Genomic DNA, 46,174 nt, shown 5'->3' on the forward strand with positions numbered 1-46,174 from the left:
CTCCCCGCAGGATCGCGATGATTTTCTCCTCTCGAATCTTATCCGTCAGCGTCTTTACCATTCTGCCACCGTCCCGTCCGCCCGTCTCCAAACGGGGTTTTTCCATTGATGTCCCTCTTTCGCCTTTTGTTCCACAACCTCTTCGTCTAGAGTGACCCCCAGACCCGGGGCGTCGGGGATGGCGACCCTTCCCGATTCATAGCGAAAAACTTCCCGGTTCTTCAGATAATCAAGCAAGTCGCTCCCCTGGTTGTAGTGGATTCCCAGGCTCTGTTCCTGGATAAACACATTGGGGGTGGCGGCGTCCAGCTGCAGACAAGCCGCCAGGGCTACCGGGCCCAGGGGGCAGTGGGGTGCGACGGCCACATCGTAGGCTTCCGCCATGGCGGCGATTTTTTTCACCTCGGTGATGCCTCCGGCATGGGACAAGTCCGGTTGGATGATGTCCACCACCCCTTGTTCAAACAGCTTTTTAAAATCCCAGCGGGAATACATCCGCTCCCCGGTGGCGATGGGTGTAGAGGTGTAGTGGGCGATTTCTCGCAGCGCCTCATTATGCTCGGGGAGAACCGGCTCTTCGATAAACAGGAGATGATAAGGTTCCAGCTCTTTGGCCAATACCTTGGCCATCGGCTTGTGAACCCGTCCGTGAAAGTCGACAGCGATGCCGAAATCCCGACCCGTCGCTTTCCGGACAGCGTCCACCCGCTCCAGAACCGCCTCCACTTTGGAGAAGGAATCGATGTAATGCATCTCTTCTGTGGCATTCATTTTGATAGCGCGGAAGCCGGCCTCTTTTTTCTCCCGCGCCGACTCTCCCACATCCGATGGACGGTCCCCGCCGATCCAGGAGTAGACCTGCACCTTATCCCGTGCGGCTCCGCCCAAAAATTCATAGACGGCGAGGCCATACCGCTTCCCTTTGATGTCCCACAACGCCTGGTCAATACCGGCGATGGCGCTCATCAACACCGGTCCGCCCCGGTAAAAGCCGCCCCGATACAGGGTTTGCCACAAGTCCTCAATCCGGTTGGGATCCTGTCCCAACAGATAGGGCTCCAATTCCCGGACCGCAGCAGCTACGGTGTCTGCACGTCCTTCCACCACCGGTTCGCCCCAGCCGTCTACGCCTTCGTCGGTCTGCAATTTGAGAAACAGCCAGCGCGGCGGTACCTGGTACAGTTTCAACCCTGTAATCTTCATCGTCCGATCCTCCCGTCAGCGTAATGTATCTTGGTTTCCCTCCATAAAGGCATCTAGCTCCTCCCGAGTGGGCAACGCTTCATAATCGCCGTGTCCGGTTACGGCGATGGCGCCCATCACCGCGCCGCGCTGGGCGGCCTCGGCCAGGGACAGATTCTCCAACAGCCCGGAGAGACAACCGGCGGCAAAGGCATCCCCCGCTCCCACCTCGTCCACTTCGGTGACGGCGGGGCTGGAGACGGTGCCGCTTTCCGTGCCGTTCGTATAGTAAGCCCCCTCTGGCCCCAGCTTGACCACCACATGGCGGGCTCCCCATTGTAATAGGGTTTCTGCGATACGGGGTGCATCAGCGTATCCAGTCATGATTTTTCCCTCTTCCAAGCTAGGGAGAACGGTTTCCGACCGGGAGGCGATACCACGAAACACTGATCGCGCTTGATCCGCGGACCACAGCCGACTCCGATAGTTGGGATCAAAAGCGACAGGAATTCCGCACTGTGCCGATCGCTCGATGACCTTCTCCACCGTTTCCCGGCAGGAGGAACTTAAGGCTGGAGTGATACCGGTTACAAAAAGCAGCTTGGCCTGCTTTAGCCGGTCCTCGTCCAGGATCTCCGGCCGCATGCGGCTAGCCGCCGATCCCCGACGGTAATAGTAGATACGAGTCCGGCCGTGCACCTTCTCCTTGAAGTAAAGGCCGGTGGGGGCGTGTTCATCCCATTCCACCCCTTTTACATCCACCCCTTCTCCCCGCAAGGTCTGCTGAATCCTTCGGCCGAAAGGATCCGCCCCCAGACGGCTGATCCAGGAGACTTGATGTCCGAGACGGGCCAAACCGATCGCCACATTGGATTCCGCTCCGGCGACCTTCAATTCACATATTGCAGCATCGTCCAGCCGTCCGGGTTGAACTGGACTCATCAAGGCCATGGTTTCCCCCAGTGTCACGATATCCATCCCATCCCCCCGCTTTTGTTTATTATATTGAAACAAAGTTTATTATTTGTTACTCTTTTACCATACAAGATGGTTTGTCCACTTGGCAACTGAAAGAAGGAGGGCCGTAAAAATGAGTCGAGAAAAACCCATGTATGGTACATCGATTTTGAAAGCGGTTTCGGTGATGCAGTGTATCAGTGAGCAGGAGGAACCGATGGGCGCTAGTCGGATTGCCCACCATACCGGTCTTCCTCGCTCCACCGTCTTTAAGCTATTGGATACCTTAACCGCTGTCGGTTTTGTGGAAAAATCGGCCCATGACGCCACCTATCGGCTGGGGATCGGTCTGGTCAAGCTGGCGGGAAACGCGATGGAGCAGCTGGACCTGGTTCAGGTGGCCCGTCCGTATCTGAAAGAGCTGAACCGACAGACGGAAGAGACCATCCATCTGGGCATCCCTGAACACGATCAGGTGGTCTATGTGGACAAGCTGGAAAGTCGGCAAGCGGTACGCATGTACTCCCGCGTGGGCAAAACGGCCCCTTTATACTGTACAGGCATCGGCAAAGCGATGCTGTCCCGTTTCCCTCCAAAGCGGCTGGACGCTTATCTGAAAGAGGTACATCCAGCTGCTTACACCTCTCGCACCCTGACCGATCCGGAAGCGATTCGCCGGGATCTCGAGGCGAGTCGCAGCCGCGGCTACGCCATCGATCACGGAGAACACGAGGAGGATGTCCGCTGTATTGCCGTTCCCTTGTACCGGGGGGATAAAGTGTACGGTGCGGTCAGCATCAGTGCACCGGAATACCGGATGAACGCAGAGCGGGTGGCCCAGTTACTGCCCAAACTGTTGCGATGTCAGCAGAACATCTTGCACCGCCTTCCTTAAATTTTGTTATTGAAAGCGGATTCAACACAGGTGTATACTTCACATAATAATAAACATTGTTTCTTATATAGAAACAACCATGGGAGGGAGAAACATGTCCAATGCTTGGCTGATTGCCTCCGCTGTCTTCAGTATCCTTTTGATTCTGTTTTTGGTGATGCGCTCCAAGTGACAGGCCTTTGTCGCACTTTTGTTTACCAGTTTTGTACTCGGCCTGCTCTCGGGGATGCCGGTAAACAAAATCATCGAATCGGTCCAGTTCGGGATGTCGGACACCCTTGGCTTTGTAGCCATTGTGATCGGTCTAGGGGCCATGTTTGGCAGGATGTTGGAGGTTTCCGGCGGAGCGGAGCGGCTGGCCCGCACCCTGATCGACAAATTTGGTGAGGCAAAAGCACAATGGGCCTTAGTCCTCACTGGCTTTATCGTCTCCATCCCTGTCTTTCTCGATGTCGCTCTCGTCATTTTGATCCCGATTATCTACAGCCTCGCCCGCAAAACAAAAAAATCCCTGTTGTATTACGGAATTCCGCTGTTGGCCGGTCTGGCGGTCACTCACAGCTTTATCCCGCCGACGCCGGGGCCGATTTCCGTGGCCAAAATCCTCGGCGTCGACCTGGGTTGGGTGATTCTGTTCGGGGCGGTAGCAGGTATCCCTGCCGCCATCATCGCCGGTCCCGTCTTCGGCAGCTACATTTCCAAAAAGATTCACGCCGTGGAACCGGAATATATCCGCGCGGAACTAGGGGAAGAAAGCCCCTCTGACAAAGATTTGCCCAGCTTTGGGCTGATCAGCTTTCTGATCCTGTTGCCCCTGGTTCTGATTTTGGGCAATACGCTGTCTGACGCGGTCCTACCGGACGGTCATTCGGTAAAAACCGCGTTAACCTTTATCGGTCATCCCTTCGTAGCTCTTTTGATCGTCACCATCGCTGCCTTTTTCCTGTTGGGGCGGCTGCGCGGTTATTCCCGTGAAGATATCCAGTCCATCGCCACCAAGGCGTTGGAACCGGCGGGCATCATCATCCTGATCACCGGTGCCGGCGGTGTCTTCGGTCAGGTGTTGGTGGATAGCGGCATCGGCGATTTGATGGGCGAAATGATGAAGGGATCCAGCCTGCCGCCGGTTTTGCTGGCCTTCGTCATCTCCTCTGTTGTCCGGATGGCCCAGGGTTCAGCCACGGTGGCCATGATCACCTCCGCAGGATTGATGGCCCCCATCGTCAAAGCTCTGGGGCTGTCTGATCCATCCCTCGGGTTGATGGTGATCGCCATCGCCGCCGGAGCCACCATCCTGTCTCACGTCAACGACTCCGGGTTCTGGATGGTCAGCCGCTTTTTCGGACTTAGCGAAAAAGATACCCTCCGTTCCTGGACCGTGATGGAGACGCTGATCGCCCTGATCGGTTTCGGCGTCGTATTTGTTATCAGCTTCTTCGTATAACATCAGACGAAAAAACCCGTCGTCCCACTAGGTACGACGGGTTTGTCTGTTTCATTTCACGAGGTGCAAAAGCAGCGGTCCTATGAAAGCGGTGGCAACAGCAGCCAAGGTCATCGCCACGGTGCTGGCTGCCCCGACCGCTTCATCGTCTTCCAGCGCTCGAGAGGTGCCGATACCGTGGGCTCCGCTGCCGAACCCGATACCCCGACCCAGGGTATGATCCACCCCCAGCCACTGAAACAGCAGGGGCCCACCGACAGCCCCCACCACTCCAGCCAGGATCACCAACACCGCCGTCAGTGCGGGGAGCCCTCCCCATTGTCGGGAGAGCTCCATCGCCACTGGAGTGGTGACCGATTGAGGGATCACGGTAACAGCCAAATGGGGATCCAGCCCAAACAGCCGAGCCCAGGCCCACCCGCCAACCATAGCCACCAGCGTTCCGATCAGAACGCCTCCGAAGATGGCAAACCGATACCGCCGGATCAGTTTTCGCTGGCGATAAAGAGGATAGGCGAAGGCGACCACAGCAGGACCCAACAGACTGTCGATCCATCGGCCGCCTTTCATATAAACGTCGTAGGGTATCTGAAACAGCAGCAACACAGCGATAACCAATACTCCCGCGGTTAAAACCGGGGTCAGCCATGGTTTTTTCCAACGGAGATACAACCGCCTCAGGAGAAGATAAGATCCCACGGTCAGGCCGGCATAACCGGCAGCTGCCCAGCCACTCACCTTTCCACCTCCTTCCGTTTGGCCAACCACTGGCTAACAAAGGCGGAACTGGCCATCACCAACAAGGTGTTGACAAGCACAATCACCGCCAGGGGGACGCCGTAGTTCATCACAAAGGGCAAATAATCCACCACCCCGGTGACAGCTGGAATAAACAGAAGGGGCAAATAGCCTAACAGCAGATTGGATCCCTCCTCCAGGAAAGAATCCGGCACCCACCCACTTAAAAGCAGCAGAAACAGAAGCAACATTCCGATCAGGCTCCCGGGAATCACCAGGTTTAGCGCCCGCTGGATCCAGATGCCCACCCCGTAAAACGCAAACAGACCGCCCACCTGTAAACCCGTGCGCAAGTGTCGCATAAGCATGATCTCCACTCCCCCACTTTTCTCTATCAACGACCTTTTGTTATATAACAGTTTAACGTAAGATCAGCCTCATGCCAATTTCGTGGGGCGAATGGTCAGAGTGAAAATACATAAAAAAGGAACAACAGAAGTGGGTGGCTACTCTCTTTGAAATCGCAGAAAGCGAGGAATCTGGGGCAGTACGCAATAGGAAAGTACCTCCGAACAATGGGATGAATAGAAGCAAAAATAGACCGAAGGAACATTCCCCCGGGTTTCTCTTGTAGATCTACCAGTTTGATAAACGCCTCGACGTCATCAAAGATGGAGCTGACTTCATACAGTCCATTCTCAGCGGCGAATTTTGCATCCGATCGGGCTTGATTGAATGCCCGGTCCACATCCTCTTCTGAGGCACTTCCTACTTCCTCTAAGTCCTGAGGTTCAAACTGCTTGTTATCCAGGGACTCAACCAACGACTCCAGCTTCTTCTTCAAGGCTTCATCATGATATTGTCCCTCTTGAAGGGCTTGAAGCCCTTCTTGAACTAATCGTATTAAACGGATATAAATCCCGATTATAACTATTTCGTTGATTTTGACAGGGCTGTGAACATTGCAATGGAAGCCCAAGCTAAAGAGAAGCAAGAAAAGGAAACTGTAAAAGCTGCTGCAGGTGAACTTATGCACAAAGATGAGTATGAATTCACTTTTTATGATCCTCAAGATGAAGTCTGCGATCTTACTACAGAAGAAGAAGCAGGCACTTTCAAAAGCGTTGTTGAGTATTACAAAAATGGCGAGGTTAGCACACCTGAAGGAACGGAGTCCATTTGGGATGTGAAGTACTATAATACTATGTTTCCTACCAGGAATGATGAGTTATCATCCGGCTGGAATAATAGTGAGTTAATTACTCGATCTTCTGTAAACGACCTTTCCAATGAACAAAGCTTATATGATGCGGACCCAGAAGGAGATCAGACCAATGGAAGTATCTCCGTTCAACTGGACGGTGGCGGAGTCCCTACAATAGGTTGGACCTTCCCACTCGTGGATTCAACAATTGAGAATGTCTCGAACGAATTTGAGAATTACGGACGTTGGATTACCACCATCAACGGTGGTGTAGAACAAACTGATCGGGTCTCAACTGAACCTGGGGTAAGAGTATCCAATTCTGCTGGTGATATTGGGTTTGATCATAGTCATAAGTTAACGTATGTCCAAGACCCTGTAGCCTGTGGAGTCGGTTATGAAATAGACGAGAAGGTGGGGTATACAGGCGTACTTCGTCGCATTTTGTCAGATTTATAAAGAAAAAAGAAGGAGGTGGTTTTGGTTATCCACCTCCTTCTTTTTGTGCTCTGAAATGAATTGGCGATCTCTTTTAAATCATCGATGTGAAAATGTCGATCCGATTTTTTCCCCCTATGACGATCAGTTTGTAATAGAGGTCCCCTTTTTCCCAAAATAAAAATTCGGCGCTATGGTTACTCCAATGTTTCGCTTGTAGTCCACTCTTCAGTGAAATTGATTGTATTGGACCACCACTAGGCAATACATTAGAATCAGAGTCTATGATTACGAGGCTCACTTTTGATGGGATTGAATGGTTTCGGTATGCAATGTTCAAACTAATATAATCTCGTCCTTCCCAGTTTATCAGACACGCTGACTGTTCATCTACCTTAAACGGAAGCTCGGTAGGCAACTCCACCTGCTTTGGAAACTTTTTTACAGCTGTTCTGATATTGGTACATGGAGTAGCATGTTTTCTCTGGTCACTAGGGGTTGCATTACACCCAGTCATGATTAGAATAGCGATAATAACCCACAAATAGCGCAATGAAATCCCACGGAATTGGTTCAAGTCCCAAACCCGTTCCTCCCACTTCCACATCATCGTAAGCGCATCCGACTTTATCCCCGGGAACGAACTCCAATTTCCTGGCTTCCCATCGTTCCTCGTCTATCTCAGAATAAATGAGGTTGGAGTGATCAAGGTCTTCATGATGCCATTTCATAAGAAGGTATATGATCAAAGCATCAAACCCCACTGTTTAGTGTAACATCAGGAGAAAATCCTCAAATGTATGGGTCACTACTTTCGGATCCCCTCCTTCTCTTTCATGATTCCAGAAGATAATGCTGGGTTGTTTCGGATCCTTACGGAAGTCAAAACAGAGAAAGTTTCCAGCGGGGTCTTCTCCAAAAATGACCACTTGTTTCGGTATCCCATGTTCATCCCGGTAATCCTCATTGTTTGTGAGAAGATCACCGTCTTCATGCTCTGGGTCAAAGCTATATAAGACGCCCAAAACCCTCTCTACCCCCTCTACCATAAAGCGATTGGGTTCGGGATATCCCCCATGATGTTTTTTAGCTGTTTGCACATAATCTTTTGGGAAAATAACCCCTAATTTCTCTCCTACGGCTTGAATATCCCCTTCTGTAATCGGATCACTGCTGAATTCCCATTGTAGATCTTTACGTGCCATATAGACTCTCCTTCTTAACGTTTTCCACCATACAAATCTTTACCGCCAGTATGACTCGTTGGGGGATCCTCTTTTGCTACGGAGTGTTTTTAAGATTGAGTAGAAAAGTTTCAATAGGCAACCCTCCTTGCTGAGCATTTACTACAGCATCCGGAGGGTTGGAATGTCATTCGCCCAATGTTATTATGGGTTAAAATTTTTGTATTAATATTAATATGGATGGATGAAAATCTAAGGTACCTTCCCCTTTTTTAAATCCTCAATGACCTAATCGCATCCTGGATGAAACAGATCCAAAGCTGAATCTCTTGTCACACCACGGATATTTGAACACCTTATTCTACCGCAGGCGTATCGGGCGATGCTCATTCTGCAAAACACCACAACCCTAGATATCGACTTCTAGCGTTCTTTCATCTTTGCACAGACCGGCTGTTTGAATATATAGTCTCCCTTGATTTAAAAGCCCGGCGTCTGCCAACCCGGGGGATAGATGAGATAGGCGGTCCCGTTGGAATGTTCCAACCAGAGGCGTTCCACCTCCTGCCGGTCATAAGTGATGCGGACTTCATCATTCGTTGGCGCCGCTGGGTCGTTGGTCAGGACGTCACCCTGTTCATCAAATCCCCGAATCACCAACAGGTGACCAGGGGAACTGGGAAGCGGGCTGCCAGTCAGCTCCCCTTCATCGTAGGCAAAGCTGATGATGATCGGAACGCCCATCTGCACCCAGCGCTCCGCTTCGGCCAAGCTCCCCATGCGAACCACCTTCGCCTCCAGGCCGTGGCTAGCTGCGTAAGCGGTATTAAAGGGCCAGTTTCCGCCACCGTCATACACATGGTCCCAAACGCCTTTCACCACGGTGGGAACCGATTGCTCCCACTCCCGGTTTCCGGTCAGCCTCGCCCAGTAATCCATCACCATCGATGTGGATGTAGGCGAACACCAAACCTCCCCGCCATCCGGGTACACCATCTGCGATCGCATGGGCACGTCCAGGGCACGGGTCGGACCTGTGGACGGGATGCGGTCTGCCTGATCCTCTCCTTTAGAAAAGGCGATACCGTAAGCGCGGAGGGACGGGGTCCGGGAAAGGTCCTCCGTGAACAGAGTGATGCGAGCCTGAACCGCATGGGAGGTTTTTTCCAACTTCAACGTATCCACCGCCACATCCCCGTCCTCATCCCCCTGCCCCTGCACCGAGTGCCGGGGAAAGGGGGTGTCGTTCTGGTGCCATACACCCATGCTGTACCACTTGGTCCATCCCTGTTTCGTCCGCCCACGCAGTTCTACCTCCAGCCAGGTTCCCGCTGGGGTCACTGCCTGCCAGGAAGCGATCGCTTCCTCGAACCAAGCCCCGTGGACCGGGGCCGTCCAGCGACCATAAAAATAAGTGCCTTCATTATAGCGACCGGAAGAATCCTTCCCCCGCTTCGCCGTCTCCGGATTCAGCACCAACGTGGAACCCCGCTTTTTTGTCCCCGCAAAGGTGCCCCCGGAGAAATGTTTCACCTCATGATATGATTTGACAGCTTTTTTTGGAGGACCTCCCACCGCATCCACCACTGCTGCCGGCCCAAAAAAGATCATGACCACAGCCATCATTCCCAACCACACTCTCATTGCTTTCCAACCCCCTTCAACAGAATTAGGGATTAATTCGATCCGCTTAACCTTTCACCCTCCTGTTTGAAGGGGATGATTGCCCTTTTTATAGTCCATCGGACATATTTTCCCCCGTAAGAGGGGGCAGCAGCAGTAAAAACGGGAACCCGTAACGAATCACTATAAGGGTTCATCCCAAAACTTAATCACCCCAAAGGGGGGACGGATGTGAAACGAGTGGCCGCTATCATTACCATGTGGGGGATGCTTCTGCCGCCATCCTTAGCAGGAGCACAACCGACATCGGCCGGCCTCACCGGTGTGGCAGGCCACCGGCCTCCCGATACCGGTACATCCTTGCCGTTTTATATCGTGATCGGCGCCTTATTCCTGGTAATGGGCCTCGTCTTGCTCTGGCTCAGGAAAGGGCGGGAATGACGAAACCGGCTTCCTAGAGAAGCCGGTTTCGTCATTTGCACCCTTATGGCAACACCCGACGGGCGCTGACGTACCGTTCGCTCCAATAATCTTCATCAAGACGGTTAATGGTGACATCCTCTTCCGGATTGGTCGCATGGATCATCTTGCCATCCCCCATATAAATGGAGACATGGCTGATCCCCCCGCCTCCTGTGCGGAAAAAAAGGAGGTCACCGACACGAAGCTCTCCGTCGACCGAGACCCCGACAGAAGCCTGGGCGGAGCTGGTTCGAGGGAGATCGATCCCGACCTGTTGAAAGACGAATTGCGTGAAGCCGGAACAATCGAAGCGGTTGGGACCGTTCGCTCCGTGGCTATAAGCACCATCCAGCTGCGCTTGCGCCTCCCGAATCACCGCACTCGCCTGGGCATCCACATGGCCATCCGCCGCGCCACTCTCGTCAGCGGAAGACAGAGTGACCGCCCCTTTTGTCTCTGCAGACCCCGATTCACCAGCAACCTCGACAGAGCCGCTGCCTTTCACCTTCCCGGATAAACGAATCTGCTCCCCTACCTGAATCACGTCGGGGTCGGCAATCTGAGGATTTAATTGGATGAGTCCATCTAACTCCAACCCGTATTTCAGGGCGATCTGACCCAACGTCTCCCCCTTTTCCACCACATGGAAACGGTTGGACGTTCCAACTTGAGCCGCTTGGGAGGAGGAGTCCCCGGCAGCGCCCATATGCATCCGAATACCGGATGAGATCACATGATACTCCATCTTTTGTGGTGCAACCTGCTCCTGGGATACGGTCTCTTCCGTATTTCCCCTTTGGTCACGCACCTTCTGTTTTTCTGTCTCTCCCTCTGACCGAACGGCTGCATCTGCTGACTGTGTCCCCCAGAGCAACGAACCGGCCAGGGTTAGAGTGGTCATCACCTTCCTACGGGGATGAATAACCATCAAATTCCTCCATTTCATTGGTTTCGGCCCTGTCTCTTCTGTAAGAATCCCCCTTTGTACCAGGTCTGGGCCGTCAATGCTCCATCTATATGGATCAAATTTTTAAATTATGTCAGGAAATCGGCCAAGCCCGTGTCACCGAAATAAAAAACCGCCCCCCGAGGACGGTTCAACACGCTTTAATCGCCTGTGAAGAAAAAGAAACCGGCAGCAGTCAGAACAAGCAGAGAGCCTAAAAAACTGAGGACCGTCACCCCGAGATCGCCCACTAGGGGAAGCTGTTCCGGAAAAAACACGGCGACGAGCAACCCGATCCCCAACACCCATAAAAAAGATTTAAAGGTCACTTTCAACAACTTCCAAAAGACGACGGCCAAAATGAGACCGATCAGAATTTCGCCGACATCCACCGCTTTTCCTCCTCTCAAGATGGAATCATTTATCGGTAAAATTATACTTCCTGAAGATCTGTTTTACGATCATCTGGTATCCTCGGTGGTTGGGGTGGAGTGCATCGCTGAAGTAGGCCATCTTCGGCTTACCCTGGAACAGGAAATGGGTCGGGATCCACGTGGTGTTGGAATAACGAGCCAACACCCGGCGGATGGCTCGATTCCACTGTTGGATATACGGATCGCTGGCCACCATCCTCGGATAGGGATCATACAAACCCAACAATAAGACAGGTGCCTGGGGATTGGCTTGTCGCAACCGGTTCAAGATTTGATCCAGGTGGGTGGTAAATTCCCGCTTGCCCGCCTTCAACCGTTTTGGCTGCGGATCCATCATATCCCGACCGTTGCTGTACAAAAAGTCATTGGTGCCGATAAACAGGATCAACGTATCCGCCCGTTTCACATCCCGCAAAACAGGCCGTTGGGTCAGCTGATGCAAAACCCCGTCGGTCTGTTGCCCCCGGATTCCGTAATTGTCCACCTGATATTGGGTATCCCGATGGCGGTTCAGCTGCCGCTTCAGTTCCCCGACGTACCCCCGGCCAGTCTGATCTCCGTAACCATAAGTGAGGGAATCTCCCAGTGCCACGATCTGGTGGGAAGGTTGCTGCCGATCGGAAGCAAAAGGTTGCTTTTCCTGGATAAGCAAAAAGATGAAAAAGATCAGCACGACAGCGAGAGCGATAGATAGTAAAAAATGGCGGTTCACGATCCACTCTCCCCATTCCTTTTTAACATACTTCCCGGTTTTCCACTCCCGCTAACGCCCAAATCAATCCAGGAACATATCCGGCCTCCCTGGAGGTTAAGGTGGAGAGCCCTGTTATTTCAGTCCGGATCGACGTCTCGCTCCGCCATTATTGCAAACTTTCCGACTATACATGTATGCGACCGAGGCCACCCCGGTGTTTACCATCAAGCAACCCTTAAGCTTTTTTCCATCTGTAGCCGTAAACACCTGAGCAAAGCCCTATACCAGAATCACCCATTTCGTACTTCCGCCTCATTAAATCCCTTTGACCTCAAAGCTCTTTGAAAAGGAATATACCTATGTTGCCTAAAAAAAAGGCTGTCGTGTAACGGACAGCCGGGCAGATGAGAGCAAAAATGGATACCATTCATTCAGTGTCACCGTTAAAGGAGAGAGGGAAATCTGGATCAAGCTACAGGTCATTGAAAAGGAAGGACCCATCTCCCGATCCATATTTAGCATACATGAAAGTGGGGCTCGGCGGCCATTAACCAAAAGGAGCGTTTTTCAATTCTTACTGAGGAGTTACATATACAACGGGGGTGGGATCTATTTTCAAATCTATTCTATCATACCTTTCCTACTACTGAGCCAAGCTCGGATTGTTCAGACGGATGCTAAAAGCAACATTGAAAATCCCCTTCTAAGAAAGAACACTCATGCCGTTCCGGCCTGAAAATGTAGCAACTTCGGTTTTTTTCATAAAATTACTACCCCAAGGGAAGATGACATTGTTCGTCTTAATCACGAACCTGAACATCTCCATTTCTAACCATTTTCTTTTGTTCGATAAAAAACTAAACAATACATTTCCTTGGGGAATGATGCTTGAGAGGAATCTGGGTTGTTCGCCCACTCAACACATGAAAAACTTCTAGTACGTCCGGTAACGTCTCACATATATTCAAACACTGAACCTGTTGCAGGTCTTTCACGTCACAGGGGATCTCCACCTGATAGGTTCGGAGCAAACAAGTTTTGGAGTTCCACACCATCACAGGTTCTGATAGGTGCTCTTTTTCCTTTTCCATCACGATGGATGGGTGGTCCCGGTTCGGTAGCAATCCCTGGAGCAAGTGATCCGTCGTTTTCAACAACACTTCGTAATAACGAAAATGACTCTCAAAAAAAGAGGGAAGTGCGGTCCAGTTTTCTTCAATCAGTTCCAAAACACGGAGTCCGGTTCGTTGACTGGGTTCGGAGTCATAAAACCCTTTTACCACGTGATTGACAGTCCTCTGAACGGCCGAGACCCATTTCCGCTCGAGGGGTTTTCCCCTTCGATGTTTGCTCACTATTCTACCCTCCCGTGGAGTTAAGATGATAGGAAAAGTCGGATCCGAATGGTTTCACATGTTGTCACCTCTTCATTCGGACTACGACTAAACGACTTCGGTTGCACCTATGGGCAAGAAGGTCCATCGCAAGATCAAAAACAGCAACCTGTGTGATCTGTTCTGTTGGTCAAACCCCTATCATTCAGCTGGTTCCATCATAACCTAATTGATAATGATTATCAATGAGAACTTTAAAGGATGTTCTTACTCTCTCCATCCAACGTCAAACAACCAAAAGAGGCCACTCGAGTGGCCTCATTCATCCGATGATTTTTTTATTCACCGAAGTTAGACATAACGAATGGAACATCTGTGACAGCCCTCCTCACCCTTTGATGAAACCCTAGCCGAACATTGGATGAGAGCCCCAATCTGATCTACTGAATGGACATTGGCGATCGGTGCAGAGACAAAGTAAGTCCTCATCGAAGCTGGAGGAGTCTGCCCGTGGAGATCCTTCCCTATGGGCAGTTGTCAGGTTGGTGAATGACCCTTCACTAATTGGTCCTCCCGTTCATAATCCCATTCATAATCCTTAGGAGGGTGATTTAATTCCCACGTCATGGTCTTCTTTAATGCGGTTTTTCGGTCAACGACTTCTGCATAGCCCAGCTCCTTGCGAATCAGTGAGGTATCGATCACAATATCTTGTTTCATTTCGTAGGGATAGATGAACGATTGAGTTAATCGTTCTTTTGGCAAGACCATCATTTCCCCCTTCCATTCGAAGATTTTGGCAATCTCCAACACCCATTCACGAAGGGTAAAGGAAGGAACCTCCCCGACATTATAGATTTTGCCGCTAACTCGAACATCAGTAGTTGCCAATACTATGGCTTCTGCGACATTCTCCACATATCCCCGCGTCCACGACCAATGAGCCGCTTCTTCCTCCAAAATGATGTAAGGGCGTTGATCTGCCATTCTTTTCACATATTCAAATGTACGATGCCGATCATCCTCCGGTCCATATACCATGGGAAGTCTCAAGATGGTACCAGGGAGTTCCTGCTCCCCTAACACGGTTTGTTCCTCATAATGGTACAGGCTCTCATCGATCCCGCGGTATGGATACATGCTGCTTCTTAAAGGAGCGCTTTCTTTCAAAGGAACCGGTTCTAAATCACCTTCCTCCAGACGGCGAAAAATACTATAAGCCCGATAAACATCGAGGCTACTTAAAGCTACCACCCGCTGGGTTAAACCCTTACAAGTATCCATGACAAGCTGGGCATCTCTTTGCGTATAGGGAAACATATCTAAAACAACATCAGGTGAAAATTTTTTTATGTTGTCGACATGTTCAAAGAAGCGATTTCGATCTCCTTGAATATGTTGAACCTCATGAAATTGAACCTTCTTTGTTTTCCCACGGTTAAAAACTGCTACCTGATGGCCCTTTTGTAATAATCGCTTGACGACATATGGACCAATAAAATTAGTTCCCCCGATCACAAGGATTCGCATACCTTCACTCCTCTATCTATATTTCCAACTTCATTTCTGCCTTTTCTTTGGATTTCCTCCTAACTCTGTAACAGGTTATAAGGGTAAATTTTTTTCACGTAAAACAACTCAGCTGTTCGCGGAATCGCCATTCCCTCTTTCTCCGATCATGGCCGAGAGATTGCGGGCGGACCAAAACCACGGAAGGAACCGAGCATTCCATAGGGCCGCCGAACCCGCTCCATGTGACGGATCAGGCCTGGGTCAAACCTCAATCCACCCTCATGCTTTTATATAGGCTTATCCATCTCATTTTAGTCCGACAGATTATTAAGACTATCGGAATTTTTGCGGGACAGGCCTTCCCCTTGCCGTAACGTTGAAACGAAACAAAGAAACCCCTTAGGAGGACCCTTCTTGCAAAATCCGGAAAGGGAACGCTGAATCGGTGAGCGGGATCCAATGGTGACACGCACACATTTATCCTTTTCTGTTCTCCTGTCCAATCGCCGATCAAAAATTGCACATATGTTACAGGGACAGCCATTGAAAGGGGGATGCTCAGATGAGCTGGTATCGCGGAGGATACGGTTACGGATTTGGTTTGCGCCGGCTGCTCCTGTATCTTTTGGTCATTGCGGTGATTTTCGGGTTGGTAGGTGTCGTTTGGTAATCATCTCCCCCGCGGGAGGTCCACCCCTTTTGCACCATCACCAAAAAACCCCTCGTAAAAACGAGGGGTTTTTTGGTGACGCCCTTTTTCCATCTCCTCTATCCTGCCTTTGGATCAACCATGCAAATCCCGTCTTTTGTATCCCATCCAGCCCACTGTTGCCAGGAGAATAGCCACAGCTGTCAGTAGCCACACTTTGCTGACATCCATCTCTTCCACAGGTAGTTGCGGTATATGCCCAAAAGGGGAAATTTGGGCTACCCACTCCGGGAATTGAAACAGTCCGCCAAGATATACCACGATAAAGGAGTAAAACAGATAGAGCCAGACCAAAGCGTTCCATTTCGGCAGCAAACCGATCAGCATGGCGGAGGTGCCGATCATGACGAGCAACGCCGGATAAAAGGCAATGGCGGCACTATAAACCATGCCAAATGCCAATTTTCCTTCCATCGCCGCCGTTCCTGCCGCCCACAAACCGATGGCCGCCAGCGACAGCATGACAAATCCGTTCCCTGCGGAGAGCAAACCATAGCTTGTCATCAGCCGAGTGCGGGAGACCGCTCTTCCCAGCACCGGTTCGATCCGGTTCCGTTTCTCTTCCCCGTATAACTTATTCATGGCCATCACTGGGGGAACCGTTGCCAGGATAGCCATTACGGTGATGATCTTGGAGATAAACTGTTCCGTCAGCGATACTCCGGGGGCCTCAGCCAGAAACTGCTTCATCATCTCATTCTCTTGAAAAAAGGACTCCAGTTCCCCTAACACCGACCCGTAGGAGAGGCCGATGAGTAACATACCGATCCCCCAGGCAATCGTTCCCGTCCGCTGCAGTCGCCAAGCGAGTCCGATCGGGGTTCTCAAAAGAGGCGATGCTTGTTTTCTGCCGGGCCTTTCGTTAAGAAAACCAGCTCCCAGATCACGAATGCTATGCAAATAATAGGCACCGGCAAACCCTATCGCCGATCCCAGAAACATCAAACAAACCGGCCACCAATCATTGTGGGCGTATACCTGAGCCTTCGTCACCCACCCCAGGGGGGAGATCCATGATAACGCCTCCACCGTCACATCGCCGATCCCCCGCATGAGATAGGCAATAACGAGCAGTGTGATGGCGTAACCTCTCGCTCCGCGGTTACTTCCTGAAAGTTGGGCAAAAAGGGCTGCCACTCCGGCAAAGAAAAGGCCGATCCCGCCCAACACCGCCCCATACAGGAGCGAGCCTTCCAATCCCATTCCATCAAAAGGAAGGGTGGCTAACCCAAATCCCGTCACCAAAGCCAACAGCAAATTGCTGACACAAACCATCAGGAGCATAGCGTGCAGATTGGACAGACGGCCCACCGGCAGGGATTGAATGATCTCCATCCGTCCCTTCTCCTCATCCCCCCGCGTGTGACGGGTCACCAGCAATATGTTCATCAGTCCGACGATGATAGCCGTAAACAGCAACATTTGGTGCGCAGTCATCGCGCCCAGGGTATAGTGATCCAAATCTCCAGGTCCCACCATAGCCGTCATCGCCGGATTTCTCATCCCTTCCGCCATCCCATCCCGCGCCTGTTGGGTCGGATATAAATCATCCAAGGCGAAGGTTATGATGAAGGTAAAACAGGGGACTCCCACCAACCACAAAAGGCTACGGAAGCGCTCTTTTTTCATGATAAACCGGAAAAGAATCCCGCTCCGGGCAAATTCCGAGGCCATCGCGGTCACCTCCCACCGGCGTCTTCATAATGGCGCAAAAACACATCTTCCAAGGTCGGCGGCGCACTCTCCAACTTCACAATCCCGTAAGGGCTGACATGTTGTATCACGCGGTCCAGTTCATCGGCATCCACCTGCAGGGCCAAGGTGTGACCCTTCTGTTCGAGGTGATGAATGCCGGCTAATGCTTGTAGCCCGGAGACAGGCTGTCGGGTTTCGATCTGCAGATGGGTACGTGTCAAATGGCGCAGCTGGGCCAAGGTGCCTGATTCGATGATCTCACCCTGTCGAATGATGGCGATCCGGTCACACACTTTCTCTACCTCCGATAAGATGTGACTGGACAGAAGGACGCTTTTTCCTTCCCGTTTCGCCTCCAGAATGCACTCCTGAAACACGCGCTCCATCAAGGGATCAAGACCGGAGGTGGGCTCATCCAAAATATACAGATCTGCATCGGAAGCAAAGGCGGCTACCAGGGCCACCTTTTGTCGGTTTCCCTTGGAGTAGGTGGCACATTTTTTTGTCGGGTCCAACTGGAATCGCTCCATCAACTCTTCCCGGCGCTTCCTCACCTGTTTTCCCCGACTTCCCCGCAGGGAAAGAAAGAGGTCGATCACCTCACCGCCGGTTAAGCGGGGCCACAAATTGACATCCCCCGGCACATAAGCCATCCGCTGGTGAATCTGAACCGCCTCTTTCCACGCATCCTGGCCAAAAATCTTCGCTTCTCCCGCATCTGCTTTTAACATCCCGAGTAAAATCCGGATGGTCGTCGATTTTCCCGCTCCGTTGGGACCGATAAAACCGTAAATTTCCCCTTGGTTCACCTCGATGTTCACGCCGTTTAACGCCGTAAACTTCCCAAACCGTTTCACCAGGTCCGTCGTTTTTAACACCGCCACCGCTCTTCACCCCTTCGATTTGTAAAAGATGGTTTTTAAAACATCCATGTATTGGTAAAACTCTTCCCACAGCGGCTCAAGTGAGATAGCGGTCATCTTTTGTCCTTGAAATCGGGTTTTCAATTCATTCTGATACCCTTCAATCGCCCACCGGATCAACTGGTACGCTTTTTCCACATCGACATCATCCCGGAATAAGGTGACATCGACACCTTTATACAACTTTTCCTCACCCAATCGTTGCAAGGATTCGATCCGCTTTTTCTGGTCAGCGGCAAGCTCATTTTCCGGCGTCAACAAAAAAGTGCCCATAAATTGAAACACATGAGGGTGATCGATCATGGCATCCATCTTGAGGTGGGCAGCCTGTTCCAACCGTTGGATGAAATCGGACTCACTGGTATCGATCCGCTGGAGATAGTGCTGGCGCACGATGTTGAGACTGTAATCGATCAGATAGCGGTACAGCTCCTGTTTGCTACGGAAGTAGTAGAAAAGCATTCCTTTCCCGATTTCTGCTTTTTTCACTATTCGGTTGGTGGACGCTTGTTCATAGCCGTGTTCAGCAAATTCTTGCAGAGCGGCGTTGATGATCTTCCGTTGTTTGTCGGGATGAAGAGCCGCAAACTTCTCCGTCATCTTATTTCCTCCTGTAGACCGATTGGGTCGAATCAAGTGTAGCATGATCGACCAGGTTGGTCAACGATGGACAAGGGTAAGTTTTTTTATATTCAGGATTCATATGGACCCGCCTGACCCACTCTACGAATCCGTTATATATGGAGAGAGGTGATTGGATGTAGAGAGAGCGGTTTGCGCCAACACCTTCAGGTGAACTTCATATCGGCAACGCCCGGACAGCTTTACTGACGTGGCTTCAAATGCGTAAAGGTGGTGGGATGGCTGCACGGATTTGATCCTAGACTTCGATCTGAAAAACGTCCCCAAAGAGCGGCTCTACTTGGATCCCTCTCCACTGCAGGCCTTAACCGGTGGAGGAACCATATAAAATCATGGTTAAAAAGATAAACTCTCATTTATACGGATAGAGAGGGCCTGTTATACTAGAGTTGTTATCTCAAATTCGATTGAAAGGATGAAGCGGATGTTTGGAAAAGTGGCCTCTGACGTCTTGGGCCTGAGCGACATCGGATCGGTGATTCAACCGGCGGACTATGACAAGGTGGATGCCGACGATTGCGTGATGCATGAAGACGGCGAACGGATTTATTTCCTGATCAAATCCAAGTCTGATGAGTACTGTTTCACCAACAAAGCCCTTATTCACCTAGACGGAAGCAGTGCCACCAGTAAAAAGCGCACCTTGAAACGGTATGATTATCATCGATATGAGATCTCCAACGTCTCCCTGGAAACAGCCGGCACCGTTGATTTGGATGTGGAGATTAAATTTACCCTGGGCGGTGCTCAATTTTCGATCGACGTCAACAAAAAGCACCTGGAAGAGCTGAAGGATCTGTATAAAGCTCTGCTTAAAATTGCCGAACTCACCCAAGACAACAACGTCTCCCTGGGCCACGCCAAACAGAGCCTGGAGTTGGCCTCCACCACCCTAGGCCGCGCTCGTGTGGAAGGCACCCTTCATGAAGAATTAAAAGAGATGAATCAACTGGCCTTCGATTGGCTGCAGGAAGCACGGAAGCAATACCATATCAAAGACTTCAGCTCCGTTTTCGAGCGCTATATCAACAACTAAATTCCCCCATATAAAAAGGAGGAGCGATGGCGCTCCTCCTTTTTTGTCCTGTTGGCAAAGAAAATAAGCCCGGATAGGCTTATTAGCGAATCCAGGAACCGATGAGGGGATAATGGAAGGAGCGATCTTGAATCGCCCGGATGATCCCCATAATCGGAGCGATCAATCCGATCAAGCCGAAAATGACTAAAAACGGCAATCCGATCAAGATGAAGGAGAAAAAATAGGAGATGGAAACCAACAGCCAAATCACGAAATGAAAGACAAGTGCCTGCAGAGAAAGCCGCTTCAGTTCCCGTTCACTAGCCAGCAACCAAAGGATCAACGGAATCAGCACGGGAGCAAACCAGATGCTGGCATGCAGCAGTATTTTGATCACTTTCATCGGTGCGACTCCTTTCCACGGTGTGGTGAATGATTCTAACATACCATAACCACTTGGATTGTAAACATGTATATGGTCCGAAGAACATCCGGGTTACGGCAGATGTGTTACACTCATGTTCACGATTTGAAAGTAAGTTTATGGGAACTTAAGTGCGGGGCGGTTATAAATTTTGGTTACTTGTGGAAAAAGGAGGGGGATAAGAAAATGAAAAAAATCATGTTAACTGTTATAGCCATTATGATTTTAAGCTATGCAGCATACCTCATTTTTAAAGATGACCATCCAGTTGGCCACTTTACATCTGAGGAAGGGAAGAAAGACTTTCAAAATGCTTATCATGAAGCAATGTCACTTCTCCCAGAACCAGTGGATACGAAAAATATAAAGACAGAATATGGAATCGTTCGTGTCTATTACTTTACAAAAGAAGAGAATAAACATAAGGAACCCATGATGTTACTGCCAGGACGTGCTGCATCTACCCCGATGTGGGAGTCGAATTTGGAAGGACTGATAAGTGAAAGACCGGTCTACACGGTAGATTTACTTGGTGAACCTGGTATGAGCATTCAAACAAAAGCAATTGAAAATCAAAAGGACCAAGCTAAATGGTTAAATGAAGTGATTATAAAGTTAGGATTAGAAAAAGTGCATATCATGGGCGTCTCCATCGGTGGATGGACGGCAATGAATTTGGTTCGCTTTTTTCCTGATCACATCGCTTCAGTTAGTTTGCTAGACCCTGTTATGGTATTTGAGCCCATCTCCTTTAAAATGGTTTTGGCATCTATTCCAGCTTCCGTCCCGTTAATCCCCCAGTCTATTAGAGAAAAGATGTTAAGTTATATTTCAGGGGGAGCCGAAGCGAATGAAGATGTACCGGTTGCTAAATTGATTGAATCAGGTATGCGTAATTTTAAATTGAAAGTGCCAGCGCCGGATCAATTTAGTGAAGAGGACTTACAAAATATCCATGTGCCAGTACTTGCATTAATGGCTGAAAACAGTACGATGCATAATTCAAAAAAAGCAGTTGAAAAAGGAAAAAAGTATGTCAAAGACATCGAAATTGAAAATTGGCCAAATGCATCTCATGCAATCAATGGCGAATTTCCCAATGAGATCAATAATAGAATTCTGAGATTTGTAGAGAAAAATTCAAATTCTAAAGACGACCGATGAAGTTTGTGTAACCTGAAACTGGCAGACCACATTGCGTCTGAACGGCTATATCCCGGAACTTACGAACAAAGACACAGAAGGGTGGATGATGCCCAAGGCGTTGTCTGCCGCGGAAGAAATGCATCAGTCACTAAAAAAGACAGTATGGGATGAAAAGCATTGTTAAACCTTATTCGTCCCCATCATGGATCATGGGCATGAAGAAAGCCTTCTTCCGACGGGAAGAAGGCTTCTCTTTCTAAACCAAGGTTATTCCATTTCCAGGAGCAGATCGTTGGTTTGGATCGATTCTCCTTCGGATACATAGAGCTCTTTGACCACGCCGTCGGCGGGTGCTTGAATGGCGGTTTCCATTTTCATCGCTTCGGTGATCATCAAGTGATCGCCTTTTTTCACCTGTTCTCCCTTTTCGACGACGACCTTCACCACCGTGCCGGGCATAGAAGCACCGATGTGGTTCGGGTTGTTCTTGTCCGCCTTTTTCCGGACGGGGACCGTCGATTTGACGCTGTGATCGGGAACGATCACTTCCCGGGGCTGCCCGTTCAGCTCAAAATAGACCACCCGGGTTCCATCGCTCTGCGCTTCCCCGATGGATACCAGCTTGACGATCAGGGTTTTCCCCTGTTCGATCTCCACTTCGATCTCCTCGCCCAGCCGCATTCCATAGAACAGCGTCGGCGTATCCAGGACGGACACATCTCCATATTCCTCTTTAAATGCTTCAAAATCCAAAAAGACATCGGGATACAAGGCGTAGGAGATCAAATCGTGGCTGGTCACCTGTCGATTCAACTTGTGGTACAGAGTTTCTTTCAGTTGATCAAAGTCAACCGGTTCCAGCCGCTCGCCGGGGCGAACGGTAATCGCCTCCCGACCCTTCAGAATGATCCGCTGCAACTCCTGGGGAAAGCCCTGGTAAGGTTGTCCCAGGTATCCCTGGAAAAATTCCACCACGGAATTGGGGAAATCCAGCTTCTCCCCCTGCTCGTATATATCGTCTTCGGTCAGGTCGTTCTGCACCATGTACAACGCCATGTCGCCAACCACCTTGGAGGAGGGGGTCACTTTCACAATATCCCCGAACAGATCATTCACCCGCCGGTACATCCGCTTCACTTCACCCCAGCGATCACCCAGTCCCACGGCTTTCGCCTGCTGCCGCAGGTTGGAATACTGGCCACCCGGCATCTCGTGTTGATAAACCTCCGCATTGGGGGCTCGCATACCGCTTTCAAAGCCTTCATAGTAATTCCGTGTCCCTTCCCAAAACTGGGAGAGCCGGTCGAGAGCCCGAATATTGACATCGGGCTTCCGCTCCGAATGGTCCAAGGCGTAATAGAGGCTGTTGGCACTAGGCTGGGAAGTGAGCCCGGCCATGGAACTGACCGCCACATCGACGATATCGACGCCGGCTTCCACCGCCTTGGCATAGGTGTAGATACCGTTGCCGCTGGTATCGTGGGTGTGGAGGTGGATCGGGATATCCACCGTCTCTTTCAAGGCAGAGATCAGTTCATAGGCTGCCTGGGGCTTCAACAGACCGGCCATATCTTTGATACCCAAAATGTGCGCCCCGGCCTTTTCCAACTCCTTGGCCATGTTGCGGTAGTAGTTCAGGTCGTATTTATCCCGTTTCGGGTCGAGGATGTCACCGGTATAGCAGACGGAGGCTTCGGCGATTTTCCCGCTCTGCCGGACCGCATCGATGGCCAAAGTCATCCCTTTCACCCAGTTGAGACTGTCAAAGATCCGAAACACATCGATGCCGGCTTCCGCCGATTGGGTGACAAACTCCTTGATCACATTATCGGGGTAGTTTTTGTAGCCGACGGCATTGGAAGCGCGCAGCAGCATCTGGAACAGTACATTGGGCATTTTCTCCCGCAGGATCATCAGGCGCTCCCAGGGATTCTCCTTCAAAAAGCGCATGGCAACATCAAAGGTGGCTCCGCCCCACATTTCTACAGAGAAAAGGTTGGGGAGCAGTCGCGCCGTCGGTTCCGCAATCTGCTTTAAATCATGAGTCCGCACCCGGGTCGCCAGCAAGGATTGATGGGCATCCCGGAAGGTGGTATCCGTCAGCAACACTTGTTGTTGCTGCTTCACCCAGTTGACAAGCCCATCGGCCCCCTCCCGGTCCAAAATTTGCTTGGTACCCTCGGGCATCGGCTCCGAATGTTTCACTTTCGGGATCTGGGGCGGTTCAAAGGCCGGCTTCTTCTGTTTCTTCAGCCCTTCGAAACCGTTGACAGTGGTGGTGCCGATATATTTCAGCATCTTGGTTCCCCGGTCCTTACTTTTCGGAAAGACAAACAACTCCGGGGTGGAATCGATAAAGGAGGTGTCGTATTCACCGGATAAAAACTTGGAATGCCGGACCACGTTTTTCAGAAAGGCGATATTGGTCTTGATCCCGCGAATCCGAAATTCGCTTAAGTTACGCAACATTTTGGAGGCAGCACTTTCAAAGGTAAGGGCCCATGTGGACAGCTTCACCAGCAAGGAGTCGTAATGGGGGGTGATCACCGCTCCCTGGAACCCGTTCCCCGCATCCAGTCGAACTCCGAAGCCGCCCCCGGTCCGGTAAGCCCGGATCCGCCCCGTATCGGGGAGGAAGTCGTTGCTTGGATCTTCCGTCGTCACCCGGCACTGAATCGAATAACCATGGGTGGTAATCTCCTCCTGAGGCGGGATGCCGATCGGCTCTTCGTGCAGCCGATGCCCCTCCGCAATGTAGATTTGCGATTGGACGATGTCGACACCGGTTACCATTTCGGTGATGGTATGTTCCACCTGCACACGGGGATTCACTTCGATGAAGAAATACTCCCCTTGTTCATTGACGAGAAATTCGACGGTGCCGACGTTGACATAACCGATCTCTTTCATCAATTGGACCGCCGACTCACAGATCGCTTCCCGCCATTCGTCCTTTAGGGATACACTCGGCGCGATTTCCACCACTTTTTGGTGGCGCCGTTGCACGGAACAGTCCCGCTCGTACAAATGGACCACATCGCCGCTCTGATCGGCCAAGATCTGTACCTCAATGTGTTTCGGATTTTCCACGAATCGCTCCACATACACATCATCTCGGCCGAAAGCCTTCTTCGCTTCGGATTTGGCCCGGTCATACGCATCGGCTAAGGCCTCTTCACTGCGTACGATCCGCATGCCGCGCCCGCCGCCGCCAAGGGAGGCCTTGATCATGAGGGGGTACCCGTGTTCATCGGCAAACTGCTGCACTTCCTCCAGGCTGGAGACGGGACCGTCACTCCCGGGAATCACCGGAATTCCTGCCTTGATCGCCGCATTTTTGGCTTGAATCTTGTCGCCAAACATCTTCAGGTGCTCCACTTTCGGCCCGATAAAGATAATACCCTCTTCTTCACAGCGTTGGGCAAAGCGAGTATTTTCCGACAAAAACCCGTATCCGGGATGGATCGCGTCTACATCGCTGCTCTTGGCCACCTCAATAATTCCCTCAATATCGAGGTAAGCTTCCAGGGGGCTTTTATCTTCCCCGACCAGATACGCCTCATCCGCTTTATAACGGTGGTAAGAGCCCGTATCCTCCTTGGAATAAATGGCGACCGTGCGAATCCCCAGCTCCGTACAGGCACGAAAGATTCGGATAGCAATTTCTCCTCGGTTTGCGACCAGCACTTTGTTAATCTTATTCAACAATCGGTCACATCCTTTTATGGAATGGATTCTCATATGAAAGGTCGTGTACCATCTGAGTGACTATTGCACTTTAAGCATTATCCATAGGATAGGCCGGCGCTCTGGAACAAAGGTAGCCATCCAACTTAACGGAGAATCAGTTAGCAAGGGCGTCTAGGAGCGACTCACATCTTGGCATTCACTTGCCACAAGGGTTTCCTCTGCCCGAAGCAGGATCTTCAATGCCGGATGGCATAGCGAGACCGGGAACGGAGTGACCTGGCGAGACTTGTGCCCTTTGGGTGCATAGCGAGACCGGGAACGGAGTGACCTGGCGAGACTTGTGCCCTTTGGGTGCATAGCGAGACCGGGAACGGAGTGACCCTGGCGAGACTTGTGCCCTTTGGTACAGCGGAACGTAGGGAACATAAGTGAACATGGCGACCTGACGGGTTTCTTTTTGTTTACCGATCAGTTACGATGATGTAAGTGACCCGGACCGGCCCGTGGACGCCGACAACGAGGCTCATCTCGATGTCGGCGCTATTACTCGGCCCGGAGATAAAGTTGACACATGAGGCGACCGAATCCCCGTTTTCGATTCGTCGGTGAATCTCCTGTGCCGCCTGGGTCATCCGGGGAACCAGGGTGCTTTTGGGAATAATGGCGATATAGTTTTCAGGCAGGAGGCTGACTGATCGCCCTTTTCCCTTGTCACTCAACAAGACGACGGTTCCGGATTCGGCAAGGGTGATGTCGCTGAAGGTGATGCCGACATCCGCCTTTTCCGCCAGCCGGATATTCTCCTCCCGGCTTCGCTGTTCATCCCATCGTTGAACCTCTGCTCCATGCTGGGAGAGATTCTTATTTAGATATGATAATATACCAAATGATTCAAATCTAGGGTCATTCCATGTCATAATTTTCTTCCCGCGGTAACGAAGAATCACATCAGATACCATCTTCGGCAATAATTCACCGGTTGTCTCTTCCACATCTGTATGAATGGCTTCGCATTGTTTTTTAAACTGATCGAGCAGTTGCTCCGAAGTGTAATCCTTAAATACATTCCACTGCGGACGTTGGCTCCACTCCGGCCGCTTCACTCCATCCGTTCTCCTGTTTCGCCCCAGTCGATCGGCGATGCGATGGAGAAAGGCGTCCCGATTATGAATCGTGCCCTTGCCCATGCTCTCCGCCTCCTTTCTTCCGTTTCCGATACCAATCCCGGAACCGCTCTTTTTCCGGAGCCGGAAAATCCCGGCTGCGGGTCCACGCTTTCAAGGGGCCGGGGCCCTCTGTCACATACCCTTCTTTGGTGAAAGGGGACATAGCGAGCGGTGCAACCTTCGAACCAACCTTATATAAGGAGGGGTTGCTGGCCGCTGCTTCAAAGCCTTTCATAGCGATCCGTTCCAAGGCTTCCGTCCGCTTCTCCTCTTCGACGATTTTTTGCCGGTGTTTGATCAACAGCTCATGCAGAGGAATTTTCACCGGACAAGCTTCGGTACAGGCTGCACAGAGAGAAGAGGCGTAGGGAAGCTCTTTGTTGTTTTCGTAACCGTCCAACAACGGGGTGAGGACCGCACCAATCGGTCCCGGATAGATGGAGCCATAAGCGTGGCCGCCGATATGGCTGTACACGGGACAGACGTTGATACAGGCGGCACACCGGATACAATGGAGCGCTTCCTCAAACTCCGTCCCAAGAATGTTGGAGCGGCCATTGTCGACGATCACCAGGTGAAACTCGTCAGGGCCGTCCACTTCCCCTTCCCCCTTCGGTCCGGTCAATCCGGTTACATAGCTGGTCAGTTTTTGGCCGACAGCACTGCGACACAACAGACTGACCATCACATCCAGTTCCTCCCACGTAGGGACGATTCGTTCCATCCCCATCACCGCGATCTGCGTTTTCGGCAGGGAGGAGACCAGCCGGGCATTTCCTTCGTTAGTCACCAGGCTGATCGAGCCAGATTCGGCGACGGCGAAATTACAGCCGGTCACCCCGATATCCGCCGACAAAAATTCCCGTCTGAGCTGTTCCCTCGCAAATCTCGTGATCTCTTCCGGCCGCTCGCTCTTTTGATACCCTTTCTTCTCCCGAAACACATCGCGGATCTGGGATTTGTTTTTGTGGAGCGCCGGAGCAACGATATGTGACGGCGGATCCTGGTCATCAACCTGAAGAATGTACTCGCCCAAGTCCGATTCGATCACTTGGCAGCCATCATCCTCCAGCATTTCATTCATGCCAATCTCCTCGGTAACCATCGATTTAGATTTGATCACCTTTTTGGCCTGTTTTTCTTGGACCACCTGGCGGATATATTGATTCGCCTCTGCTGCTGTTTCCGCAAAAAAGACATAACCGCCCCGGTTGGCCACCTTTTCGCTCAATTGCTGCAGGTAAAAATCGAGGTTCTCCAGCGTATGTTGACGGATCTCTTTCCCCAGGGTACGCCATTTTTCCCAATCCCCCAGCTCTTTTGCCGCATTCAGCCTCCCGGTCCGCAACCGATCCTGAGCACCGGTGACCGCACCGCGCATAAAGGAATCTTGAAGCCCCTTTTCCACCCGCCGATCAAATGCTTTATCACCAATTCGGATTCCCATGAGCTCACCCCTCCTGTTTGTGGTTTAACACTTGGGCAATATGCATCACTTTGACCGGCTTTCCCTGCCGCTTGAGGCGCCCGCCGATATTCATCAAGCAACCGGCATCGGCACCGATCAACACTTCGGCATCGGTCTCCTCGATATGGTTCACCTTGGCATCCACCATCTCTCTGGATATGGAATCCATTTTAACGGAGAAGGTCCCGCCAAAACCACAGCAATCGTAGCAGTGGGAAAGAGGCGTCAGCTGGAGTCCTTCCACTTGGTTCAACAGCTTCAACGGCTCCTCGCGTGCACCTAAGAGCCGCGTCATGTGGCAGGAGGTGTGGTAGGTGGCCCGGGCATGAAACACCGCCCCCACATCCTCCTTCTCCAACACATGGACAATAAATTGGGTCAGTTCGTATGTTTTCTCCCCCAGGGCCCTAGCCCGCTCCTGCCAAGCGGGATCATCGACAAACAGCTTGGCGTACTCCTTCAACATGGTGGCGCAAGATCCCGAGGGGACAACAACATAATCCGCACCTTCAAAGGTTTCTACCATATGCTTGGCAACCTCTTTTGACTCCTTGTGATACCCGCTGTTAAAGGCTGGCTGGCCGCAGCAAGTCTGGGCTGCGGGAAAATCCACCTCACAGCCGAGCCCTTCCAGCAATTCCACCGTATCCTTTCCCACCTCGGGATAAAACAGATCGGCGAGGCAGGTGACAAACAGGGAGACTTTCATCGGAAAACTCCTTTCCAGGTTAAGCTGAGCGGGACTGCTTTTTCTTAAATACGGTCACGAGCGAGGCGACCCACCATCCAATCATAGCAACCGGAAGCAGCGCGACGAGATAAATTGCGAAGCCGTTTAGCACCACAAATCCCAACACACCTGCGACCCCCACATAGTAGAAGGTTGGGATCAACATTTTCCGGATCAAATCCCCTTCCTTGCCGATTAAACCGGTGGCAACTTTGGAAAAACTGTAGGAGAATCTCCCCTGCTGAAAACTGAAGTATACAATCGAGGAAGTTGTCCAAGGGTATAAATGGGTGATGGCCCAAAAACCCTTGATGAAAGGAGTACAAGACCGTGAGCAAAGAGAAAAAAGAACAAAAAAACAGCCCGGCCATGACGAAGCGGGAAACAGCGCAAAGCACTGCCCCCGAGGCAAGCCAGATGCAAAATCCTGCTAGCAGTCAAAGAGAAGTTCAAAAAGCGACTGCGGACAATGAGGCTCAAACCACCGCTGAAAACAAAGCTGCAAACAGAACAGCAGCCGGCAACAGACAGCAGCAGCCAGCTGCAATCGCTCAACAAAACGCCTCCCCCAGCGCAAGGAGGAACGCGGCCCGAACCGATCAAGTTCCATACGCCGCCCCAGATGCCAACCTGCAAGGTGCCACTCCTGACGTCGGCAAACTGATTGCCACCTCGGGAATTCAGCAACAGCAAAAAGATGAATGGATTTCCCAACTCACCTCCTACGGGTCAAAAAAATAAGTGATCCCTAACGAAAACCCCCGGTCCCGGCCGGGGTTTTTTTATGTCTTACGTCCGGATCCATCTCCAAATCTCTTTCGGGGTCGCATTTTTTCCATACATCAGAATACCTGTTTTAAAAATCTTGCCTGCCAGCTTCATGAAAATATAGATACTAACCGACAACACAGCGAGCGCTATGAAAATTTCGATCCAAGGCCACTCTTCCAGTATCGATAAGCGTAACAACAAAACGCCTGGCGATGTAAAGGGGATAAAGGTACCGATTTGCGCGATCAGACCGCTCGGATCACGGATGACCGGACTGATAAAGATAAACGGCAGAAAGGGCAGCATCATCACCATCCCCTGAAAATTGTTCGTCGAAGTGATGTCTGCCATGGACGCACCAACCCCCACATATAAAGCGGAAAACAGGAGATAACCCAATACGGCGATCAACACGTACAAAAGAATTTCAGGAACGAGCAAATATTCAAGAATGGGGATATCCAATTTCCAGTTGGCCATGGGGACAGCGAATCCAAGAATAGTCACCGCTTGCAGGATACCTAAGACAAAATAACCGAGAATTTTCCCCTGCATCAACTCGCCGGGAGTTACAGAAGATAAAATGATTTCGGCAATTTTATCTTTCTTTTCCTGGGAAGCGCTTTGGAAGATATACATTCCCGAAAAGACGATAGACAGGAGGAGAATACCGGCAAAACCGCCGGGAAGAGCTCGTTTCAACGGATCTCCCCCCATCGCCGTTCCCTCTTCCTCTGCAGCTGTCGACTCTTTAAAGTGGACTTTTTGAGACATAGCCGCCTGTTCCTCAGCCGACAGACCCAGCTGTTCCATTTTCATCGTTTGAATGGGGAACTCCAACACGTGAATCTGCTGCATAAAAGCAGGTTCCATTTCTTCACTGGTGTAAACCGGGATCAAACCCTCCTCCAACGCTCGGTCATCCAAAAATATATAGGCGGTACGCTCCTCGGATTTCAGCTTGGTTTCCACCTCGGCTTCCCTGATATCTGTCTCCTTCATTTTCCAATTCAGCTGGTGCTGATCGACGGTTTTCCGGATGTGATCGAAGATACCCAGTTTATCATGGACATAGACGACCGTCGGATCCTCTCTATGATCGGAGTCGTCGAATACATTTCCCAAAAGCATAAATCCAAACAAGATGGCTGGAGTGATAAATAACCCGATAAGAAAGGATCGATTTTTTAAATTGCGCTTGATTTCCCACCGGGCCACCTTTAACAGATTACGCATAAGTGACCCCCTCTTCTTGATCCAAGTGCTGCTCCCTTGTGGCGATATCGATAAAGATTTCATGCAATGAAATGCGGTCCACTGACATTTCATCGATATCCACATGCTCCGGGAATTGCCTCAACCATCGGGAGATATGAACATGCTTGGAAAGATACAAAATAAAAGTGTTATCGTCCTTTTCATCCACGCGTTGGACGTCTGGCAATTCCTTCAATTGATGGATCTCATTTTTGCCACGAATGGTACATTTGAAATTGGCATAACGGCGTTTCACATCATCCATCGAACCGTCGATCACTTTTTGCCCGCGATGAATGAGAAAAAGACGATCACAGATTTCCTCCACTAGATTCATCTGGTGCGATGATAACAGGATGCCGGTTCCGTCTGCTGCCAGTTGCCGTATTTCATCTTTAAATAATTCCTGACTGACCGGATCAAGACCGGAGAAGGGTTCATCCAAGATCAAAAGCTCCGGCTCATGGAGAATCGCCGCTATAAATTGCACTTTTTGTCCCATTCCTTTGGACAGCTCTTCAACGGACACATTTTCCATCCCGACGAGGTCGAATTTTCGTAAGTAGTCAAGCGCACGGCTTTTGGCTTTTTTTCGCGGAACATCTTTTAAGTCAGCTAGATAAAGCAGAATGTCCATCACTTTTACATTTTTGTACAGACCGCGCTCTTCAGGCAAATATCCGATTTTATGTCGAGGGATGTTCCGATCATTTAAAAAGGAAACCGACCCCTCATCGGGAACCATTATCCCCATGATGTTGCGGATTGTCGTCGATTTTCCAGCTCCGTTAGGACCCAGGATCGCCATGATTTCGTCTTTACGCACCTCAAATGATATATCGTCGATCACTTTCTTATCTTTAAACGTTTTACTCAGATGACTGACACGCAATATGGGCTCCATTGCCGGCCTCCTTTTGCAAAAATCGATCACTTCGTTTCAATCTATTCCCCTGACGCGGTCTTATGTAGCGATTTTTCAATTGGACCCTATCACGCCCCTAAACTCATTTCCTCCATTTTCGTTCTCTGCTTACAAAGTATATCAAAAGAAACAAATCTATCAGGCTATTTTTTCAGAAAGATGATTTATGAAAACAAGACTTTATTTGTGATAGGATAAAGGTATTTATGAAAATGAAGCAGAGCAGAGGGGGGGGTGATCGCATGCTTCATAATCCAACAGGGAAAAAACGACTGGGATTAGCCTTTCTGCTCGGTATGCTCGCCTTCTTAGGGCCACTCAATATCGATATGTATTTGCCGAGCTTTCCCGATATCGCCCAAGATTTAAAGGCTCCCGCCTCCCTTGTCCAGCTTAGTTTGACCACTTGTTTGATCGGTCTTGCCATCGGTCAGGTGGTGATCGGGCCGATCAGTGATGCCCAAGGCAGGAGGAAACCCTTAATCCTGTCCATTCTCTTATTCGCTTTGGCATCCCTTCTCTGTGCACTGGCTCCCAATATCACCACCTTGGTGATCGCCCGTTTTATGCAAGGTTTCACCGCGTCAGCAGGGATTGTCCTGTCCCGGGCAGTGGTGCGTGATGTGTTTAGCGGCAGAGAGCTCACCAAATTTTTTGCTCTCCTCATGGTGATCAATGCCATCGCTCCAGTCGCTGCACCGATGACAGGCGGAGCGATTTTGCTCTTACCCTTTGCCAGCTGGCACACGATCTTTCTCTTTTTAGGTTTACTGGGGCTGTTCATGGTATGGATTGTCGTTCTGCGCTTGGAGGAAACCTTGCCCCCGAGCAAGCGAGTACCGAGCTCCGTAGGGCATTCTCTTCGTACCATGGGCCGTTTGATAAGGGACCGAACCTTTATCGGCTACGCTTTGGTCGTCGGTCTCATCCACGGGGGAAGTTTTGCCTATGTATCGGGCACCCCCTTCGTCTACCAGGGAATCTACGGGGTATCGCCTCAGACCTTCAGTATCTTGTTCGGTATCAACGGCTTGGCCATCATCACCGGGAGCTTTATCATCGGACGCTTGGGGGGGATCGTCCATGAACGAAACTTGCTCCGGATCGCGGTCATCATCGCCGTGACGGCCACTAGCTTCCTTCTGATCATGACGGTGATCGAAGGACCCTTGGCAACACTGGTGATTCCGATCTTCATCTATATGACCTCCATGGGGATGATCCTGACCAGCTCTTTTACCCTCGCCATGGAACACCAATCCCATCGCGCCGGTAGCGCTAGTTCCATCCTGGGGATGCTCCCCTTAACCATCGGCTCCATCGTTTCGCCCCTGGTCGGCTTAAATGAGGAAAGTGCCGTCCCCATGGGTGCCATCCTGTTTATCACCGCTTTACTGGGAGCGATCGCCTTCTTTACTCTGACCGGAAAAAAACAAAAGACGAATCAAAGCATGTGTACAGCGGAGGGCTGATGCCCTCCTTTTTTGTTACCATAAGACGCTCCATCATCATTCGGATGCACTTCACGTATTGAAAACGCTTACTGATTTCCCATACAATAAAATCAGACCGTTTAAAGGGCTCAGAAAGAAAAATGGAAAGGGAAGTTTGACTATGACCCAAACTCTGAAAGAAGGCACCCTGCTTTGGAAACCGCCATCGGCGTTTCAACAACAGACGAGTATCACCAAGTACATGAATTGGTTGAAGGACAGGAAGCAATTAGAGTTTCGGGACTACAGGGAATTGTGGGAATGGTCCGTCAGGGGAATCGAGGACTTTTGGGAATCGGTGTGGGAATATTACGATATCCAGTCCACCACACCCTATCACTCTGTTCTTTCCGACCGCAACATGCCCGGTGCCAAGTGGTTTGATGGGGCTAAACTAAACTATGCCGAGCATGTCTTTCGCCATGTGGGACTAAATGAACCAGCCATCATCGCGGAGTCTGAACTGCGTCCCCAGGAGACCCTCACCTGGCAAACGCTATATGAGCAGGTGGCCGCTTTTGCAGCAGCCTTGAAAGAAACGGGAGTAAAAAGCGGCGATCGCGTCGTCGCTTATATGCCCAACATTCCTGAGACCACCATCGCTTTTCTCGCCTGTGCCAGCATCGGGGCCACATGGTCCAGCTGCTCTCCCGACTTCGGGAGTCCGACCGTGATCGACCGTTTCAAGCAGATTGAACCCAGCGTCCTAGTGGCTGTTGACGGCTACCGCTACGGGGGCAAAGATTTTGACCGATTAGACACAGTGAAAGAGATACAGGACGCCATACCCACCCTGGAGAAGACGGTATTACTGCCTTATCTCAACTCTGATCCAAACCTCTCCACCTTAAGAAATGCCACGCGGTGGGATGATTTTGTCAGTGGACACGAGAAGGCCCCACTGGTTTTTGAGCACGTACCTTTTGACCATCCGCTATGGGTCTTGTTCTCCTCGGGAACCACCGGTTTACCAAAACCGATCGTTCAGGGGCAAGGCGGTATCTTATTGGAGCATCTAAAACTGAATGGACTTCAATCGGATTTAAAACCAGGGGAACGGTTCTTCTGGTTTACAACGACCGGTTGGATGATGTGGAATGTGTTAGTAGGCGGATTGCTCACCGGATCCACCATTCTCCTATACGACGGCAATCCGGGATACCCAAATTTGGAGAGACTTTGGAAATTTGCACAGGATACTAAAATGACCGTATTTGGAACCAGCGCCAGTTACCTGCTCTCCTGCAGGAACAACGGCCTCCGGCCGAAGGAAAAATACAATCTGGAACATCTAAAGTCGATTGGATCCACGGGATCCCCGCTACCACCGGAAGGATTTGATTGGGTTTATCAACATGTAAAAAAAGATATGTGGCTTGTCTCCACAAGCGGAGGCACCGATCTATGCACCGCATTTGTGACTGGATCCCCTCTCCTTCCTGTCCATGCCGGGGAAATTCAATGCCGTGCCCTGGGAGCCGATGTGCAGGCTTATGATGAACAAGGCCGCTCTCTCACCAATGAAGTAGGCGAACTGATCATCACCAAACCGATGCCGTCGATGCCGATCTTCTTCTGGAACGACGAAAACAACGAACGTTATTACAACAGCTACTTCCATATGTACCCGGGCGTGTGGCGACACGGGGATTGGATCAAAATCACGGAACGAGGAAGTTGCCAAATCTACGGCCGATCCGACTCCACGATCAACCGCGGCGGAATCCGAATGGGTACCAGTGAAATATACAGCGCTGTCGAGAGCATTGAGGAGATTGACGATAGTCTTGTCATCGATCTCAGCAATGAAAAAGGTCGAGACCTGATGCCTCTGTTTGTGGTGCTAAAGGAAGGGGTCACGCTGGATGATTCCCTCAAGAAACGAATCAAACAACGCATTCGTGAAAACTGTTCCCCCCGTCATGTGCCCAGCGTCATTTATGAGATCGCAGAGGTTCCGCGAACGCTTAACGGCAAGAAGCTGGAAGTGCCGATTAAAAAAATCTTGATGGGCATTCCCGTGGACCAAGCAGCCAACAAAGGTGCGTTGGCCAATCCAGAATCCCTCAGCTTCTTTTCTCAATTGGCGGAAAGACAACCCTTTTCCTGATATCTGTACCTATCAAAAAATCCAGAGGCCATTCCTCTGGTTTTTTCTCATATGAACTCGTATCGGAATTCATCCAGATCCCTCCGAAATTTCTGGGCCACAGAGTGTTTCTAAATGATAATGGATTACTTCCTTCACCTTTTTCGGAGAGTAGACATCAGGTCTTAAAAGAGCATGAATTGACAATCCTTCAATCAATACGGATAACCTACTCTTTTCTAATTCTACATTGATTGAATCCGATAAAAACCCTTGAAGAACTAATATCTCGATCATTGAATTCGCTAATTCATACGTACCGTTAGTCATTTCATCTTTTTTTTCTTCTAATGTATCACTTATAAGTGAACGAAGTGCAAAGATCCACCAAACACTCGTTTCAATTTTCTTTTCTTCGTCAATTGGCACAAGTTCTAATAAAATTTCCTCAACCGCCTGTAATGGATTTTTTGACCAATTTTTCCTTTGAGATCGTTTTTTCCCTTCTTCTACGTAATAATCCATGATAAATAATAACATTTCATCCTTAGATGAAAAATAATGTCTTAACGCTCCAGCAGACATCCCTGCCTCAACTGCAACTCTTCGTATCGATGCTTTCTCAATCCCCTCTTCCTTAATAATTTTCCAAGCCGCATGAGCAATAGACTTCCGCTTTTGCTCATGATTCACTATTTTCGGCATAACGAACTACTTCCTTTTTTGTAATTATTGTTTTTAGCACAGTTTATTGTAAGAACGCCTAGATACCCGCAGACAAAGGCGTGACGCCACACTGACTACTGCCAGTTTTTATCGCTTAACATCACCTCCTACTAAAGAATCTTTGATATAAAGGGAATCCTTCGAAGTAGATAGCCCAGTGAGAAGCAAAGCGGTATCGTTATCAGCACCGTGGCTGGAAACATGAATGATGTTGGAACGTGAATGACCTTCAATGCAGCAATGACAATAGCGATAATCGGTATATGGATGATGTAAATTACGTAAGAATGGGTTGACAAGAAGTACCATCCTCTTCCTTGACGAAAAATTCTTTTGCGAAAGAATATGATCAATCCAAGGATGATTCCAACACAGAATAGTGATTCCCACAGAGAGTAGAGCAACGATGTCCAGTTCCAACCGCCGGAAAACCGTAATCCATCTAACCCAAATATGATGACGAATGGTAGAAGAAGAAGCGATGCCCCAATTGCGATTCCGAACCCTGCCTTACCCATAGAGTCAGGGATTGTTCGAAACCAATTATGTTGGTATGCAACGATGCCAATAATGAATAGTCCGATATATTGTGGGAGTTCATAACCGCTTGCAGTAAAAAGTCCAACGACTGATTTAACCTCGGGAGATCCTCCAGGTAAACCGAGAGCTGGTATCCACAGTCTTATAATGAAATACGCTGCTGCTAACATCATGACAAAGATGGTAAGCATCGTATAGGTAGGCGGGATACTCTTACGAACTTCTGATAGCCTATTTTTCCTCATAAACTTCACCCAGACTGCGTATAAACAGATGAACACGAGAAGCAGCTCGACGTACCACATAGGCCCATAGGTTAAATGAGAAATATAGGTATGCCATGTAAATGGCTCATGGTTAAGCATATAGGCCTCAATTGATTGAACTTGGCTAAGGACGAGAACATAAAAGATAAAAGGGACAAAGAATCGGATGAATCTATCTTTCATAAAACGGGCTGCCCCATTACGTTCAAAAGATGAAGGAACAAAATATCCAGAAATAAGAAAGAATGCTCCCATGAAAAAAGACTGATTAAAAGCAAGAAATAGAAGACCCACACCAAACTCAAAAGACCCAGGTGTTAAAACCTCATTAAGAATAGAGAAATAAACCAAATGATGCAGTACTACCAACATGGTAAGTGCCGCCCTTAGGTTATCGATATAGAATAACCGGCCTTCCTTTTGGGGAGTCGAGCTGCCCACAAAGTTTGTTTTTACCGAACTCATAATCTTTATGTCCCCCTTCCAAATCTAAACGGAGCATCCACAAAACTATACCAGCCTGTTTCTATCAGCACATCAAATTCGTACGTGATATGATTTCCTTGAATCACTGTGGACAAATTGAAACCACCCAAAATGGCAGGACGGTGTTATGAAACGATTGCTTTTTGGAAGAAGAGACCTAAGCATCTCCTCTCTATTTTATTATTTAGCACATTGTGTTAAATAAAAGCAAGAGGTGATTTATGTATCTGTAACTTAGTTTTCCCCTCCCCCAATCCCCCGGAAAGTTCAGAAATATAAAAGTAAAAGTAATTTCGTTTTCAAGTATGATAAAAACTATTCCTTTTTATCTCGTTGACCGACCTAAAGAAGAAACGTCTTGAACTTTTAACCATAGCTGGGTAGTCAGCCCCACTCCCGATTCCACGGCCTTCTTTAATCCATTTAGGACTTTAGATGTTCTTTTTCTTTTCGACATAAACCCCCCTTTAGATCATCATATCCAAAGGGGGGAAAACGGTACGACTTTATTTTAAACTTACAGAGTCATGGTTCTACAGATTCACCTTTACTCCACTGTGACGCTTTTGGCTAGGTTGCGCGGTTTGTCGACGTTGAGGCCGCGGGCGGTAGAAGTGTAGTAGGCCAACAGCTGCAGGGGAACAACGGAAAGAATCGGTGTAAACAAGGGCCGGGTATCCGGGATGGTGATCACTTCGTCGACGGATTTGCCCAGTTCCGTATCCCCTTCCAGACCCAGTCCGAGGACGTAGGCGCCTCGGGCTTTCACTTCGATGATGTTGGAGACCATCTTTTCATAAACCGCCTTTTGCGTGGCCAGAGCGATCACCGGGATGCCTTCCTCGATCAGAGCGAGGGTGCCGTGCTTCAGCTCCCCGGCGGCGTAAGCGTCAGAATGAATATAAGAGATTTCCTTCAGTTTGAGAGAACCCTCCATCACCACAGCATGGTCAAGGCCGCGGCCGATGAAGAACAGGTCTTCGTGCTGGGCAATCTCCCCGGCAACGCGTTGGATGGCCACCGGATCCTGCAGAAGTTTCTCAACCTGTTCTGGCAATTGGACCAGAGCCTGTGTCGCATCCGACAACTCCGTTTCGCTGCAAGTGCCCAAGATGCGGGCGAGATAAAGGCCCAACAGGTAAATCGCGATCAGCTGGGTGGTGTAAGCCTTGGTGGAGGCCACGGCAATCTCCGGACCAGCCCAGGTCATCAACACTTCGTCTGCTTCTCGGGCGACAGAGCTTCCGACGACGTTGGTGATCCCCACCACTTTGGCACCGGTCTGCTGCGCCTCCCGCAAGGCGGCCAGAGTGTCGGCCGTCTCCCCGGACTGGCTAACCACCACCACCAGGGTAGAGGGAGTGATGATCGGATCCCGGTAGCGGTATTCGGAGGCGACATCCACCTCCACCGGGATGCCCGTCAGTTTCTCCACAACGGATTTGCCGATTAAGCCGGCATGATAAGCCGTACCGCAAGCGACAAAATGAATCTTGTCAAAGCGTTTCAATTCTGCTTCCGTGAAGGAGAGATCCTGGGACAGGTCGACGAGGCCATCTTTGACGCGGCCGGCCAGAGTGTCCCGAATAGCCTTGGGCTGTTCGTGGATCTCCTTCAACATGAAGTGCTCATAACCGCCTTTTTCCGCCGTTGCTGCATCCCAAGTGACGTGTAGGATGTCGCGCTCAACCGGCTCTCCATCGGTGGTGGTCAGCTCCACTCCATGCCGGTCGAGGACGGCCATTTCACCATCGTTCAGCACGTAGACATCCCGGGTGTGTTCCAGGATCGCCGGGATATCGGAAGCGATAAAGTTTTCTCCGTCGCCGAGACCGACGATGAGGGGGCTGGCCAAACGGACAGCCACCAGCTTATCCGGTTCCCGTACACTGGCGATAGCCAGGGCGTACGCTCCATCCATCCGCCCGACTGCCTTGCGGACAGTGGAGACGAGATCCCCATCGTACAGATCGGCCAAAAGATGGGCGATCACTTCCGAATCAGTCTCCGACTGAAAGGTGTACCCCTTTTCCTGGAGCTCTTCCTTCAGTTCCAGGTAGTTTTCGATGATCCCATTGTGGGCTACAGCAAACTGCTGTTCTCGGTCCAGATGCGGATGGGAGTTTTCATCAGAAGGCTTTCCGTGTGTAGCCCAGCGAGTGTGGCCGATCCCCATTTCACCAGAAAGGGAGTGCTCTTTCAACCGATCTTCTAGCGCTGACAAGGGACCTTCCCTTTTTTCCACGTCCAGCCTGCCTTCTTTATATACAGCCAGCCCCGCCGAATCATACCCGCGGTACTCCAGCTTGCAAAGGCCTTCTAGCAAAATGTTTTGGGCTTGTTTTGACCCGATATAACCTACGATTCCACACATTGGTTTCACCAACCCCCTCAAAAATGGAACGGGGGCGCTGCCTCTTTTGGAGGGCAACCGCCCCCCTTCTCTGTTTTTCAAGATGTGTCACAAGCAGCTACTGTGAACCCACCGCCCGTACGTCGGGCCATAACCTTCTCCGACCACTGGTTTATTCTCTTTTCCAGTGGTGCACCGTACCGAAACCTTTGTCAAACGGGTCACCCCGTTCTTTTGTGTTCCGGTCCCACGGCTCCGGTGCCGAGCCGGGAGGTATCCGCCGATCCGTCGATTCCCCTCCACCTCGTCAACTGCAGCTTGATCCCGCTGCAGTCCTGGCGCTTTACAACAAGTCTAGTAATCCCTTGCTTGAGTCTGTCCACTCATCACATCCTTTCCTTCGCAACTACTTTCATGCTATGCAACCCACTCCGTTTTGTAAAGTAAAGAAATGATAAAGCCGACCGATAACCCGGTCGGCTATTGAAACCTCGGTCACAGCAGGAAAGGGGGGTTAGGAAAGTTCCTCCTTCACCACATCGGCAATCTGCTGAACATAAGATTGCAACTGCTCCTTGTCAGGCCCTTCCGCCATCACGCGAATCAGCGGTTCGGTGCCGGATGGACGAACCAAGACCCGACCGTCATCGCCCAGAGCCTCTTCCACCTCTTCAATTTTGCGGCGAATCGCCTCGTTCTGCTCCCACTGATCCTTCTCCTTTACTTGGACATTGATCAGGACTTGGGGGTATGGGGTCATCATTTGGGCCAACTGATTCAAGGTGGTCGCTTTCTCCTTCACCACGCGCAACAGTTGCAAAGCAGTCAACATGCCATCTCCGGTCGTGTTGTGATCGAGAAAAATGATGTGGCCTGACTGTTCTCCACCCAGATTATACCCGCCTCGACGCATCTCTTCCATCACGTAGCGATCGCCCACTTTGGTCTTTTCCGTACGAATTCCCAGGGAGTCCAAGGCTTTGTACAGTCCGATGTTGCTCATCACCGTCGTGATGATGGTATCCTCCTTGAGCTCACCGGTCTCCTTCATAAAGCTCCCACAAATGCAGAGGATATGATCGCCATCCACAATGTTCCCCTCTTCGTCCACAGCGATCAGCCGATCGGCATCCCCATCAAAGGCCAAGCCCAGGTGAGCTTGCCGCTGTAACACTTCCCGGCGCAAACTCTCCGGGTGTGTGGAGCCGCTGTCCACATTGATATTGACGCCGTCGGGATCGGCATGGATTGCAGTAACGTCGGCACCCAACTCACGAAGAAGGGTGGGGGCTAGTTTGGAGGCAGCACCATTGGCACAATCGACCACGATATCCATTCCGCAGAGGTCTGTCTGGATAGTAGAACGAAGGTGCTGAAGATACTGATCGGTGGCATCGATACGATCCTCCAATCGGCCAATCCCATCCCCTTCCGGCCGGGGCAGGCGATCCTCCGTTTCGTCAAGGAGGGCTTCAATCTCCTCTTCCAAGACATCGCTCAACTTAAACCCGTCCCCGCCGAAAAACTTGATACCATTATCAGGATATGGGTTGTGGGAGGCGGAAATCATGACCCCGGCGCTGGCCCCCAGTTCCCGGGTCAGAAAAGCCACTCCTGGTGTGGAGATCACTCCGAGCCGGGCTACGTCGGCGCCGATGGACAGCAATCCCGCAATCAAAGCCGATTCCAGCAATTGACCGGAAAGCCGGGTATCACGGCCCAGCAGCACCAAAGGTCTTGTTTTTTCTTCTGTTGCCATCTGCTTCGTCAGTACGTATGCCCCGGCCCGACCCAGGCGGTAAGCCAGTTCAGGAGTCAACTCCCGGTTGGCCACTCCCCTGACGCCGTCCGTGCCGAAATATTTACCCATGTTTCTCCTCCTTCAAACATCCGCCGGTCATGGTTGTTTACTGATCTCTACAGTCACTTTTGGGTGCGGATCATCAGCCAGACGAATATAGTCGGGCAATTCGACCTGCACTGGAAGCTGATGCTGACCTGGAGAAAGGTCTGCCACTTCCACCGACAAGTTTACATCCTTTTCATCGGTGTTATCTAGACGGGCCGGTGCTCCAAAGAGAGTCGCATCCAGACGATCTGGACCTTTGATTTCCACGTCATAACCCTCTTCTTGACCCCGGATGTCGATCGGAATATCTTCCACTCTTTTTTCCGTTCCTTTGACAATCTCCGCCTGAACTGTCACCTTTTTAGGATCCACTTCAGTCGCCTCACCGGAAACAGAGACCGGCAGTTCCCATGTTCGGTCTTTTTTAAAGTCGGAAAGGTCCACACGGGGACCCGGATAATTTTTCAGTCCTTTGAGGTAAGAATTCGGACCAAATACCGTCACCCGATTCGGTTTGATGCTGAGATCGGCTACGGCATAACCATCAGCCGGAAGCTCAATCTCCTCCAGGCTGAGAGGGACGCTTTTGCCGTTGTTGATCAACGGCACTTCTACATGGACCGATGCCGGCTCCACATCCAGCCCTTGAATTCGTCCTTCTTCCCCGTATACATCTAACGAGACCGATTGGGAGATCGTTTCCGTTTTTCCCTCAACATTGACGAAGGCTTTCACTTCCTTCACCCGGTCCAGATCTTCTTTGGAGCCTCGGACTTGAACCTTAGCCGGATCCACAACAGGCTTTCCCGTCTTAAAATCGTCGGCCGGTTTTCCGATCACCTCCACTTCCACAGAAACCGTTTTGCTTCTTTTTTCCTCCAATACCACATCGACTGTTTGTGGATTGGGCTTCACTTCTACACCGGGAAGCCCTTTTTTATCCACCTGTATGGGAACGTCGCTGTAAGTGCCAGCCGTCTTATCATCCAAGTCGATAAAAGCTTCCAGACGGGAGGAATCCACCCGTTTCATAGAAGGAATCGGCCCCTGAGCCAGAAGGGAGATCGTTTCGGGAAGACCGCGGATCTGGAATTGATCTTCGTCATACAAAGCCTTTAGTGGCACATTGGACACAATATTGCTCGCTTCCCGCTCCTGAAACAGATTGGCTTCATCGTTAACCACAAGCCACAGGGCTAAACCCAACAAGAGAGCGATCACTTTCATCACATTTTGATTTTGAAACCATTTATCCATCGGTATCCCCCTTCCGGGTCTTCAATGTGACCTTCCCCGGGGGCTTTAATTCTTCATACAGGCGGGAAATTAACTCTTCCTCCGACAAACCCCGCTCCAGCTGTCCGTAGATGGCAAGGGAAATCTGACCGGTTTCTTCTGATACCACAATAGAGATGGCATCGGTACCTTCGCTGATCCCCATCCCTGCCCGGTGACGAGTCCCCAGCTCCTTGCTGATAAAAGGATTATCCGACAGCGGGAGGTAACATCCAGCAGCCACCAAGCGGTTCTGGCGAATGATGACAGCGCCGTCGTGCAGAGGAGCATTGGGTGTAAAGATATTGGACAAAAGCTCCGATCCCAACTGAGCGTCTATCGGAATACCTGATTCAACATAATCGGTCAAACCCGTCTTCCGCTCCACGATGATCAGCGCACCGATCCGCCGCTTGGCTAAATAGGACGCAGATTTGACGATTTCACCTACAGCTTTGGTGATCATCTGCTCATCTTCCCCTGCGGTACGGTTAAAAAAGCGACCGCGACCCAGCTGCTCCAGGGCCCGACGCAATTCTGGTTGGAAGATAATGATCACCACGATGATCCCCCAGGAGAAAAGCGTTTCCGTCAGCCACTGCAGGGTCGACAACTCAAAAACGCTTGCCAGTATCCAGACCACTAAGACGACGGATATCCCTTTCAGCAGCTGTACTGCCCGCGTTCCCTTTACCAGCATCAGCACTTTATAAATAATGTAGCTGACAATCAGAATATCGACAATGTCATTTACGTATTGGGTAATGCCATCCAATAAACGCATCGGCGCCCTCCACAGTCCCATCCTTTGAATAGTATGTAACCGTCCGGAACCAGGAAATCCTCTTCTTCTTTCCATTATGCGACAAGTAAATAAAAAAAGAAATGCCCCTGGACCATCCCAGGAGCTGCATTATAAAATAAATACCCTTACCCTGTTTTTGTGGATCCGCCAACCTGTCGAATCCTTTCCTCACCCTTTATAGAGATCCAATTACCCCAGACCCCAAGAAAGGCAGGCCACTTTGTAAAGAGACAGGCCAAAAAAGCATAACTGAGGGGGTGAGCAGAAACAGACCTTGATCGTCAAAGAGCTCGATGGAGCTTCCTTATAACACTTTTTCTCCAAAAACGGAGCCTATCAGAGCCACTGCCGCCTTCGCTGTTCGATTTCCATGATCCAATATGGGGTTTACTTCTACAAATTCTGCCGAGGTGAGGACACCGGTTTCTGCCAAAATCTCCATCGCCAGGTGGCTTTCCCGATATGTGATCCCTCCGGCCACCGGCGTACCCACTCCCGGAGCATCCACCGGATCGAGAGAATCCAAATCTAAACTGAGGTGGACCCCATCGGTGCCATCGGTTACGATTTGAAGCGCTTCTTCCATCACCGGCCCCATGCCCATCCGATCGATATCGTGCATGGTAAACACGTGAATGCCCTGCTCCCGGATCAACGTCCGTTCCCCTTCATCCAGCTGGCGCGCTCCGATGATTACCACATCTTCCGGCCTCAACTTGGGAGAAACACCGCCGATATTTACCAGATCGGGATGGCCCCATCCGAGACTGATCGCCAAGGGCATCCCGTGAATGTTACCGGAGGGGCTAGTTTTAGAGGTGTTCAGATCCCCGTGAGCGTCAAACCAGATGACCCCCATCCGTTTGTGATGCCGCGCCACACCGGCTATGGATCCGATGGCGATACTGTGATCACCACCGAGAATCAGGGGAAAGCAACCGCTTTGCACCACCTGATCCGTCGTCTCTGCCAATTCCCGGCTGACGGCCGTGATTTCACGCATATATTTTAGTTTGTTCTCACCAGCATCCATCGATTCCGGAGTAGGGACAACTAAGTTGCCCAAATCCTTCACCCTGTAACCAAGTCCCGCCAGCTTTTCCTTCACCGATGCGTAGCGGATGGCACTAGGCCCCATGTCGACGCCACGCCGGTCCGCCCCTAAGTCCATCGGCACACCGACCATAGCGATCTCGTTGTTTCTCATCAATCCACTCCCTCTGATCTAATGATTTCCTCTCGATTTTATCACAATCACCTGAATCTTTCTCTTTGAAACGCAGTTTCTATCGCTTCTATACATACTTTTGCGAAAAAGAGAGTATACGTGCATAAAAATGAATATAAATCTGAATACCCCAATTATCTATAACGTCCACTTTAGGCCGCTGTCAGGTAATCCTTGGGTTCAACCAGGTGAAAAAAATCTTGGATTGTGGCTACGAATGCTTATACAAATCGGCTTTGTGAGCATATTAAAAACCGCCTGCAAATCACAGGCGGTTGATGATGGAGCGGAAGACGGGATTCGAACCCGCGACCCCCGCCTTGGCAAGGCGGTGCTCTACCACTGAGCCACTTCCGCATCGTATAATGGTGACCCATCCAGGATTCGAACCTGGGACACCCTGATTAAAAGTCAGGTGCTCTGCCGACTGAGCTAATGGGTCATATTTGGCTGGGGCGGTAGGGATCGAACCTACGCATCACGGAGTCAAAGTCCGTTGCCTTACCACTTGGCTACGCCCCATCAATGGTGGAGGGAGTAGGATTCGAACCTACGAAGGCAGAGCCGGCAGATTTACAGTCTGCTGCGTTTGGCCACTTCGCTATCCCTCCACGACCCTTGTTCAGGGTTTTGGTGGACGGTGCAGGGCTCGAACCTGCGACCCCCTGCTTGTAAGGCAGGTGCTCTCCCGACTGAGCTAACCGTCCTAAGCGACCTGCCGAAAGTGATGGTCGGCGGTCTATGTGGTGACCCGTAGGGGATTCGAACCCCTGAATGCCAGCGTGAAAGGCTGGTGTGTTAACCGCTTCACCAACGGGCCTTGTGGAGCTCCCAACCAGACTCGAACTGGTGACCTCTTCCTTACCATGGAAGCGCTCTACCAACTGAGCTATGGGAGCAGGTGGCTCCTCAGGCAGGACTCGAACCTGCAACCTACCGGTTAACAGCCGGGCGCTCTACCATTGAGCTACTGAGGATCAAAGGAACAGAATCAATTTCTGACGGACAATGATTATTATATAACGTTTTTCTCGTAATATCAAGTGAAAGTTTTTCCTGTCGGCGAAAAAAGTTTAAGCGCCAAAAGGGGCAACCATGCACCCTGAAAACCGGATGCGGAATGAGAACCTGCCACCAGTCGAAGCGACTCAGGAGAAGTCCTCGACCGATTCGTATCCGTCAGCTGAACGTGTTGCCACGCTTACACCTCGGACCGATCTACCTTGTCATCTACAAGGGGTCTTACCTGGTCTAGCCAGTGGGAAATCTCATCTTGAGGGGGGCTTCGCGCTTAGATGCTTTCAGCGCTTATCCCGTCCGCACTTAGCTACCCAGCTATGCACCTGGCGGCACAACTGGTACACCAGCGGTGCGTCCGTCCCGGTCCTCTCGTACTAAGGACGGCTCCTCTCAAATTTCCTGCGCCCGTGACGGATAGGGACCGAACTGTCTC

General features: G+C 50.6%; 39 protein-coding genes, 8 tRNA genes, 1 rRNA gene and 3 pseudogenes (1 of these 51 running past the window's edge). 10 read left to right on the forward strand and 41 right to left on the reverse strand.

Annotated features, from left to right (window positions below; genetic code table 11):
* The 3 genes in view from BLP91_RS10225 to BLP91_RS10235 are tightly spaced (at most 15 nt apart) and all read right to left on the reverse strand, a layout consistent with a single transcriptional unit that may run on beyond the window.
* Positions 1-106, reverse strand: the beginning of a protein-coding gene (locus tag BLP91_RS10225) for a bifunctional 4-hydroxy-2-oxoglutarate aldolase/2-dehydro-3-deoxy-phosphogluconate aldolase (protein ID WP_091570482.1). 572 nt of this gene lie to the left of the window's left edge; the window shows 106 of its 678 coding nt (coding positions 1-106); it begins with the start codon at positions 104-106; its stop codon lies beyond the left edge, outside the window.
* Complete coding sequence (gene dgoD, locus BLP91_RS10230) at positions 55-1,203, reverse strand: galactonate dehydratase (protein ID WP_091570485.1); 1,149 nt, start codon at positions 1,201-1,203, stop codon at positions 55-57. Before dgoD ends, BLP91_RS10225 begins: the two co-directional genes overlap by 52 nt.
* 15 nt (positions 1,204-1,218) lie before the next feature.
* Positions 1,219-2,160: a sugar kinase gene (locus tag BLP91_RS10235; RefSeq protein WP_091570590.1), complete on the reverse strand. Its 942-nt coding sequence runs from the start codon at positions 2,158-2,160 to the stop codon at positions 1,219-1,221.
* Between the two features lie 112 nt (positions 2,161-2,272).
* On the opposite strand from BLP91_RS10235, the gene BLP91_RS10240 reads away from it, so the two are divergent.
* Both BLP91_RS10240 and BLP91_RS10245 read left to right on the forward strand, forming a co-directional pair.
* Entirely contained in the window at positions 2,273-3,034 is a 762-nt protein-coding gene (locus tag BLP91_RS10240; protein ID WP_091570488.1) for an IclR family transcriptional regulator, read from the forward strand.
* A gap of 94 nt (positions 3,035-3,128) precedes the next feature.
* Positions 3,129-4,478: pseudogene (locus tag BLP91_RS10245) on the forward strand (GntP family permease).
* 51 nt (positions 4,479-4,529) lie between these two features.
* On the opposite strand, the gene BLP91_RS10250 reads toward BLP91_RS10245, so the two are convergent.
* Positions 4,530-5,216 carry an LrgB family protein gene (locus BLP91_RS10250; RefSeq protein WP_176757936.1) on the reverse strand — a complete coding sequence of 229 codons (687 nt, stop codon included), beginning with the start codon at positions 5,214-5,216 and terminating at the stop codon, positions 4,530-4,532.
* Positions 5,213-5,584: a CidA/LrgA family protein gene (locus BLP91_RS10255; RefSeq protein WP_091570495.1), complete on the reverse strand. Its 372-nt coding sequence runs from the start codon at positions 5,582-5,584 to the stop codon at positions 5,213-5,215. Before BLP91_RS10255 ends, BLP91_RS10250 begins: the two co-directional genes overlap by 4 nt.
* Before the next feature lie 599 nt (positions 5,585-6,183).
* On the opposite strand from BLP91_RS10255, the gene BLP91_RS10265 reads away from it, so the two are divergent.
* Positions 6,184-6,879, forward strand: coding sequence for a hypothetical protein (locus tag BLP91_RS10265; RefSeq protein WP_143003528.1), 696 nt, complete (start codon positions 6,184-6,186; stop codon positions 6,877-6,879).
* A gap of 482 nt (positions 6,880-7,361) precedes the next feature.
* Here the strand turns inward: BLP91_RS10265 and BLP91_RS17545 are convergent, their stop codons facing one another.
* The 3 genes from BLP91_RS17545 to BLP91_RS10280 all read right to left on the reverse strand — a co-directional run bounded on the left by BLP91_RS17545 (position 7,362) and on the right by BLP91_RS10280 (position 9,686).
* Complete coding sequence (locus BLP91_RS17545) at positions 7,362-7,589, reverse strand: DUF6881 domain-containing protein (RefSeq protein ID WP_425412210.1); 228 nt, start codon at positions 7,587-7,589, stop codon at positions 7,362-7,364.
* 36 nt (positions 7,590-7,625) lie between these two features.
* Positions 7,626-8,063 carry an SMI1/KNR4 family protein gene (locus tag BLP91_RS10275; protein WP_091570505.1) on the reverse strand — a complete coding sequence of 146 codons (438 nt, stop codon included), beginning with the start codon at positions 8,061-8,063 and terminating at the stop codon, positions 7,626-7,628.
* A 459-nt stretch (positions 8,064-8,522) separates the two neighbouring features.
* Positions 8,523-9,686: a C39 family peptidase gene (locus tag BLP91_RS10280; RefSeq protein ID WP_091570507.1), complete on the reverse strand. Its 1,164-nt coding sequence runs from the start codon at positions 9,684-9,686 to the stop codon at positions 8,523-8,525.
* A 210-nt stretch (positions 9,687-9,896) separates the two neighbouring features.
* Here BLP91_RS10280 and BLP91_RS10285 point away from each other — a divergent pair, with 210 nt between their 5' ends.
* The gene (locus BLP91_RS10285; protein WP_091570510.1) at positions 9,897-10,106 is read left to right on the forward strand and encodes an LPXTG cell wall anchor domain-containing protein; all 210 of its coding nucleotides are present in this window, start codon (positions 9,897-9,899) and stop codon (positions 10,104-10,106) included.
* A 43-nt stretch (positions 10,107-10,149) separates the two neighbouring features.
* On the opposite strand, the gene BLP91_RS10290 is transcribed toward BLP91_RS10285, so the two are convergent.
* The 8 genes from BLP91_RS10290 to BLP91_RS10325 form a co-directional block, all read right to left on the reverse strand.
* A complete protein-coding gene (locus BLP91_RS10290; RefSeq protein ID WP_176757937.1) occupies positions 10,150-11,055 on the reverse strand; it encodes an NlpC/P60 family protein in 906 nt (301 codons plus the stop codon).
* Positions 11,056-11,234: 179 nt separating this feature from the next.
* On the reverse strand, positions 11,235-11,465 hold the full coding sequence (locus tag BLP91_RS10295; protein ID WP_091570515.1) for a hypothetical protein: 231 nt from the start codon (positions 11,463-11,465) through the stop codon (positions 11,235-11,237).
* Positions 11,466-11,490: 25 nt separating this feature from the next.
* Complete coding sequence (locus BLP91_RS10300; RefSeq protein ID WP_176757938.1) at positions 11,491-12,219, reverse strand: GDSL-type esterase/lipase family protein; 729 nt, start codon at positions 12,217-12,219, stop codon at positions 11,491-11,493.
* A gap of 839 nt (positions 12,220-13,058) precedes the next feature.
* Complete coding sequence (locus tag BLP91_RS10305) at positions 13,059-13,556, reverse strand: hypothetical protein (protein ID WP_091570521.1); 498 nt, start codon at positions 13,554-13,556, stop codon at positions 13,059-13,061.
* Between the two features lie 516 nt (positions 13,557-14,072).
* Positions 14,073-15,065 carry an NAD-dependent epimerase/dehydratase family protein gene (locus tag BLP91_RS10310; RefSeq protein ID WP_091570523.1) on the reverse strand — a complete coding sequence of 331 codons (993 nt, stop codon included), beginning with the start codon at positions 15,063-15,065 and terminating at the stop codon, positions 14,073-14,075.
* 766 nt (positions 15,066-15,831) lie between these two features.
* Entirely contained in the window at positions 15,832-17,430 is a 1,599-nt protein-coding gene (locus BLP91_RS10315) for an ABC transporter permease (RefSeq protein WP_091570526.1), read from the reverse strand.
* A 5-nt stretch (positions 17,431-17,435) separates the two neighbouring features.
* A complete protein-coding gene (locus BLP91_RS10320) occupies positions 17,436-18,335 on the reverse strand; it encodes an ABC transporter ATP-binding protein (protein ID WP_091570528.1) in 900 nt (299 codons plus the stop codon).
* A gap of 6 nt (positions 18,336-18,341) precedes the next feature.
* Positions 18,342-18,974, reverse strand: coding sequence for a TetR/AcrR family transcriptional regulator (locus BLP91_RS10325; RefSeq protein ID WP_091570531.1), 633 nt, complete (start codon positions 18,972-18,974; stop codon positions 18,342-18,344).
* 164 nt (positions 18,975-19,138) lie between these two features.
* Here BLP91_RS10325 and BLP91_RS10330 point away from each other — a divergent pair.
* Positions 19,139-19,234 (forward strand): annotated as a pseudogene (locus BLP91_RS10330) (glutamate--tRNA ligase family protein); the annotation flags it as partial.
* Between the two features lie 206 nt (positions 19,235-19,440).
* Positions 19,441-20,052: a PH domain-containing protein gene (locus BLP91_RS10335; protein WP_091570533.1), complete on the forward strand. Its 612-nt coding sequence runs from the start codon at positions 19,441-19,443 to the stop codon at positions 20,050-20,052.
* 82 nt (positions 20,053-20,134) lie between these two features.
* On the opposite strand, the gene BLP91_RS10340 is transcribed toward BLP91_RS10335, so the two are convergent.
* Positions 20,135-20,437 (reverse strand): DUF4870 domain-containing protein, encoded by a 303-nt coding sequence (locus BLP91_RS10340; RefSeq protein WP_091570536.1) that lies wholly within the window; start codon positions 20,435-20,437, stop codon positions 20,135-20,137.
* Positions 20,438-20,677: 240 nt separating this feature from the next.
* Here BLP91_RS10340 and BLP91_RS10345 point away from each other — a divergent pair, with 240 nt between their 5' ends.
* Complete coding sequence (locus BLP91_RS10345) at positions 20,678-21,622, forward strand: alpha/beta fold hydrolase (RefSeq protein ID WP_425412211.1); 945 nt, start codon at positions 20,678-20,680, stop codon at positions 21,620-21,622.
* A 249-nt stretch (positions 21,623-21,871) separates the two neighbouring features.
* Here the strand turns inward: BLP91_RS10345 and pyc are convergent, their stop codons facing one another.
* The 4 genes from pyc to BLP91_RS10365 all read right to left on the reverse strand — a co-directional run bounded on the left by pyc (position 21,872) and on the right by BLP91_RS10365 (position 28,637).
* Complete coding sequence (gene pyc, locus BLP91_RS10350; RefSeq protein WP_091570538.1) at positions 21,872-25,345, reverse strand: pyruvate carboxylase; 3,474 nt, start codon at positions 25,343-25,345, stop codon at positions 21,872-21,874.
* 410 nt (positions 25,346-25,755) lie between these two features.
* Positions 25,756-26,481, reverse strand: a complete 726-nt coding sequence (locus BLP91_RS10355) for a LutC/YkgG family protein (RefSeq protein ID WP_091570541.1) — start codon at positions 26,479-26,481, stop codon at positions 25,756-25,758.
* Positions 26,459-27,907, reverse strand: a complete 1,449-nt coding sequence (locus tag BLP91_RS10360; protein WP_091570544.1) for a LutB/LldF family L-lactate oxidation iron-sulfur protein — start codon at positions 27,905-27,907, stop codon at positions 26,459-26,461. The genes BLP91_RS10355 and BLP91_RS10360 overlap by 23 nt, the downstream gene beginning before the upstream one ends.
* Before the next feature lie 4 nt (positions 27,908-27,911).
* Positions 27,912-28,637, reverse strand: a complete 726-nt coding sequence (locus BLP91_RS10365) for a (Fe-S)-binding protein (RefSeq protein WP_091570547.1) — start codon at positions 28,635-28,637, stop codon at positions 27,912-27,914.
* A gap of 351 nt (positions 28,638-28,988) precedes the next feature.
* On the opposite strand from BLP91_RS10365, the gene BLP91_RS10375 reads away from it, so the two are divergent.
* Complete coding sequence (locus tag BLP91_RS10375) at positions 28,989-29,399, forward strand: hypothetical protein (RefSeq protein WP_091570552.1); 411 nt, start codon at positions 28,989-28,991, stop codon at positions 29,397-29,399.
* Between the two features lie 48 nt (positions 29,400-29,447).
* Here the strand turns inward: BLP91_RS10375 and BLP91_RS10380 are convergent, their stop codons facing one another.
* Both BLP91_RS10380 and BLP91_RS10385 read right to left on the reverse strand, forming a co-directional pair.
* Positions 29,448-30,665 (reverse strand): ABC transporter permease, encoded by a 1,218-nt coding sequence (locus BLP91_RS10380; RefSeq protein WP_091570554.1) that lies wholly within the window; start codon positions 30,663-30,665, stop codon positions 29,448-29,450.
* Positions 30,658-31,590 carry an ABC transporter ATP-binding protein gene (locus tag BLP91_RS10385; RefSeq protein WP_091570557.1) on the reverse strand — a complete coding sequence of 311 codons (933 nt, stop codon included), beginning with the start codon at positions 31,588-31,590 and terminating at the stop codon, positions 30,658-30,660. The genes BLP91_RS10380 and BLP91_RS10385 overlap by 8 nt, the downstream gene beginning before the upstream one ends.
* Before the next feature lie 263 nt (positions 31,591-31,853).
* Here BLP91_RS10385 and BLP91_RS10390 point away from each other — a divergent pair, with 263 nt between their 5' ends.
* Together BLP91_RS10390 and BLP91_RS10395 are read left to right on the forward strand one after the other, a co-directional pair.
* A complete protein-coding gene (locus BLP91_RS10390; protein WP_091570559.1) occupies positions 31,854-33,083 on the forward strand; it encodes a Bcr/CflA family efflux MFS transporter in 1,230 nt (409 codons plus the stop codon).
* Between the two features lie 142 nt (positions 33,084-33,225).
* On the forward strand, positions 33,226-35,214 hold the full coding sequence (locus BLP91_RS10395) for an acetoacetate--CoA ligase (RefSeq protein WP_091570562.1): 1,989 nt from the start codon (positions 33,226-33,228) through the stop codon (positions 35,212-35,214).
* A gap of 69 nt (positions 35,215-35,283) precedes the next feature.
* Here the strand turns inward: BLP91_RS10395 and BLP91_RS10400 are convergent, their stop codons facing one another.
* The 18 genes and pseudogenes from BLP91_RS10400 to BLP91_RS10480 all read right to left on the reverse strand — a co-directional run.
* The gene (locus BLP91_RS10400) at positions 35,284-35,898 is read right to left on the reverse strand and encodes a TetR/AcrR family transcriptional regulator (RefSeq protein WP_091570564.1); all 615 of its coding nucleotides are present in this window, start codon (positions 35,896-35,898) and stop codon (positions 35,284-35,286) included.
* Between the two features lie 131 nt (positions 35,899-36,029).
* On the reverse strand, positions 36,030-37,190 hold the full coding sequence (locus BLP91_RS10405) for an acyltransferase family protein (protein ID WP_091570566.1): 1,161 nt from the start codon (positions 37,188-37,190) through the stop codon (positions 36,030-36,032).
* A gap of 349 nt (positions 37,191-37,539) precedes the next feature.
* Positions 37,540-37,668 (reverse strand): annotated as a pseudogene (locus tag BLP91_RS17550) (TnsA endonuclease N-terminal domain-containing protein); the annotation flags it as partial.
* 90 nt (positions 37,669-37,758) lie between these two features.
* Entirely contained in the window at positions 37,759-39,585 is a 1,827-nt protein-coding gene (glmS, locus tag BLP91_RS10415; protein WP_091570568.1) for a glutamine--fructose-6-phosphate transaminase (isomerizing), read from the reverse strand.
* 200 nt (positions 39,586-39,785) lie between these two features.
* Positions 39,786-39,947 carry a hypothetical protein gene (locus BLP91_RS16770; RefSeq protein WP_176757939.1) on the reverse strand — a complete coding sequence of 54 codons (162 nt, stop codon included), beginning with the start codon at positions 39,945-39,947 and terminating at the stop codon, positions 39,786-39,788.
* Between the two features lie 131 nt (positions 39,948-40,078).
* Complete coding sequence (glmM, locus tag BLP91_RS10420; protein WP_091570571.1) at positions 40,079-41,434, reverse strand: phosphoglucosamine mutase; 1,356 nt, start codon at positions 41,432-41,434, stop codon at positions 40,079-40,081.
* A 27-nt stretch (positions 41,435-41,461) separates the two neighbouring features.
* Positions 41,462-42,670, reverse strand: a complete 1,209-nt coding sequence (locus BLP91_RS10425; protein WP_091570574.1) for a CdaR family protein — start codon at positions 42,668-42,670, stop codon at positions 41,462-41,464.
* A complete protein-coding gene (cdaA, locus tag BLP91_RS10430) occupies positions 42,663-43,472 on the reverse strand; it encodes a diadenylate cyclase CdaA (protein ID WP_091570576.1) in 810 nt (269 codons plus the stop codon). The genes BLP91_RS10425 and cdaA overlap by 8 nt, the downstream gene beginning before the upstream one ends.
* A gap of 325 nt (positions 43,473-43,797) precedes the next feature.
* A complete protein-coding gene (rocF, locus tag BLP91_RS10435; protein WP_091570579.1) occupies positions 43,798-44,700 on the reverse strand; it encodes an arginase in 903 nt (300 codons plus the stop codon).
* 303 nt (positions 44,701-45,003) lie between these two features.
* A tRNA-Gly gene (locus BLP91_RS10440) sits at positions 45,004-45,078 on the reverse strand.
* 9 nt (positions 45,079-45,087) lie between these two features.
* Positions 45,088-45,163: transfer RNA gene (locus tag BLP91_RS10445), tRNA-Lys, on the reverse strand.
* Positions 45,164-45,168: 5 nt separating this feature from the next.
* Positions 45,169-45,243: transfer RNA gene (locus tag BLP91_RS10450), tRNA-Gln, on the reverse strand.
* Positions 45,244-45,247: 4 nt separating this feature from the next.
* Positions 45,248-45,332 (reverse strand) — tRNA-Tyr (locus BLP91_RS10455).
* 20 nt (positions 45,333-45,352) lie between these two features.
* Positions 45,353-45,428, reverse strand: a tRNA-Val gene (locus tag BLP91_RS10460).
* 37 nt (positions 45,429-45,465) lie between these two features.
* Positions 45,466-45,541, reverse strand: a tRNA-Glu gene (locus tag BLP91_RS10465).
* Between the two features lie 3 nt (positions 45,542-45,544).
* Positions 45,545-45,620: transfer RNA gene (locus BLP91_RS10470), tRNA-Thr, on the reverse strand.
* Between the two features lie 3 nt (positions 45,621-45,623).
* Positions 45,624-45,698, reverse strand: a tRNA-Asn gene (locus BLP91_RS10475).
* A 172-nt stretch (positions 45,699-45,870) separates the two neighbouring features.
* Positions 45,871-46,174 (reverse strand): 23S ribosomal RNA (locus BLP91_RS10480); the annotation flags it as partial.

The organism is Melghirimyces thermohalophilus (genome assembly GCF_900102685.1).
Taxonomy (GTDB): Bacteria; Bacillota; Bacilli; order Thermoactinomycetales; family DSM-45169; genus Melghirimyces; species Melghirimyces thermohalophilus.

What these genes read in the sequence shown, in the direction of transcription:
- dgoD (WP_091570485.1), bottom strand. Translation starts at nt 1,203, where the DNA reads ATGAAGATTACAGGGTTGAAACTGTACCAGGTACCGCCGCGCTGGCTG.
- BLP91_RS10235 (WP_091570590.1), bottom strand. Translation starts at nt 2,160, where the DNA reads ATGGATATCGTGACACTGGGGGAAACCATGGCCTTGATGAGTCCAGTT.
- BLP91_RS10240 (WP_091570488.1), top strand. Translation starts at nt 2,273, where the DNA reads ATGAGTCGAGAAAAACCCATGTATGGTACATCGATTTTGAAAGCGGTT.
- BLP91_RS10255 (WP_091570495.1), bottom strand. Translation starts at nt 5,584, where the DNA reads ATGCTTATGCGACACTTGCGCACGGGTTTACAGGTGGGCGGTCTGTTT.
- BLP91_RS10265 (WP_143003528.1), top strand. Translation starts at nt 6,184, where the DNA reads ATGGAAGCCCAAGCTAAAGAGAAGCAAGAAAAGGAAACTGTAAAAGCT.
- BLP91_RS17545 (WP_425412210.1), bottom strand. Translation starts at nt 7,589, where the DNA reads ATGAAATGGCATCATGAAGACCTTGATCACTCCAACCTCATTTATTCT.
- BLP91_RS10275 (WP_091570505.1), bottom strand. Translation starts at nt 8,063, where the DNA reads ATGGCACGTAAAGATCTACAATGGGAATTCAGCAGTGATCCGATTACA.
- BLP91_RS10280 (WP_091570507.1), bottom strand. Translation starts at nt 9,686, where the DNA reads ATGAGAGTGTGGTTGGGAATGATGGCTGTGGTCATGATCTTTTTTGGG.
- BLP91_RS10290 (WP_176757937.1), bottom strand. Translation starts at nt 11,055, where the DNA reads ATGGTTATTCATCCCCGTAGGAAGGTGATGACCACTCTAACCCTGGCC.
- BLP91_RS10310 (WP_091570523.1), bottom strand. Translation starts at nt 15,065, where the DNA reads ATGCGAATCCTTGTGATCGGGGGAACTAATTTTATTGGTCCATATGTC.
- BLP91_RS10315 (WP_091570526.1), bottom strand. Translation starts at nt 17,430, where the DNA reads ATGGCCTCGGAATTTGCCCGGAGCGGGATTCTTTTCCGGTTTATCATG.
- BLP91_RS10325 (WP_091570531.1), bottom strand. Translation starts at nt 18,974, where the DNA reads ATGACGGAGAAGTTTGCGGCTCTTCATCCCGACAAACAACGGAAGATC.
- BLP91_RS10335 (WP_091570533.1), top strand. Translation starts at nt 19,441, where the DNA reads ATGTTTGGAAAAGTGGCCTCTGACGTCTTGGGCCTGAGCGACATCGGA.
- BLP91_RS10340 (WP_091570536.1), bottom strand. Translation starts at nt 20,437, where the DNA reads ATGAAAGTGATCAAAATACTGCTGCATGCCAGCATCTGGTTTGCTCCC.
- BLP91_RS10345 (WP_425412211.1), top strand. Translation starts at nt 20,678, where the DNA reads ATGATTTTAAGCTATGCAGCATACCTCATTTTTAAAGATGACCATCCA.
- pyc (WP_091570538.1), bottom strand. Translation starts at nt 25,345, where the DNA reads ATGAGAATCCATTCCATAAAAGGATGTGACCGATTGTTGAATAAGATT.
- BLP91_RS10355 (WP_091570541.1), bottom strand. Translation starts at nt 26,481, where the DNA reads ATGGGCAAGGGCACGATTCATAATCGGGACGCCTTTCTCCATCGCATC.
- BLP91_RS10360 (WP_091570544.1), bottom strand. Translation starts at nt 27,907, where the DNA reads ATGGGAATCCGAATTGGTGATAAAGCATTTGATCGGCGGGTGGAAAAG.
- BLP91_RS10365 (WP_091570547.1), bottom strand. Translation starts at nt 28,637, where the DNA reads ATGAAAGTCTCCCTGTTTGTCACCTGCCTCGCCGATCTGTTTTATCCC.
- BLP91_RS10380 (WP_091570554.1), bottom strand. Translation starts at nt 30,665, where the DNA reads ATGCGTAATCTGTTAAAGGTGGCCCGGTGGGAAATCAAGCGCAATTTA.
- BLP91_RS10385 (WP_091570557.1), bottom strand. Translation starts at nt 31,590, where the DNA reads ATGGAGCCCATATTGCGTGTCAGTCATCTGAGTAAAACGTTTAAAGAT.
- BLP91_RS10390 (WP_091570559.1), top strand. Translation starts at nt 31,854, where the DNA reads ATGCTTCATAATCCAACAGGGAAAAAACGACTGGGATTAGCCTTTCTG.
- BLP91_RS10395 (WP_091570562.1), top strand. Translation starts at nt 33,226, where the DNA reads ATGACCCAAACTCTGAAAGAAGGCACCCTGCTTTGGAAACCGCCATCG.
- BLP91_RS10400 (WP_091570564.1), bottom strand. Translation starts at nt 35,898, where the DNA reads ATGCCGAAAATAGTGAATCATGAGCAAAAGCGGAAGTCTATTGCTCAT.
- BLP91_RS10405 (WP_091570566.1), bottom strand. Translation starts at nt 37,190, where the DNA reads ATGAGTTCGGTAAAAACAAACTTTGTGGGCAGCTCGACTCCCCAAAAG.
- glmS (WP_091570568.1), bottom strand. Translation starts at nt 39,585, where the DNA reads ATGTGTGGAATCGTAGGTTATATCGGGTCAAAACAAGCCCAAAACATT.
- glmM (WP_091570571.1), bottom strand. Translation starts at nt 41,434, where the DNA reads ATGGGTAAATATTTCGGCACGGACGGCGTCAGGGGAGTGGCCAACCGG.
- BLP91_RS10425 (WP_091570574.1), bottom strand. Translation starts at nt 42,670, where the DNA reads ATGGATAAATGGTTTCAAAATCAAAATGTGATGAAAGTGATCGCTCTC.
- cdaA (WP_091570576.1), bottom strand. Translation starts at nt 43,472, where the DNA reads ATGCGTTTATTGGATGGCATTACCCAATACGTAAATGACATTGTCGAT.
- rocF (WP_091570579.1), bottom strand. Translation starts at nt 44,700, where the DNA reads ATGAGAAACAACGAGATCGCTATGGTCGGTGTGCCGATGGACTTAGGG.